This window comes from Williamsia sp. Y844, from assembly GCF_056786475.1.
Genome location: NZ_JBXCJB010000001.1, coordinates 2182063 through 2239733 on the forward strand (window position 1 = coordinate 2182063; position 57671 = coordinate 2239733).

A 57671-nucleotide genomic window follows, 5' to 3' on the forward strand; every position below is an offset into this window, starting at 1 on the left:
CGAGTGGATTGCCCGGTCGCGGCCGAGGCATGTTCTGGCGATCTCAGTCGACGGTGACGAGCGGAGATCGGGGCGGGTCAGCGCAAAGTTCGCCGACGCATTCGCGCTCGCGGGTCGCTCCGGGCTCCATCGCACCGTGCATGCGGGTGAATCGAGTGGGCCGGAAGGCGTGTGGGATGCGGTGAACCTCCTGCAGACCGAGCGGGTTGATCACGGTGTCCGGGCCATCGAGGACCAGCGGTTGGTCGAGCACCTGATCGAGACGCAGATCCCGCTTGGAATCTGTCCTCGATCCAATGTCATCCTGGGCATCTACGACGATTGGTCGCAGCATCCGCTGATCCGACTTCGGGACGCAGGTGTGAATGTCACCATCAATACCGACGATCCGGGTTTGCTGGGTTCGACGCTGGAGGGGGACTGGGCGGTATGCGCGGCGACGTTTGGTCTCGACGAGTCGGATCTGATCGGCTTCGCCCGGGCGTCGGTGGCTGCATCCTTCGCCGACGACGACACCAAAACCGCACTGGCTCAACAGATTGATCAATTCGAGCTGGCGCAGGGCTTCTCGCCCCTGCCGTCCACGTAACTGCCATCCACAGGAGACGCGATGAACAGCAGGCACGGACCCGGCGGATTCGCGGTGGCCGGGGAGACCGAGGATTCGCGCGTCAACCGCGAGTTGTTGCGTTATGTACGTGAGGCGTCCGCAGCCAACAATCCGTTACCGGGCGAGTTGGATCTGATCGCGCGATTGAACTGCACCCGCCAGCAGCTGCGGCGGGCGCTGTCCGAACTCGAACGCCAAGGCGTGCTGCGACGGCGGCAGGGGGCGGCGACCACGGTCGACCCGGTGGGACTCCGGATGAACGTGCGCCTCGAGGATCAGTTCGAGCACACCGAGCTGTTGAAGCTAATGGGGTATCGATCAGAGGTCGAGGTGAGGGTTTCGCGACTCGAACCGTTGCCCGAGAACGTCGCAACGCTGCTCGATGTGGAACCGGGTGCACCGGCGTTGAAGATGGTCAAGCGCTGGCGGGCCGACGGCAAGCCGGCGATGCTGGCGTCCGGATATCTGCTCATGCCCGACGCGTCGGAGCGCGAACTGAACGACTCGGTCTTCACCGCGGTCACCGAGGCCTGGGGCGAATCGTTGGTCTGGGAGGTTGCGACACCGGGCGCGGTGGCCCTCGACGAAGAACTGGCCGAGCTGCTGGAGATGCCGGTCGGATCAGCCGTGATGACACTGGAACTCATCGGTGTCGGTGCCAGTGGCCGCCGGTTGTTCTACGCGTTCGAGCATCACCATCCCGAATTCGTGACGTATTCCCTGCTCCGTACCGTTCGTCCCCCGTGGGCCGCCGGATAGCAGAACGGGGGGTTCGCCTCTGATGTCCCGCGGCCTCGCCTCCTCTAGCGCCCACCGAGCGCCGGTACCCCGGACGATGTGGGCGGCAGCGTGGTCAGCAGCGTGGGGCTCAACGTGGTTGCGTCCGGATTCGGCCGCGCCAGAACGTATTTGCGTACCTCTCCTGAGGGGCCGGCAACAAGAAGATCTGCACCGGTGGTGGTACTGGTGGTCGCAACGTGCACGCCGCCTGCGGTGAACGGTGCAAATGAGGCGATCACCGCGAACTCGATCGGGCCGTCGTGGTGGCCCGGGCTCGCCAAGTACATGGCCGGTGCGCCGTCGAGGCGTGAACCGCTCGAGAACACCTTCACCGTGCCGGCGCCGGCGCTCATTCCTGCGATGATGCTCTTCGCGCCGCCCTCTGCGCCGGCAACCCAGCCCGTCGACAGTGACACACCGCCGGTGTAGGACGGATCGAATGCGAGGAACTCGGACGTCACGGTCGGCGTGATGGCAGCGGTGGAATCGTCGGAGTGACCTGTGTGAGCTTCTGTTTCGTTCCGCTGGGCGTTGGCCGTGGGTGTGTACAGGTCGTACCGGTAGGTCTTGATCAGCGGCGCGTCACCGACGCCGGGCGCGGTCACGATACTGTCCCGGCCGGAGGTCGCATCGACCATGCCGGTTGCCACACTCACGCCGGTCTGCGAACCGGGATACGGGGTGAAGCTCGACCACACCTTCGGCGCGGTGTTCTTGTCCGAGGGGAGATCGGACGAGAATATCTTCACCTGCGATTCGATACCCGGACCGGAACCCACGATGATGTTGTCCTTCAGGGCATTCCCGTCCACATCGACGCCTGCCACGTTGACCCCACCGCGGAAGTCGTCGTCGAACGGAGCGAACCGGGTCAGCTCCTCGGTGAAAGGTGACGGTCCGGCGCCGCTGTACGCCACCACCTCTGGGGCCACACCCGCTCCGGTGCCGGCGATCAGATCGAGGATCATGTCACCGTTGACGTCCGCCATCGCCACGGTTGGCGATCCTTTGTACCCGTCGAACGGGGTGAGCGTCGCGACCGGCTTGTCGCCGTCGCCGTTCATGATCTGTACCTTCGCCGAACCGGTCGGTGAACCACCCACGGCCACAGCGTAGGTCGATTCCTCGGGGATCACGTTGATAATCGCCATCAGTCCGTTGTCCTCGTGGTTGAGGCGGTGACAATGGATCACGTAGCTGCCGATGTAGTCGGTGAACGTGCTGCGCAACGTGACCGATGCAGGGACCAGAGGGTTCTCCTGGTCGTCGGTCACCGGTGCCGGAACGTTGATGTTGTCTATACCCCACGGCTGGACGCCGGTGGTCACGCCTGAGACCGGATCGACGATCTCCATCACCTGGAAGTCGTTGACGTGGATATGCATCGGATGCTCGTCGTTGTTCAGATTGACGACCTTCCACTCTTCGACGGAGTTCAGTCGTGGCTGGATCAACGGGATGTTGGGGAAGAGGTTGGAGTCGAACTCGTATGTGAACGACTTCGGATCGCTGTTGCTGGCCAGGTCGTTGCCGAACCCGCCACTGACCACGAGTTCGCGATGCACGTCGACCGGCATCGAGGCGGTGTCGACGAACGACGTGTAGGCGTCGAGCTGCTGGCCGATGGTGAAGTCGGTGCTCTGGCCCGTTCCGCGATCGGGTGTCGCCTGGATCAGTGTTTGCGTCGGGAAGGTGAAGAACCCGTCGGCGTAGCTGATGTACTGCGGATCGAGGGTGACCGTGCCCAATTCCGCAGGCGGGTTGTCGGTTCCGTTGTTGGTGTACAGCACGCCGTGGTTGATCACGGGTTTCGCGTTCTCGAGCGGGGGCATCTCGAGCACCAGATCACCCGTGGCCGGCATGGTCACGGCGATCGCGTACCGGGAGGCCGGTGGGACCACCAGGCGCGTGCCATCGCCGTCGACCGGACCGTGGACCTCGGTGTACGGATTACCGTCCTGCCCGACGATGGTGAACTTCGGATGATTGCCGGTCGCGGTCTCCGTCAATTGCAATGGCATATAGGCGAAGTCGCTGATATTGGCAACAACCCAGATCTCTGTCTGGCCCGGTTTGATCTTCAGTTCGGGCTGGAACTGGCCGTTGACGGTGAACTGGACATCACGCTCGTTGTCGGGAAGATCCGGATTCGCCGGGATCGTGGTCTTCTCGCCGGTGAACGACTGCAGGTTCTGCGGGACCATCTGGTTCTGCCCTCGGTGGTTGTCCGGGGACAGCGGGCCGGAGTACCAGTTGGTGAAGTACTGCGCACCCTCGGTGGTCTCGGAGAAGTTCACCGGCGCAAGGACGGGCCGGTAGGTGCCGTCGGCAAGCTCGGAGTCCGTGGGGGGTGTCAATGTGCTCACGAACTGCGGCCAGTTCGGCGCGTTCAGCTGATTTCCTTTGCCTGCGCGGTCGAAGACGAAGTTGTACTGCAGCGCCATGTCCCGGATGGGGATGTCGTTCTGGGTCACGATCGGGAGATCGCCGTCCGGACGGCCGATTTCGAGTAGTCCGGCCAGACCCATGTACGTCTGCTGTGCGGTCAGCTGGTGCCGGTGGCTGTGATACCAATACATCCCGTTCGGCATGTCATCGGGAACCTCGTATGTGTAGGTGTTGCCCATGCCGGCCGGGATGTCGAGTAATACGTTGTCGGCGTTACCTTCCGGGCTCACGTGCAGCCCGTGGGTGTGCAGGTTCAGTGGCGTGGATTCCTGTGCCGCCGGGTAGGTCGGCACTTCCTCACCCTTGGCGGTGTAGGACGGATCGAAGTAGTCGGCGATCGTCAGGTCCTGAAGATCGTTGTCGTAGTGGACGATCAGCGTCTCGCCGGGATCGACGCGCAGGGTCGGCGCAGGGTAGAGGTCGGAGGCGGACATCTTGCCGTTCGACGGTGAGCCCTTGATCACGTCGTAGCCGTAGACGAGAAAGCCGTCGACCGGGCCTGATGCGGTGTCGAGGGGGATGGCGCCCTGGTGTGCTGAGAGGCGTACTTCGAGAACACCGCCCGCAGCAGTCAGTTTCACCGGTTCGCGGTAGGGAACGGGGCTGCCACCGGATCCATGGTTGGCGCCGGGGCCGGCTTCGGTTTTCGATGACGAACACCCGGTGAAGATCAGAACGATCGACAACATGATCACCGAAATGGCGACAGATCTCTTGCGCGACACAAACACTGTGGTCCTCACCATCGACGATGAGCGAACCTTACGTGTTGCCCGAGAATTCCACAGTGTGAATTATCAATAGAGCGACGTATTTTCGATCGGAGAACAAAAACGCCGGACCCGATGCTCTCGGGTCCGGCGGCTTTGTTGTTCAACGCGTCAGGGCATCAGTGTGCGATGACGGGTTCGGCGTTCGGGTCGATCTCCGGGATCTTGTTGGGATACAGGACACCGGCGACCAGTGCGCCGAGCGCGAAGAACCCGGCGGCCCACCAGAATGCCGTGTGATAGCTGGCCATGGACGCGCCGTCGGCGATGGCCTGCATGCCGTCGGGGCCCGACGGGCTGTGGCTGCTGACGTAGTTCTCGGCCGCGGTTGCGGCGAAGCTGCTCAGCAACGCCACACCGATGGATCCACCCACCTGCTGCGCGGTGTTGATCGTGGCCGAGGCGACTCCGGAGTCACTGGCCGCGACACCGTAGGTCGCCAGGCTGATGGCGTTGGCGAACACGGAGCCCAGGCCGATGCCGATCATGATCAGACCGGGGACCACGCTGGTGACGTAGGAACTGTCGACCTCGATGTTGGTCAAGTACGCCATGCCGAGCGCACCGACCGTAAGGCCGACCGCGACCATCACTTTGGGGCTCAACCGGGTGATGAGCACCGAACCGGAGATCGCCGCTGTGATGGCGATGGACAGGACCATCGGGAGGAAGGCCAGACCGGTCTCGACCGGACTGAATGCGAGGGTCTTCTGCAGGTAGAAGGTCAAGAACAGGAAGACCGCAAACATGCCGATCGAGGAGATGAGCATGACGAGGTAGGACGCGCCGCGCATGCGGTCGACCAGGATTCGCAGGGGTAGTAGTGGATGCGCAACCTTGGTCTGAACCCAGGCGAAGGCAAGGAGAACCACGAGTCCGATGACAAGGGGGAGCAGCGTCAAACTGTCGGTCCAGCCCTTGGTCTCGGAATTGGCGAATCCGTAGACGATGAGGAAGAGGCCGACGGTGACCAGTATGGTTCCGGCCCAGTCGATCGGCGTCCGGGTGGGTGCCTTGATGTGCTTGGGTAGCAGCACGATTGCGCCGATCAGGGCGATCACCGCGAAGATTACGTTGACGTACAGGCACCAGTTCCACGAGATGTACTCGGTGAGAACACCTCCCAGAAGGAGGCCGATGCCGGCGCCGGCGCCGGCGACGGCCCCGAAGATGCCGAAGGCCTTACCGCGATCCGGCGATCCGGCGAACGTCACGGCGAGCAGTGAGAGCGCTGCGGGTGCCAGCAAGGCGCCGAAGACACCCTGCAATGCACGTGCGCCGACCAGGACCTCGAAGTTCGGTCCCCAGCCACCGAGAGCCGATGCCGCTGCGAAGCCGATCAGCCCGACGATGAAGGAGTTCTTGCGACCGAACAGGTCGTTGATCCGACCGCCGATCAACAGCAGGCTGCCGAAGGCGAGCGAGTACGCAGTGATCACCCATTGCCGATCGCCATCACTGAAACCCAGGTCTTCTTGGGCTTCGGGAAGCGCGATGTTCACGATGGTGGCGTCCAGGACGACCATCAGCTGGGCGACCGCGAGCACGGCGAGGATCAGCCAGCGATGATTGGAGCCGGTCGATTCTCGCGACGGCGAAGTTTGGGTTGTAGACATGTTCTCTTTCAAACGACAGAAACGGAATAGGCGATTCCGCGAATAGTATCAGAACGGAACCGGTGATTCCACTTAGCGCTATGCTGTAGCCATGGCTGAGACAGGGGACACATCCGACGTGCTGCGGGCCGATGCGAGGGAGAATCACCAACGCATCCTCGTGGCTGCTCGGGAGGTGTTCGCGGCCCAAGGGCTCGGTGCGAAGTTGGCCGACGTGGCCAGTCACGCCGGTGTCGGCGTTGGCACGATCTATCGACGGTTCGAGAGCAAAGAAGGGCTCATCGAGGAGCTCTACGCAGCGCGACTCGGAGATGTGGCGGCCATGGTCGGTGAAGCCGAGGCGCTCGCCGATCCCTGGGAGGGCCTACTCCACTTTCTGTATTCCAGTGCGACGATGATGGCCGACGATCGCGTCATGAGGGATCTCGTGTTCGCCGGTGCGCCATCGATTCCACAGACGTCGGGTGCCAGCATCGAGCTGGCCGAACACATCACCGAGGCCCAGGCCACCATCAACGCTGCCGCCGACCACCTTGTCCTGCGGGCGAAGCAGGCCGGTGAACTGCGCGCGGATTTCGAGGCCACCGATCTTCCGGTGCTGGCTTTTTCGATTCAGGCCACCGCTCAGTTCGCGAGGTCACACAACCCGGACCTGTGGCGCCGGACGATGGGCATGATCATCGACGGTATCCGAGCATCACGAACCAGCCTGACACCGCTGGAGAGTCCGGCGCTGACGCCGGAGCAGTTGTCAGAGATATTTGCTGTCCATCAGATCGGAAAGTCCATCTGAGGGTCACAAAGTCAGAAGGGTCGCTTCATCTACCCGCAGCCGGTGACATGTTGATGTCCCTGAATCGAACCCTCGGATGGAGCCAGGCTCAGGTGGGGCCAGATTGGCCGCCGATGTCATTGGGGCCGTACGGCGTACATGGCGAAGGTTTGTGAAACGATCTTGCCGTTGTCCACGACGAAAGTGTCAGTACCGAGGGGGATCTCACTGCCCACGCTCCACGTGACGTAGGCGATGCTTCCATCGACTCGCAGGCTCCGGAGGGCGAAGCGATCAAGGCCCCCGGCAGGGAACGAATCGACGAAGTTCGCGAAGAAGCCACCGATCTCTTGCTTTCCGTGGTAGACGTCGGCTTCGGTGTAGAACCGAGCATTTTCATCGTATTCATTCACTATGGCGGCAATGCCTTTCTGCTCCAGGAAGGCTTCCAGGTGATTTCGGACAATGGTTTCGGTAACAGACGACTCAGTGTTCATGACATATCTCCTGCGTTGTTTCGATTGTTGGTAGTAAGGCTGCTGTGGGTCCTATTTGGCTGTTCTGTGTCCTCGCCGCTGGGTGTGACGCCCTACGGCTTGGCCTCTAGGATGATGTTGAAGGGGGTCTCGGTTGCCCGGCGTACCTGGCTGAACCCGGCCTCGTGCAGCACGGCAGTCAGTTGCCGTTGCCCGGCTTGCGCACCCAGTCCCAGCGCGACTTCCTGCGCCAGCGAACCCGGGATGCAGATCACAGTGGACAGGCCGTAGAAGGTCCGCCCGACTGGGTTGAGGTTGTCCTCGAGTGCGTCGCCAGCGTTCGGCTCCACGAGCAGCAGGGTGCCGTCCGGGGCCAGTGCCTCCCGGATGCGCCGCGCGGCGCCGACCGGGTCGCCCATGTCGTGCAGGGCGTCGAACAAGCACACCAGGTCGTAGCTCTCGCCGGGCAGGTCTTTCGCTGTCGCGACGTTGAACTTCGTCCGATGGTGCACGCCGGCGTCGGCCGCGGCCTGACGGGCGGCCCGGATCGACGGCTCGTGGATGTCGAAGCCGACAAAGGTCGAACGCTCGAATGCCTGGGCCATGATGATCGACGAGGCGCCCCGCCCGCACCCGACATCGGCCACGCTCGCGCCTGCCCGCAGCTTGTCGACCACCCCGTCCAGCGCTGACAGCCACCCGTCTACCAGATAGGCGGCATATCCTGGGCGAAACAGCCGCACCACCCCCGAGAATAACCGCTCATCATGTGCATGCCAGCCCACGCCGGCACCGGTGCGGAACGCGTCGACGAACACGTCGTGGTCGGCGTAGCAGGCGGCGATCGTCTCGAACGCGCCGGCGAGAAACACCGGGCTGTCCTCATTCGCTAACACCATGGCCTGCTCAGCAGGCAACTGGTAGGTGTGTTCAGCCGGGTCGTAGACGACGTAGCCGCCAGCGGCCTGATTGCCCAGCCATTCGCGCACGTAGCGTTCAGCGGTGCTGGTGCGCTGGGCCAGCTCGGCGGAGGTGATCGGGCCGCTGCCGGCCATCGCCTTGTAGAGCCCCAGCCGATCGCCGATGTGTAGCAACAGCCCTGAGATGGCCGCGCCCATGTCGGTGACTGCCTGTCCGACGAACGCCTCGAGCTTCGCATCGTCGAGCGTGGAATTCTCCGTCGTGGTCTCGGTTGTGGTCATTGGTGTCTCCGCTCGTTGGTGCAGGTCCCGGATGGACCCGAGTGCACGTCTGTAGGAACGAGAATGCAGTGAGCTCTGGCACCGCAACGAGTGGAGAGGTCGTACTGCCGGGCATCGCCTCCTGGCGGTCCAAGAACGACGCAAAAGCGAGGGAACACGCGCCAGTACGGGGTGCGCGGGCACGTGGGGCGGTACAAGATTCGTACTACCCAGTGACGATGGGCGGGGGGACAATGGGCAAATGATGAGACGTAAGGAGTACTGCCCGATCGCCTGCGGGGTCGATGTCCTGGGTGATCATTGGACCCCACTGGTCATCCGTGAGCTCATGATCGGCGCTCACGGGTTCAACGACATCCATCGCGGCATACCCAGGGTGAGCCGCAACTTGCTCGCACAGCGGCTGCGCGAGCTCGAACGGCGCGGCCTGGTGACCCACAAGGCCAACCAACCCGGACGCCCAGGGTTATATGAGTTGACCGCCGCAGGCCAGGCACTCACACCGATCATATGGGCAATGGGACATTGGGCCGCAGAATGGATCTTCGGCGACCCCACCGACGACGACTGCGACGGCCTCTCTCTGATCTGGCGCACCCACCAATTCGCCGTCCCCGCCAAGCTTCCCCAGACCCGCACCGTCGTACACCTCGTCCTCACCGGAGCCGGCGGTGCCGAAGGCTGGCTGGACATCGAACGCCCGGCAATCACCGTCTGCAAGGACGATCAAGGGCTGACCGTGGACCTCGCCCTCGAAGCCGACACCGCTCACATGCAACGCTGGCTCGTCGGTCTAGTACCATTTCGCGACCTCATCACCAACGGCCACGCCCGCTTCCTCGGACCCAGCCGGCTCGCCAAGGCCTTCCCCACCTGGTTCGACACCACGCCCTATATCGACGGTCTGCAGCGCGGACAACAACGCAGGCTCCGCGACGCCCTCCCCGCCTGACAGTCCCCACTCCCCGGTTCGGCAGGGTGCGGTCCATCGAGCCGGTAACGGAACCAGTTCCGGTCAACGGCGTGGAATGTTCCATAACTCAACGGCATTCATGGTTTGGGACCGTGATTTGTGACATGAGTAATGGAACACGGATCGACCCAGCACGGTTGTGACTTTCAGCGGTAAGTGGCGCGGTTCTGATGGTTGAAAGTGGCAGGGTTTACACCGTGACACCGTGACACCTGCGCCGCCCCGATCGTAGGTGGCGCACCAGCTGCCCTGGAATCAACCACGACGGCGACGACCTCACGACAAGTCCGACGCACAGACATCAAATTTCGGCGATGAACAACTCCATCATGGCCGCCGATCTGTCAGACGGACCGCTCTCACCGAATATGCGATCCACCAGTGCTGCAACGGGTATCGGCTTGGAGATCTCGTCAAATCTATTACTGACCCGACCCAGCCGAAGCTGGTCGCTGGCATCGACACAATCCAGAATGCGCCGAACGTCGTCTCGGCCGGCCACGAATGAGGTTGTCCCCATCACCTTGAGTACATCCGCGATGGAAACCCAATCGTTGACGGCACGCATCTCATCGAAGATCAGATCCGTGATGTTCATGGCTGATAGCTCACGGACGTCCCGCGCCTTGGTGAGTGAACGGATCAGCTCTGGGCTTAGCCGATGGCTGTCCGCCTGATCGTCGACGTTTTCAACGGAAGCAATTCGCGGAGTGATCCCCACCAGTGGATACCAGTCGCGTCGGGCCTGAGTTTTCGCAGAAGGCTGATTCGTCCTCGACCCAGGCATTGACTACTCCGACGCACCATGCATCCGACCACGTATTGCTGGCGAGGCATTCCAGGTACGCATGAAGTGCGCGATGCGACCACGCTTCCGTTGGCTGGCCGAAGTGTTCGATCAATCCCCGATGCTGTTGCGTCGTCCGGCGTTGCGTCGGCGAGTAGACACGGTTTTCTACTTCGCGGTCGTCGAAGAAGTCCTCGTCGATCATGATGTTCGGCGCATGCAGTAACCCTGATCTGTGGACTGGTACAGGTGCAATATTCGAACCCTGCGGTATTCCCTGCGATAGTCGGTGTTCACTCCGGGGGGCAGTCTGTCGGGTTGCCTTTGACGCACTGAGCCCAAGTAATTGGCTGACACAATGACGACCGGATCGAAGATTCTTCTTGGCCGCTCGAATCGCCCCATGTGGACTCGTACCCGGCTCATCGCTATCACACTGTGTGGACTATTCATTGCAATGGCAGTCTCAATTGCGATGGCCGGCACGGCCTGTGCCTGCAGTTGCCGCGGTTTCACAGCAGAAGAGGCCGCTTCGCGCGCGGCCGCTGTCTTCACGGCGCGAGCCACGGACAAGGTGTCGGCCGGGGCCGATGACATTTACGAGTTCGCCGTGTCCGAGGTCTTCAAGGGCAAGGTTGGACACGTCACCACCGTCGGCACGGCGTCGCAGGGCGCTGGTTGCGGAGTCAGCTACGAGGTCGGACGCGAGTACCTGCTCTACGTATCCGGCCCCGAGGGCGCTAGCGCTGTTTGGGAAAGCAACCTGTGCCTTGGTTCGACCGAACAGACGGATACGCGGATGAACCTCGAAAGCGTCTATGGGACACCACAACCCCCGAATGCATCTGCGCCGGACGTCGGAATCAATAGAGGGACGAAGATTTCGGAGGTAGTCCCGGTGCCGCTAGTAGCTCTTGTCAGCGTCATCACCGTCGGAGTGATCTGGTGGGCGGCTGTAGCGATCCTTCGCCGACGCCGAGCAGACGACTAGGCGTTCTTCCCGGGGAAGTTTTGGACGGGGACTGCCCCCGCTTTGGTTGACGTAAGGGCGGCTTATCGGGCGCGAGGGAGCAGGCGTTCTGTTCGGGGCCCGCGGGGCCCGCGCGGCCCGCGGGAGCAGACGGGTCAATAAGCTACCGGCGCTTCCTATTTGCGATCGGCAACTAACACCGGCAACGGTCGGATCAACCTTTACTCGGACGGTCCCACCGGTGAATGCGGGCTCGTTGTGTCCATCGAACCGTGTCTATTCGTTTCGCTTAGTCCGTGAAACTATGGCGGTTTGTCTGGGGTGATGTGAGGGGATGTCGGTGGGGTCATATCTGATGATGATCGGTACTCCTGCCATGCCGTATGCGGTGGTGATCGCGACATTGATTGTGCTGGCGTTGGCCGCGGCATTGATTGATGTGTTGTGCCGCGATGATGTCGGGGTTCGGTTGTTGCCGCGGTCAGGATGGTTCCTGGTGGTGGTGCTCATTCCGCTGGTCGGACCGTTGGCGTGGTTCATCTTTGGTCATCCCCGTAGGCGGGGTGGCCGCAGTGCGCGGCGCTCGACGGCGGATATGGCGCGATTCCCGGAGTATGACCGGCCGGGCAGGTTTGTGCCGCAGGATCCGGTCGCTGATGCGGAGTTCTTGCAGCGGTGTCGTGAGCGTGCGGAGCTGCAGCGTCGTGAGGCTGAAGTCGAGCGTCGGCGTCGGCAGTCCTGACAAGACGGGGTCATCTGATCGCTGAATTGAAAATTGTCCAATGAGGGGGAGCGATGCCGTATCTGGGTTTGATTGTGTTGGTGGTGATGATCGCGGCATTGGTCGACATCATCGGCAGTGAAGCCGGGGTGCGCGGTTTGCCGCGGTGGGGGTGGTTGCTGTTGGTGATCGTGCTGCCGCTGGTGGGTTCGATCGTGTGGTTTGTTGCCGGGCGACCGGTTGCGGGCGGGGCTTACGGTCGGCCGCGCGGCTCAGGCCGTGCGACAGCTTTGGGGTTTCCCGAGTATGACGAGCCGGGTCGTTTTGAACCGCAAGACCCTGCGGCCGATGCCGAGTTTTTGCGGCAAGTGCGCGAACGGGCAGAGGCGCAACGTCGACAAGGCGAACTGGAGCGGCGGCGGCGCCAACAGGAGGGCGGGCAGTGACCTGTGTGCTGGGACGGGGAGACCGCGAGGACAGGGGCATCGGTGGCGGTCGTGAGATTTTCTCGCCACGGTCGGCGACCGACTGACTACGGGGCCGCGGTCCGTACGATGTGGCGGGTGTAGACCAAGGTGTCGCGGGTGCGCAGGGTGTGGCTATGGCTCGGCGGCGCAGCAGTTGTCGTTGTTCTTCTGGTCGCCGGGGCGATCACTGTGTTACGCGTGTTGCATCCCGACCCGTGCGATACCGCTGTCCCGTATGCGAGCGAATTGGGACTGGTTCTTTCCGACGACGACCAGGTGATCTCGTGTGAATGGCATTCGAGTTTCCCGGACTCCTCTGGAGAAATTATGGTGCGCACCGCATCACGGGCTACGCGCGATGCCCTGTTGGCAGGGTCCGGCGTCACTAAGGAGCTCGACCGATCCCTGGTGAGGATCAACGACGGTCCGTTCCAGGAAGAGGTGCGTCGGCCGAACCTCGAACGCAGTAGGCAGGTGTACACAGCTACTGCCCGCGGCGGTGACCAACTGAGCATCAGTTACGACGAGAATGTGGACGCCGGGCTCGTGCTCACGGTGTGGGCAGTCCAAACCTGACCCACGGCAAGCAACCCCACGTGTCTCGACGTCCTAGGGTTGCCTTGCACTGTGTCGGATGGTGATGAAGTCAACCGCCTGAAGCTGTCGCAGAATGGGCACGTTTGTTCCGCAGGAACTTCACAGCAGCCACGACGCCACTACTCACCTGACTGACCGGAAGCCCTGCATTGCAGGAGAATCGCGAAACGCTGCCACCAGTTATTACGAAACATGTTGCTGCACAATGCGAGTGACCCGATGAGTCCGACTATGTCGGGCCGATCCGTCATCGAGTGCAGTCGCCGTTCTGGTGTGAGTGCGGCTTAGGGTCTTGGTTCGGGGGCGCTTGATGAGGGCATTGCTGGTTGTTTGGTGAGGGTGCCGTTGGTGACAACGGCGGGGCAGTAGCCACTGCCGTCGATGATCGCCGATTTTCCGTCGGGGTAGATGAAGTTGTATTTGAGGGTGTATTCGGGCTGGTTGACCAGCAGAGGGCAGCTCATGGCGTGGTTAGGTTCTGTTCCGGTGTTGAACGATGTGATGAGGTCGGTGAGTGCGGTGCCGGTGTAAGTGACCGGTGCGCCGAAAAGGGTGGCCGGCTGATTGTGTGGCTGTTGGTAGACGCATTCGATCGCGGTGGTCGGGGTGGGAGCAACTATGAACTCAGCGCTGGTGTGTGTCGAGACCGGCCATCGATCATCGTCTGGAGTAGCCGGGCATTGCCATGGCCTCGCCGCAGTGGCCGATGGAACGTTTGCGGCGGTTGAGCTGACGATGCCGTACTGATCGCTGGCGTCAGGGGAATTGCCTGAACAGCTCGCTACGCCAGCGAGCACGACCACGCTGGTTGCGGTTACGACCAGGAGGGCCGGTGAGCGGCGGGTGTCTCGTTGACGGGTTGTGTTCATTGGTCGTCTCCGGCGCTGGGTCCCGCCCCGGAACGCCTGGTGTCGAGTTCGCCAGGTTGCCACTGCTGAGCACGCGAACCAGATGATCGCGACCACCCACAGGGCCGTCTTGAACCAGTTCCACGCCGACGAATCAGAGGTCACCGATTCAAGAACTGACGGACCGAACCCGACAAGAACGATCAAACCGAGTAGATCGCGCCATCGTCCGAATTGGGCGAACCTGTCACTGTTATGCCGCCGACGTCGCATCTAGCGATAGTCGCACGCGAACCCAACATTCTATCTGCAAATGATCGAGGAGGAACTGAGACTGAGGTCCAGGCAGGACTATGATCCAGGTTCTGTTTCGTCACTGGTGAAGAAACAGATTGTGCCGCAGATGTTTACGCAGCAGGAGTTAACCGCCCGCGGCCGGGGGTGTGCCGGTAGGTGCCTGGCCGCCGGGTGGTCCATCGCTCGGCGCGCCGGAACCGCCTATGCCGGTGGCTGTTGTTGGGGCGCGGCCGGCGTATGTGTTCGTCGTTATGAAGGACGAGAAAACCCTGTTCTCGGCCATCTAGATCGCCCGGCGCATCATCGAATAGGTATGCAGCAGAACGGCAACGGCCTCCTCCTCGGCCGCCGAGCCGCCGAGCAGTCCGGCCGCGTGCACCCGCTGCAGCCGCCGGTCCAGTTCGGATGCGATCGCGTCGCGGTCGGCGTGCGGCGGCAGCCCGATACGGCCACCGATCCCGGAGCCGACCAGGACTTGCCGAAGCTCGCCCACCCAGGGGGATTCCGGATCGGTCTGCGTCAGAGACCCCAGTGCTTTGAACTCGGTCATCGTGTGGGCCTGGGGACTTCGGCGCACCTGGCGCAGGATCGACCTGATCTGTCCGCCCGCAGGATGGGTCAGGGCCAGGTGCTCGACCTGGGTGCAGGCGGCCACCGCCCGGCTGATCAGCACCGATCGGGTCAGATTGACGTCGATGTTGGCGCGCAGCTCGTCGACCCTCGAATGTTGTTGCAGCCAGGCGTTGACAGCGTGCGCGCCGCGGGAGGCCACGGCGCGTGCGTGCCGAAGGCCATACTCGCCCAACAGGTCCAGCAATCGGTCGCGTTGCGCGTCGGTGCCGATCGATGGTGTCGGGGATTCGAGCCAGCGCTCCAGTTGCAGGTCGGAGAGACCGGCGAGCGCGGCCAGGGCATCGGCGTCGGATTCGGTGAACTGACCGGTTTGCGCGGTCTGGGCCAGAAGGCCCGCCACCGGTTGCACGGTGAGGAGACCGGCAGTCAACGATGCCGCGATCGCATCGGACTGTTTCTGCGCTTCTTCGATCGGGTCGACATCGCCAAAGGCGCCCTCGCCGAGGGTATCTGCCTTGGCCAGCACCCCGATCGTGTTGACTGCGGAGAAGCCGAGGTCGTGCAAGAACTGCACCTCGTCGGCCCGGGGTGTGGCGTCGAACAGGAAGATCGCCGCATCGGCGTTGACCGATGCCTCGCGGGTCTGTCCGAAGCCGTCGATCAACGCCCGGCGGGTGGCCTGCTCGTGGCCGGTGGTGATGGTCGCCAGACCCGGGGTGTCGATCAGGATCATGCTCTGCAGCAACCGGCTCGGGAGGTAGCGGTTGAGGTAGGCCACGTCTTCGGCGGCAACTCCGAGTTCGGTGACCCGGCCGTCAGACAACGGAGCGCTGCGGCGGACTCCTCCGACGGTGACGACCTCGGCCCGCGAAGGCGCGCCATCCTGGTAAACAGCAACAACTTTGGTGCATTCGGTGGCGGCGGTATCGGCAACCCGGTCGCCGATCAGTGCATTGACAAGCGTTGATTTCCCGGCCTTGACCCGCCCGACGACCACCACCCGGGGCGGAGCCCACAGGTCATCACGGATGCGTGCAGTGGCCTGCGCCAGTGGCCGGTCGATCTGTGCGATGTGGGCGAGGGCACCGGTCAGCTGGTCACGCAGGGCATGGGGCCGGGTACGCCGGACCGGTGGCCGCGTCACAGGGGTGCGCTCGCCTTCTTGAGTCCGCCGATCGCGGCGTCGAGTTGTTCGATGAGCGAGACGATCTCGGTCTGGCGGCGCGTGAGTCCGCGCACGCGCTTGTCCCGGGTCGCCTTGTCCTCCTTGGCGGCCTCTGCGCCGGCGCTGATCTGTTCGCTGATCTCCTCGGTCTGGCCGCGGAGGTGCCGTCGGTACGCCACCACGATTTCTGGGCGCGCGGTGGCGACGGTTCGGTCGATCACCCGCAGGGTCGATTTGCTGGTGAGTCCCAACGTTTCCCGAAGCCAGGTGATCAGATGCTGACGGCCGTTGCGCATCGCGCGGTACCCCAGATTGACCGACAACCAGACGCCGCCGGCGACCAGCCCGATCGGCAACACCGCGGCCATCGCAAGACTTCCGAAGATGGCGCCGCCGACCATGCCGCCGGTCAGCAGATTGGCCCCCATGAACCCCATCATCATCGCGCTGGGGTCCACCACATCTTTCCACTTCTTCTGCACCTCAGGCGAATTGATGTCCTCGGCCACCAACGTGGCGGCCACCGAGTTCATGATGTCCTCCCACTGTTCGTCGTTGCCGAACAGTTGTGCCACCACGTCGTGCAACGCCGAGGCGAAGGTGTCGAAGGACCGGGCACCGGCGGCCTGCAGATCGGAGGTGATTGCGGCGGTGAAGACCTGGGGCTGCTTGCGCAGCACCCGCCAGCCCTCACCGTTGATGCGACCGGTCCAGTCCTCTTTGATCCGGTTCAGGTCGCCGTCCAACTGGGCGGTCGCCCGTTGCCGGGCCAGCGTGATGTCGCGGGACAGGTGCTGATCCCATTCGGTGCCGTGGTCGCGAAGCTCCTTGAGCCGCGCCTTCTTCTTGTTCAGATCATCTAGCGCAGACGAATCACCTTGAACCAGTGCGATTTCGGTGTCAAGACGGGCCTTCATCCGGTGCATGCCGCTGCGGCACACCTGCAGTCCGTCGAGCATCGGGGAGATCTCGCCGAACTCGAGCAATTCGTTGATTGCATCGCGCAGGGCTCCGATCCCGGAGGCGGCGAGAATCTCCTCACGGTGTGCGGGGTCCTGTTCGAGAGCCGCCAATGCCCGAGTGCCCGACACCCCGATCACGGTGGCGGTCCGGCCGAGCTCGCTGCGCACGATCGAGCGATTCTCCTCGGCGATGGTGCGCCAATGGCGGCGGTTCTTGTCGATCTTGGTCATCGCGACGACCACCGACCCGGAGGTCTCGGTGGCAGTCCGCAAGAACTCGACCTCGGGCGCGGTCAGTGGCGCGGCGCTGTCGCAGACCATCACGATGGCCCCGGCCCGGCGAGCGGCGGTCAGAGCAAGCCGGGCGTGCCGGGGGTCGAGACCACCGGCCCCCGGGGTGTCGACCAGCGTCATCCCGGGCAGATGCAGGGGATCGGCGGCCACCACGGCTTCGGTGGGCAGGGCCTCGATGGTGGGATCCTGGACATACCGCCCGCCCATCGTCACCCAGTCGGGCAATTCGGCCAGCGGGATCACGCGGTTGGCGTCGGGGAAGTCCAAAAGCGCCGAGCCGGCCGCGAGGGTCTCATCCGGCGGTGTGAACCAGACACTGGCGCTGGTGGTGATGTCGACACCGACCGGAGCCAGAGGTCGTCCGAGCAACGCGTTGACCAGGGTGCTCTTGCCGCGTTTCACCTCGCCGACGAACACCACAGCACCACCGGAATCGGCGGCGTGAAAGCGCGATTGGGCGAGGTCGGCCGCCTTGGGCTGTCCGTACTTCCGCAGCGCCTCGGTGGCGGCGCCCAGCGCCTCGATCGCATCGGCGTTGGCACGAGTGGTCACGATCACTCCCAGATCATCAGTGGGGCAGGGGCAACGGCGGGGCAGGGTCAGTCGAAGGGACGGTTTCTCCACAAATGACTCTGCCGCATCCACCCTGGTCTGCGACATTGTTCAAGTGACTGACATGAGCGAGCGCGACCTGGTTTTGCGCAGCCAAGAGGGCGATCAAGCGGCCTTTGGTGAGCTGGTCACCCGGAACCGGGATCAGATCTGGGCGGTCTGCCTGCGGATCACCGCCAACAAGTACGACGCCGAGGATGCGCTGCAGGATGCGCTGATCGCCGGCTGGCAGAACATCGGCAAATTCCGCGGCGATTCGAAGTTCACCAGCTGGATGTACCGGATCGCTGCCAACGCGGCGCTGGCCGTCGTCCGCAAGCGGCTCGACACGTCGGCGGACGGACCTCCCGAGTTCGAATCCTCGGCACCGCGCGTCGATGCCCAGGTGGCCGATGTCGACCGCGTGCGCGCGGCCTTGGCACTGTTACCGCTGGAGTTCCGCGAGGCCATCGTCCTGCGTGAATTCGGTGATCTGTCCTATCAGGAGATCGCCGACCAGCAGGGCGTTGGTGTGCAAACCGTCAAGAGCCGGATCAACCGGGCCCGTTCCAAACTCCTCGAAACCCTCTCCTGACCCCCTGCCGCACCCCGATGATGTGCCCTTTTGGCGGCCACCACCTGGGCTTTCGCTCGCCAAAAGGGCACATCATCGGGGGGTCGGGTCAGGTGAGTAGGTCGTCTCCGGTCGTGTCCGTGTGGTCTGAGTAGTCCGTGTGGTCCGTGAAGTCGGACGGGTCGGTGTCGTCGGTGTCGTCGGTGTTGTCACTGTCGGTGTCGTCACTGTCGAAGTCATCGGTGGTATCGCCGACAAACAGGTCGTCGGTGGCGTCCTCGGGATCGTCAGGCAGTGTGCTTTCGGTCTCTGGAATCAGGTCGTCGAAGCCGGATCCGGTGTAGTCGAATGCGGCTTCGAGGGTCTGATCGAAGACCGCCGGATCAACCTGGTCCTGCGCCGCGATCTGGGAAAAGATCCCGTCGAGCTGGTCATCTGGGCTGGTCACGGTACTTCTCCTGGGTCGAGGGTGCGTCCGCCGAAAAGATGGGTCGCCGGTTTGTCAGTGATAGGAGTCCCGCCGACCCCGAAATGTTCCCGCACGGTCACGATGTGTTTGGCGGTGTACGTGCCCGGCGAATCGGAGTAGCTCAACGGTTCGGTTACCCTGAACACCCGTGACCCCCCACAAATCCAGCCCTGATGCCGCGTCCGGCTATGACCTCATTGTGGTCGGATCGGGATTCTACGGACTGACTGTTGCAGAACGGGTGGCCACCGAGCTCGGCAAACGCGTCCTGGTCATCGACCGGCGTCACCACCTCGGCGGCAATGCGTATTCCGAACCCGAACCCACCACCGGGATCGAGATCCACAAGTACGGCGCACACCTTTTCCACACCTCGAACAAGAAGGTGTGGGACTACGTCAACAAGTTCACCGACTTCACCGGGTATCAGCACCGCGTCTTCGCCATGTACCAGGGACAGGCCTACCAGTTCCCGATGGGCCTTGGCCTGGTCTCGCAGTTCTTCGGCCGCTACTTCACGCCGGACGAGGCACGCGCTCTGATCGCCGAGCAGTCCAGTGAGATCGATACCGCCAAGGCGACGAACCTCGAAGAGAAGGCCATCAGCCTGATCGGCCGCCCTCTCTACGAGGCGTTCGTGAAGCACTACACGGCCAAGCAGTGGCAGACCGACCCCAAGGAGCTGCCTGCGGCGAACATTGCCCGGCTCCCGGTTCGTTACAACTTCAACAACCGCTACTTCAACGACACCTATGAGGGTCTGCCGACCGACGGTTACACCGCCTGGCTCGAGAACATGGCGGCGAGCGACCTCATCGATGTGCGTCTGGAGACCGACTGGTTCGACGTCCGGGACGAGTTGCGGGCACAGAGCCCCGACGCGCCCGTGATCTACACCGGACCGCTGGACCGCTACTTCGACTACGCCGATGGTGAACTCGGCTGGCGAACACTGGATTTCGAGACCGAGGTACTCGATACCGGAGATTTCCAGGGGACACCGGTGATGAACTACAACGATGCGGACGTGCCGTACACCCGCATCCACGAGTTCCGGCACTTCCATCCCGAGCGGGAGTACCCGACCGACAAGACGGTCATCATGCGCGAGTACAGCCGTTTCGCCGAGAACGACGACGAGCCGTACTACCCGATCAACACACCTGAGGATCGCGAGAAGCTCAATGCTTATCGCGCGCGGGCGAATGCCGAGACGGCTTCGTCGAAGGTGCTGTTCGGTGGCCGTTTGGGCACCTATCAGTACCTCGACATGCACATGGCAATCGCCAGCGCCCTGACGATGTACGAGAACACGCTTGCGCCGCACCTGAAGTCCGGTGCGCCACTGGCGACAGAGGTGGAACAGTGACCGGGACAACAACAACAGGGACAGTGACAACGGAAGCCGAGCAGTCACAGAGCCCGCAGACACACGACGCGGCAAAAACCTTGCTGCAACGCGTGATTCTCCCGCGACAGGGTGAACCGCTGGACGTCCGGTCGCTCTACCTGGTGGAGTCCGAGAACAACGCTCGACGCGCACATGCGCCGACCCGGACCTCGGTGCTGCTCGGTGCCGAGTCCGAGGTGAGCTTCCTGACCTACTTCAATGCTTTCGCTGCGTCGTATTGGCGCCGTTGGAGCATCCTGAAGTCCGTTGTGTTGCGGATCGAGGTGACCGGCGCCTGCCGTGTCGACGTTTATCGGTCGAAGATCGATGGATCCCGTATCGCGGTCGACGGCAACCTGGTTCCGATCGACGAAAACGGTGACGGTGTCATCGAATTCGAGGTCGGCCTCGAGCCGTTCGAAGACGGTGGCTGGATCTGGTTCGACATCACCACCGACACCGATGTGGAGGTGCGCGCCGCTGGTTGGTACGCCCCGATCGATGCGCCGACCGGTCCGGAGACCAAGCGGGTGACCATTGGTATCCCGACGTTCAACCGACCCACCGATGCAGTGAATGCGCTGCGCGCGTTGACCTCCGACCCGCTGGTCGATGAGGTCATCGACGCGGTCATGATGCCTGATCAGGGCACGAAGCTGGTCAAGGAAGAGCCAGGCTACGCCGAGGCCGCCGCCGCGCTCGGCGACCGGCTGCATATGTTCAAGCAGGGCAACCTCGGTGGCTCGGGCGGTTATTCACGCATCATGTACGAGGCCCTCAAGCAGACCGACAGCCCGTACGTCCTCTACATGGACGACGACATCAGCATCGAGCCGGATTCGATCCTGCGCGCGCTGGCGCTGTCGCGATTCGCCAAGTCACCCATGCTCGTCGGCGGGCAGATGCTCAACCTGCAGGACCGCAGTCACCTGCACTGCATGGGTGAGGTCATCGACCACAGCAACTTCATGTGGACCAGTGCGCCGTACGTCGAATACGACCACGATTTTGCCGAGTACCCGTTGCGTGACCGGGAGAACTCCAAGAATCTGCACCGGCGCATCGACGTCGACGGCAACGGCTGGTGGATGTGCATGATCCCGCGTGAGACCGCGGAGAAGATCGGCCTGCCGATGCCGCTGTTCATCAAGTGGGACGACTGGGAATACGCGCTGCGTGCGGGTAAGGCCGGCTATCCGACGGCCACCATCCCGGGTATTGCCATCTGGCACATGGCCTGGAGTGACAAAGACGACGCCATCGACTGGCAGGCGTACTTCCACCTCCGTAACCGGTTGGTGGTCGCCTCGATCCACCACGAGGGTTCGATCAGTGGCATCCTGAAGTCGATGACCAAGGCCACGGCCAAACATCTTTTGTGCCTGGAGTATTCGACGGTCGCCATCCAGAATGAAGCCATCCGTGACTTCCTGGCCGGACCCGACCATGTTCGGGACCTGCTGCCGACGGCGCTGCCGAAGATCGCGGCCATGCGCAAGCAGTACCCCGATGCGGTGGTTCTTCCCTCGGCAACCGAACTGCCCCGGACCACCGGGGAGGCAACACGTTTCGGGATGAACATCCCGACCAACCCGATCTCGAAGATCCGGTCACTCGGCGCTGCGGTTGTGAACAACCTCCGCCCGGCCGATCCGCGCCATCACGAGGTCCCGCAGGCCAATTACCCGCCGCTGCAAGCGCGTTGGTTCAGCCTCGGCCGGGTTGACGGCGTCACCGTGACCACCGCCGATGGTCGCGGAGTCGTGTACCGCCAGCGGGACCGGGACAAGATGATCGAGCTGGCCAAGGAATCAGCCGCCCTGATCAAGGAACTCCGCGCTCGCTTCCCCGAGATGCGAGAAACCTACCGATCCGCGCATGCGGACCTGACCAGTAAAGAAAGCTGGGAGCGTGTCTTCGGAATCGATTGAGGTCGAGCTGAGTCCCATCGGTGTATTGCGTGGCGAGACCAAGATTCTGGTCGGCATCCAACGTGCGCTGATCAACAAACCGGGAGCGGTGACCGCTGCCCGGGGGCTCTCGCATTTCGGTGAGCACTCCCTGGGCTGGCTGGCTCTGGCCGCCGCCGGCGGGACAATCGCGCAGCTGCGCGGTGACAAGTCCGGACGCGACAAGTGGATCGCCGCCGGGGTCGGGGCGTTTGGTGCCCATGCCGCCTCCGTCGTGATCAAGCGGGTGGTTCGCCGCCGCCGTCCGAACGACCCGCGGGTCGAGATCGGTGTCGGTACCCCCAGTAAGTTGAGTTTCCCGTCGAGTCATGCGACATCGACCACCGCGGCCGCGATCCTGCTGGGCCGCGCGGCGGGTCTTCCGGTCGCTGCCCTTCCGGCGGTACTGGTGCCGCCGATGCTGATGTCGCGGCTGGTCTTGGGCGTTCATTATCCGACCGATGTGATCGGTGGGGCACTGATCGGTGCCACCTGTGCGGCCGCGCTGACCACAGGTGAAAGACTGATCCGAACTGAGAACCGAGGAGTGCAGTGAGCGAGGAGCCGATCGAGCACGGCGCGTTGCGTGGGCCGCCGAAGAATTTGGCAACAGGCCTGGTCAAGGCGGTCAGGCCACGGCAGTGGATCAAGAACCTTTTGGTGCTGGCTGCACCGTTGGCCGCAGGCGCGGTCGACGAAGGCGACGTCCTGGGCCGGACAGCGATCGCGTTTGTCGCGTTCTGCCTGGTTGCGTCGTGTGTCTACCTGATCAACGACGCCCTTGACGTCGAAGCCGATCGAAACCACCCGACCAAGCGGTTCCGTCCGATTGCGGCCGGAGTGGTTCCGGTGCGACTGGCATTCATGCTGGCCGCGGTCCTGGGCGCGGCGTCCATCGGTATCTCGTTCCTGGCGAACTGGCAGCTCGCGGTTGTCATCAGCGTCTACCTGGTGATCCAGCTCGGCTATTGCTTCGGGCTCAAGCACGAGCCCGTCATCGACATCTGCATCGTGTCGTCCGGCTTCCTGCTGCGCGCCATCGCCGGTGGCGTGGCTGCCGAACTGCCCGAAGGTCTGTCCAAGTGGTTCCTGTTGGTCATGACGTTCGGATCGCTGTTCATGGCGGCAGGCAAGCGGTACGCCGAGCTCCAGCTGGTCGAGCGCACCGGCGCCAAGATCCGTAAGAGCCTCGAGTACTACACAACGACGTACCTGCGATTTGTGTGGACGTTGTCGGCGACCGCCGTCGTGCTCTGTTACGGCATGTGGGCTTTCGACGCGGACAGCGGACACGACGACAACGTTTGGTATGCCCTGTCGATGGTGCCTTTCACCATCGCAATCCTTCGCTACGCCGTGGATGTTGACGGTGGTCAAGCGGGCGAACCCGAAGAAATCGCGCTCGGTGACCGTGTTCTCCAGCTGCTGGCCATTGCCTGGTTAGTATGCGTGGGTGTCGCGGTCTATGCCATCAGTTGAACCAACGGTTTTGGGCCGCAGGATCAATCCGGCCACGATCTCACTGTCCATCAGTGCGGTCGTGGTCGGCGCCATCTTCGGTTACGGAGCATGGCAGCGTCGCTGGATCGCCGACGACGGACTGATCGTCCTCCGGACGGTCCGCAACCTGTTGGCAGGCAACGGGCCGGTCTTCAACAAGGGGGAGCGGGTCGAGGCGAACACCTCGACTGTGTGGACCTACCTGATCTGGTTCTGGAGTTGGGTGACCGACGCCCGGACCGAGTATGTGGTGCTGTGGATCGCACTCGTCCTGTCGGTCGCCGCCCTCCCGTTGGCCATGTACGGAACCGGGCGCCTGTACCGCATCGACAAGGGCCGTGGCGCGGTCAACCGCGGTTGGATGTTGCTGCTCCCGCTCGGTGCACTCGTCTACATCGCATTGCCGCCGGCTCGCGACTTCGCGACCAGCGGTCTGGAGACCTCGCTCTGTATCTTTTGGGCTGCCCTGCTGTGGTGTCAGTTGATCGCGTGGAGTCAGCGAGCGACACAGGCCGGACGCCTTGACCGGAAACAGACCATCACCACGCTGTTGCTCGGATTCACGGCAGGTCTGGCACCGCTGATCCGGCCGGAACTGACGCTTGTCGGTGGATGCGCACTGCTGCTCGTGGTCTGTGCGCCGATGACATGGCGGATGCGACTGGCATTCGCAGCTGTCGCCGGTGTGGTCCCGGTCGCCTACCAGATCTTCCGGATGGGTTACTACGGCCTGCTGGTCCCCAACACGGCGGTGGCGAAGGATGCCAGCGGATCGAAGTTCGACCAGGGCTTCCGATACCTGGGCAACATGTTCAGTCCGTATCTATTGCTACTGCCGCTCATCGTTGCAGTGATCGCAGCCGCAGCGGCCTGGTACCTGCGGAGTCGGCAGGTTGATTCCGCGGCCGGTTCGGACGTTGACGACCAGCGCAGCGGATGGCGGGCCCGGATCGCCAGGGTCAGCCGCAGCCTGCAGACCCCGACGGCCGTGGTCGCCCTGATCATCGTCACCGGGTTGGTCGAGGCGCTCTACTGGGTTCGCCAGGGCGGCGACTTCATGCATGCGCGCGTGCTGTTGGTGCCGCTGTTCTTGCTGATGCTCCCGGTGATGGTCATCCCGATCGTCATCCCGACCGCGCTGGGCCGCGACCAGATCGCCGGCTGGGTCGGTGCCGGCGTGATGACCGTTCTCTGGGTGACCACCGTTGTGTGGGCCGTCTCGACCGCACACGTAGCCGGCATGACCAACGGCACGGAGATCGGTCGCGGTGGCATCGTCGACGAACGGCGCTATTACATACAGAACATCGGTATCGAACATCCCATCACCGCCGAGGACTATCTGAACTATCCGAGAGTCCGGGCGATGGTCGAATCGATCGCCGAGCATCAGGACACCGGCGGTGTTCTGTTGCCTTCGCCGAACTACAACGAGTGGTACTTCGATCCGCTGCCGGTGCCACCTCCGGACAACGTGGTCAAGCAGTTGACCGTGTACTACCTGAACCTCGGTATGACCAGCATGAATGCGCCGCTCGATGTGCGGGTCATCGACCAGATGGGCCTGGCCTACCCGATCGCCGCCCATTCGGACCGTCTTCCGGACGGCCGGATCGGTCATGACAAGGATCTGGACCCGGAGTGGGTGGTCGCCGAATCGGGCGCTTACCCGCGGTACCCGGTGTTGCCGCCCTTCATCAGTCAGGACGGGGTCCGGCAGGCGCAGGTGGCGCTGACGTGTAAGCCCACGCAGGATCTGATCGCGGCGTACTCGGCGCCGTGGACGTTCGAGCGGTTCCGGAACAACGTTCGGCAGGCGGCCGGGTTCACGTCATATCGGATCGACCGGAACCCGTTGTACGAACTCCAGCGCTGTAATTTGCCGATTCCACCCCCTGTGCCCTGATCGTGACAATCAGAAACTGTGGGCTCGCCGAATCGTTACCTGAATGTGACCTGTGAATATCAGCGTCCAAGCAGGTAGGGCGAGCGGGCCCCGATTGTGACCCAACGCAAGGTCTCGGAACTGTAACGCCGTGTTTTGCTGGCGCGATAATGATGGAGAACCTGAATTTTGGCAGGTCGCGAGGTAGTTCGGGGCGCGATGAATCCAGCAGTAGGGTTTGTCAGGCCGGGGCCTATCCAATAGGCTCCGTTCGTTGCCGGAGTGCGAGACCCATGTGTCGCCAAGCTGTGTAGCAGCTGAGGGGCCTGGTGGTCCACCGGAGTGCTCGTGGCCGATGATTTCCAAGGCACCCCAGCCGATGGCTGCGGTGCTGGACAGAAAGAGAGTTACATTCGATGCGCGTACGCAGACCTTTCGGGCGAGCGGGATTCGGTAAGCGATTCGTCGCTGCCTTCGCCGCAGTGGCGACCATCTCCGGAGTCGGCGTTGTCGCCGGTACCGGAACCGCCGCCGCCTGGGGCACCGGATCAGGCTTTTCGCAGTGGTATGCGGACGGATGCGGTATGCCCGGTGCAGTGAAGGTCCGGTCGTGGACCAAGCCCGGCAACTACAAGACCGTTGTCATGCTCGATGGCCTCCGCGCAACCAACGACGTCAGTGGCTGGGAGCACGAGACCAATATTCAGAACATGGTCGACCGTGGCGTCAACGTGGTCATGCCCATCGGTGGCGCCGCGAGCTTCTACAGCGACTGGAATGCGCCCAGCAACTTCAATGGCCAGGATTACGCCTACAAGTGGAACTGCGTGATCACGCGTTCGCTGGTGAACGGGATGGATGAGCGCGGACTGCGTGGACCCTCGGGTAAGTACGCAATCGCCGGAATCTCGATGGGCGGCAACGCGGCCCTGGTCGTCGCCGCGAACAACAAGCAGAACTACTCCCACGCCTTCTCGATGTCGGGCTACCTGAACCTCTCGGCGCCGGGTATGAAGTCGGCCATCCGTGTTGCACTCCTCGACGGCGACGGCGGACCGTGGAACGCCGACAGCATGTGGGGTCCGCCGTGGAGCACCCGCTGGTACGACAACGACCCGTTCGTGCAGATCACCAAGATGCAAGGTCTGAATGTTCGCGTCGGCTCCGGTACCGGTATCCCGGGTGTGCACAACGTCAACGAGAATTTGGTCAGCATCGTGCAGGGCGTGCCGCTCGAAACGCTTGCGCTGGCGCAGACCCGTGCGTTCGAGGTCCAAGCCTTCGTCAACCGCGTCAAGCTCACCACCGATTACCCGCTCCAGGGCACTCACGCGTGGGGTTATTGGCAGGACATGATGTGGCGCGCACTGAACGAGGGATGGTTCCGCGGATAGTTCGCCTGTGACCCTCTGGTCACAAAAATCACACCAGTAACAGGTGTGGCAACCTCAAAACCGAACGCCCTACGTGTATGAAACACGTAGGGCGTTCTGTTTTTTCTGCTCACCGGTATTCGGAGACGTAGCGAGACGGAGTTCGACCCGGTGTGCGAAGCAGGTGCGCAGCGGAGTTCCGCCAGAGATCTGGTTTTGATCGTGACTTGAGGAGTAGAGGTACATGCGGCAGAGATTTGTGCGCGGCGCAATGGGACTGATCGCCGGCGCAGTGGCAGTGTCCGCAGTGCTGGGAACATCGACCGCGGCCGCCGCGCCTGTCCATGCGGCTCCTGGGCCGGTGTACAGCGCTCCCGCTGTCGAAGTTCCGGGTGTCAAGATCACCAACACCTTCTGGTACTCCGACCGCCGCGTCGCGATGTGGGTCTACTCGCCCGCGATGGGCACCAACATCCAGGTGCAGTTGCTGCTGGCGCGGGACTGGAACTACCGGCCGTCGAACACGTTCCCGCAGATGTACATGCTGGACGGTCTGCGCGCGCAGGAAGACCAGAACGGCTGGATCATCAACACGAACGTCGAGGATTTCTACAAGGACAAGAACGTCAACGTCGTCCTGCCCGTCGGCGGTGAGTCCAGCTTCTATACCGATTGGCAAGAGCCGAACAACGGCAAGAATTACAAGTGGGAGACCTTCCTCACGAAGGAGCTGCCGCCGATCCTCGAGAAGCAATGGCGTTCGACGGATGTCAGGGGCGTCGAAGGGCTGTCCATGGGCGGTTCGGCGGCGATGATGCTCGCTGCGCGTAACCCCGGCTTCTTCAAGTTCGCCGCGTCGTTCTCCGGCATCCTTCAGCTCAGCTCGTTCGGTATGCCGCAGGCCATCCAGTTCGCGGTGAACGATGCAGGCGGCTACGACGCCTCCAAGATGTTCGGGCCGCCGACCAATCCGGCTTGGAAAGAACATGACCCGTACGTGCTGGCCGAAAAACTGGCCGACACAAGTCTCTACGTGTCGTCGGGCAACGGGCTCGTCGGCCAGTACGACACCTTGTCGACGATCCCCGGCCTGGCCACCAACTACGCGGGTGTGGGACTCGAGGTGCTCTCGCGAGTGACCTCGCAGCAGTTCGCGAGCCGTCTGAACCAGCTCGGTATCCGTGCGCAAGCCGTCTACCGCGACTCGGGAACACATACCTGGCCGTACTGGCAGTTCGAGATGGAACAGGCATGGCCGCAGGCGGCCGGAGCTCTCGGACTTGCCGCCGATCGTCCGGCGTGCAGCACCAGTGGTGCGATCGCGCCGGTGTACAAGGCGAACAAGTCTTCACTCGGAGAATGCCTCACCCCGGAATACGACGTGCCCGGTGGCCGCGCTCAGGACTTCCGTGGCGGCCGGATCATCTGGTCGGCCAAGACCGGCGCCCAGGTTGTGGGCGGCGGCATCGGCGGAGCCTATGTGGCCGCAGGTGGTCCCGGTGGCTGGCTCGGATTCCCGACCAGTGGTGAACTGGCCACGCCGGACAAGGTGGGTCGCTTCAACCGCTTCCAGAACGGCAACATCTACTGGACCCGGACGACCGGTGCCCATGCTGTCGGTGGCGCGATTCTCGCCGACTGGGGCAAGAGTGGCTATGAACGCGGACCGCTGAAGTACCCGACCGGTGACGAGATCGACACCCCGGGTGGCAAGGGTCGCGTGCAGGCCTTCCAGATCGGTGCGTACTACTGGAATCCGGCCAATGGCGCGCATTCGGTGCAGGGCATGATCTTTGACAAGTACCTTGCGCTCGGTCACGAAGGTGGCTGGCTGGGTTTCCCGACCACCAATGAGATCGGTCTCAAGGCGGGCGGAAAGCTCAACGCATTCGACGGTGGCAACATCTACTGGACCCCGGCCAAGGGTGCCTTCGCGATCGCACCCGGACCGATCTTCGATGCGTGGGGCAAGGCCGGCTACGAGAACGGAAAGCTCGGCTACCCGATCAGCGACGAGGAGCCGATCACCGGCGGGACCAGGGTGCGTTTCGAGGGTGGTTCCATCGAGAACGTCAACGGCGTTGTCACGGTCAAATAATTCCCTCAGATCGTTTCGGTAGCCTGGCGGAGGCCTTCGGGCACCAGACCGCACAGACGACGCTCCCGCGAGGGGCGCCGGAGAAGGAAGTGACATGACAGGCAACATCATTCGGGCCGTGACCGTGGGCGCAGCACTGCTGATGACAGCAGCGCTGGCCACCGGATGTGGTGACGACGACTCGACCGCTTCGGCGCCCACCAGTGCGGTGAGCACCTCCAGCGGCCCGGTCAGCGCCACCAACAGTGCGGAGCCCTCACCGAGTGAGAGTGCCCCGTCGTCAGCAGTGACGTCGACACAGGTGACCAGCAAGGCACAGCCCGACGACACCGAGGGCCTGCCGGCAACCGGACCCGCTTCCGCGCAGGTTCCCGTCGGCGTCGACGCCGACGACAAGACGCAGGCGTACCTGGCCGAACTGAAGAAGCAGGGCGTCCAGATCCCGAACGACCCCGACAACGCGCTGGCGCTCAGTGCGGGCCAGACCGTCTGTGAAGGCAAGAAGCAGGGGACTCCGCCCGCGAGCGTCAAGATCTTCGTGGTGCCGATCGTCGGGTCGGGTACGACTGATGAGGCCAAGGCCAACTCGGACGCCGACAAGGTGATCAAGGCCGCCGAGTCGAAGCTCTGCTGACCGGCCGACTTCGATGACACCCAAGAAACGCAAGCGGGGCAAACTGCTGCTCTTCGCCATCCTCGGTCTGGCGATACTGAGCATTATCGCGGTCATCCTCGTGGTGATCCTGATCATCAACCTGCTCAAGCCGGAACCCGTTGGGCCGGAAGGCCCGACGAAGACCCAGACGAGTTCGGTGCCGCGTCCCACGGCGCAACCGGCCGATTGTCCCGATGTGCAGGTGATCTCGGTCCCGGGCACATGGGAGTCGGCGAGTGACGACGACGCCTATAACCCGACCGCGAATCCGCAGTCGTTGATGCTCAAGGTTTCTGGACCGCTGTCGAATGAATTCGATGCGTCACGTGCGGACGTCTACACCGTGCCTTACGTCGCGCAGTTCCGGAATCCGACGAACCTGCAGGACCGGCAGGCCGACTACAACGTCTCGCGCGCCGAGGGTACGCAGAAGACCCGGGCGAAAATCGCGGAGGTCAATGAGCAGTGCCCGTTGACCAGCTTTGTGCTGATGGGCTTTTCGCAGGGTGCGGTGATCGTGGGTGACATCGCCTCCGAGATCGGCAACGGCAATGGCCCCATCGCCCAGGACATGGTTCTCGGCGTCGGCCTGATCGCCGACGGTCGCAGGCAGCCCAACCAGGCGGAGAACGTCGGACCCAACCCGTCCGGGGTCGGGGCCGAGATCGCCCTCGACATCCTTCCGATCCCCGGCATCGATCTGACCGGTCCACGGCCCGGTGGTTTCGGTGAACTCACCGATCGCACGTACTCGCTGTGCGCGCCCGGCGATCTGATCTGTGACGCGCCGACGATTTCCAACCCCCTCGAAGGCATCAACAAGTTGATGGGGGCCATCAACAATCCGATACACGCGATGTACAACACAACGCAGTACTGGAGTGATGACGGTCAGCCCGCGACGGTCTGGATGACCGACTGGGCCCGCGGCGTGATCGACGACGCGCCGTTCCCCAAGCACGAGTAGCCCGTCCTGCCCTGTCCGGCCCATTTTGAACCGCCTGGCTGCGGAAGTAACGTGTGACGCCGAACCGCGCGGCGTCGGGTTGAGCCGATGGCCGCGGGCAATGCGTAATAGGTAGGAGAAGAGATGACTTCAGCTGCGGCGGACTCCGGTCTGCGCAAGTTCCGATTCGGAGCAGGCGGCGAGGGCAACCGTGACGAGGGTGGTGCCCGTAAGTTCGTCAAACTCGCGCAGACCGCCGAGGAGTACGGTTTCGACACCTTCGCGGTGCCGGATCACCTCGGTAACCAGGTCGGTCCGCTTGCGGCCCTTGGTGCCCTGAGCCAGGCCACCGACCGGATCCGCCTCGCGACCTCTGTGCTGGCCAATGGCTACCGTCATCCCGCGCTGCTGGCCAAGGAGGCCACCACCATCGACGTGCTGTCGAAGGGTCGCCTCGAGCTCGGTATCGGGGCGGGATGGATGAAAGAGGAGTTCGACAAGGCCGGCATCGAGTTCGAGTCGCCGGGTGTCCGAATTCGTCGTCTGGATGAGTCGTTGACCATTCTGGACGGCCTGTTGCGCGGCGAAGAGGTCAACTTCTCAGGTGAGTTCTACAACATCAAGGGGCTAGTCGGCAGCCCTCGGCCACGGCAGGGCCCGCGGCCTCCGATCGCGGTCGGTGGTGGTGGTCCGAAGATGCTGGCGCTGGCCGCCAAGCACGCCGACATCATCTCTGTGGCGACCGGCACCACCGCAGAAGGCAAGCTCCGGCTCTCGGATATGACGATGCAGAAAACAGTCGAGCGGGTGGACCGGATCCGGCAGGCGGCCGGTGAGCGCTTCAACGAGATCGAGCTGAACTGGACTATCGCCACGATTGTCATCACAGACGATCGCGAGGCCACCGCAGAAATGGCCCTGGCTGCCCTTGACCAGGGATATCCGCCGAACATCGAGATGGATGCCAAGCTCTCGGTCGAGGACATCCTGGAGTCGCCGTACCTGGCTTTCGGCTCGTTCGAGCAGATCGCCGATCAGATCCGTGAGGTACGCCGTCGCACCACGATGTCGTACGTCGGAGTTTTCCCGACTCAGATGGACGCGTTCGCGCCCATCATCCCGCTTCTCAAAGGAGAGTAGGGGCGGCCCGCGCCGTAGTGGCGTAGGTTGTCTTTCGGCCATCCCGCGAAGGTGGGTGTCCCGGCGAGTGGTGTTCATGTGATGGGCACCGTCGCCGGTACGATGTGAAGGGTTTGGCTCGGGCCGACATGGCTTCGAGTCCTATTTGGCTTGACATGAAAAGTAGGGAACCCTGTTGAAGACGAATCCGAAGGTGGAGCTTGGCGACTGTGCCGAGATGACGCCGACGGCGGAGTGCGACAGCGGTGACCCGATTTGGGCCGGCGCCCCGGCCGCTATCAGGAGTGCGAATGAACAACGAGTTTGACCAGTTTTTGGACGAGAACGGCAATCTGTTCTTCACCGAAGACGCGACTCTGGTCGACTACGTGGAGCGCAATGTTGCCGAGCAGGCCGACACCCTGGCGTATCGATTCATGGACTACAGCCGTGAACGCGACGGCGAGGCCATCGATCTGACCTGGGCACAGTTCGGCAAGCGTCTGCGCGCCATCGCCGCGCGGCTGCAGCAGGTCACCCAGCCCGGTGACCGGGTGGCGATCCTTGCCCCGCAGTCGCTCGAGTACGTGATCGGTTTCTTCGGCGCGCTCTACGCGGGCAACATCGCAGTCCCGCTGTTCTCCCCGGATGAGCCCGGCCACACCGATCGGCTGACCGCGGTACTGGCCGACTGTAAGCCGTCCGCGATCTTGACCTCGACGAAGTCGGCCGAAGCGGTACGTGACTTCTTCAAGCCGCTGCCTGCCAAGGACCGTCCCCGCGTCATCGCCATCGACGCCGTCCCGGATTCGGTCGGAGAGACCTGGGTACGTCCGACCCCGAAGCTGCACGACACCGCGTACCTGCAGTACACCTCGGGTTCGACCCGGGTCCCGGCAGGCGTGATCATCACGTACGAGTCCGTTGCTGCGAATGCGCTGCAGATGATCGATGCGATCGAGTTCGACCACAACTCGCGTGGTGTGACCTGGCTGCCGATGTTCCACGATATGGGCCTGCTGACGGTGATCCTGCCGGCGCTGGGTGGCAAATACATCACGATCATGAGTCCGCAGGCGTTTGTGCGCCGCCCGGGTCGTTGGATCCAGGAGCTCGCGGCGATGGCCGACCGCGCCGACACCTTCGCTGCGGCGCCCAACTTCGCCTTCGAACATGCCGCCATGCGTGGCGTGCCGAAGGACGGCGAGAACATCGACCTGAGCAACGTCATCGGTCTGATCAACGGCAGCGAGCCGGTCACGGTCAGCTCGATGAAGAAGTTCAACGACGCGTTCGGCCCGTACGGACTCCCGAAGACGGCCATCAAGCCGTCGTACGGCATGGCCGAGGCCACGCTGTTCGTCTCGTCGACCAAGCGCGACAACGAGGCGAAGATCATCTATGTCGATCGCGATGAACTCAATCGTGGACAGTTCAAGCTGGTCGACCAGGACGCACAGGGTGCAGTCGCGCAGGTGTCGTGTGGGCAGGTCTCGGTGAGCCAGTGGGCCGTGATCGCCGATTCGGAGACCGCCACCGAACGTCCCGACGGACATGTCGGTGAGATCTGGTTGCACGGCATGAACATCGGTCACGGTTACTGGGGTCGTCCTGAAGAGACACAAGAGACCTTCAACAACGCGCTGAAGAACCCGTTGCCGGAGGGTAGCCACAGTGAGGGCGCTCCCGAGGGTGCCAAGTGGATGAAGACCGGCGACTACGGCGTCTGGCACGACAACGAGCTCTACATCACCGGACGCGTCAAGGATCTGGTGATCGTCGACGGCCGCAATCACTACCCGCAGGACCTCGAGTTCTCGGCCCAGGAGGCCAGTGCGGCGCTGCGTCCGGGATTCGTGGCGGCCTTTGCGGTACCGGCCAACGAGCTGCCGGAAGTGGTATTCGAGAACTCGGCAAGCGGATTGAAGTTCGACGGCGATGACGCATCTGAGCAATTGGTCATCGTGGGCGAGCGTGGGCCGGGCAAGAAGGTCGATCCACAGGAAGTGGCGGACACCGTCCGCGCCGCGATCGCACAGCGACACGGTGTGATGGCGCGCGACGTGTTGATGGTCCCGGCCGGCTCGATCCCGCGAACCTCCAGTGGCAAGATCGCCCGACGGGCATGTAAGGCGGCGTACATCGACGGGAGCCTCCGCGGTGGCTACCAGCAGACCGCGTTCCCCGACGCGCCGATTGAGAACCAATAGTTTGGAAACCCCGATGCCTGAACTGAATAGCGAGCCCGGCGCTTTGAACTCGGATGACAAATTGCCGGGCTCCAGTTTCGGGCCGGGAGACGGCTCGCATTCAGACGGTGACATTGACGTGTCGCCGGTGGGGTCGGACACCGATTCGGGTGCCGCACTCCATGATGACGAGAAGGCCGGGGACATGACGGTCTCGGAGCTGCGTGAGTGGCTGCGCGGCTGGGTCTCCGACACCACCGGGCTGCCGCTTGATCAGGTATCGGATGACCGGCCGATGGAAGAGTTCGGTCTGTCGTCGCGGGATGCGGTCGCGTTGTCGGGTGACATCGAGGACAAGACCGGTGTGATCCTGACGGCCACGGTTGCCTACCAGCATCCGACCATTGCGTCGTTGGCGAAGCGCATCATCGAGGGCGATCCTGATGAGGGTCTCGATGACGATGATGATGCCGAGCGTTATCAGCGGGTACGTGGCGCCGACGACGATATCGCCATCGTCGGTGTGGCAACGCGTTTTCCGAAGGCCGGGCACACACCGGAGTCGACGTGGGATCTGTTGATCAACGGGCGCGATGGTGTCGGTGGACTGCCGGAGGATCGCTGGACGGAGTTCAAGTCCGAACCGCGGATCGCGAAGATCCTGGCGGAGGCGAATCTCAACGGCGGCTACCTCGACGACGTCAAGGGCTTTGACGCCGATTTCTTCCAGATGTCGCCGCGCGAGGTCGAGATGGTCGATCCGCAGCAGCGCCTGGCGCTGGAGCTGACGTGGGAGGCGCTCGAGCACGCCCACATCCCGGCCAGCGACCTCAAGGGTGGTCAGGTCGGTGTCTTCATCGGCAGTTCCACCAACGATTACCAGATGCTTGCCGTCTCCGATCCGGAAGGCGCGGGCGAGACCGCCGCGTACGCCCTCACCGGAACATCCACTTCCATTGTGGCCGGACGGGTTTCGTACTACTTCGATTTCCGGGGGCCGTCGATTGCCCTCGATACCGCCTGCTCGTCGTCGCTGGTCGCGGTCCATCAGGCCGTGCGGAGCCTGCGATCCGGCGAGACGGATGTGGCGCTTGCCGGTGGCGTGAACATGCTCATCACCCCCGCTGCGACACTCGGCTTCGATTCGTTGGGCGTGCAGTCGAAAGATGGCCGGATCAAAGCCTTTTCGTCTGATGCCGACGGCATGATCCGTGCTGAGGGTGGCGGACTGGTCGTCCTCAAAAGGCTCTCCGATGCTCGCCGGGACGGCGACAAGGTGCTGGCCGTGGTCGCGGGCTCGGCGGTCAACTCCGATGGACGCTCCAACGGACTGCCCGCCCCGAACCCCGAGGCGCAGGTTCAGGTGCTGCGCAGTGCGTACACCGATGCCGCGATCAATCCGCGCGATGTCGACTACATCGAGGCCCACGGCACCGGAACGATCCTCGGTGATCCGATCGAGGCCGACGCGCTCGGCCGCGTGGTCGGTAAGGGTCGCGAGGCCGACAAGCCGGCTCTGCTCGGTTCGGTGAAGACCAACTTCGGTCACCTCGAAGCTGCCGCAGGCGCCGCCGGACTCATCAAAGTTGTTCTGGCGCTTGGCGAGAACAAACTGCCGCCGTCGCTGAACTACGCAGGCCCCAACCCGTACATCCAATTCGATGCGCTGCACCTGAACGTGATCCCGGAGGCCACCGATTGGCCGCGGTATTCGGGACACGCGGTGGCCGGTGTCTCCGGGTTCGGATTCGGCGGTACCAACGCGCACGTCGTGGTCCGGGAAGTCACTCCGGAAGATCTCGCGGAGCCCGTTGTCGAAGACGCTGAACCGGTTGCCGCACAGGCGATTGTCGACGACTTCCTCGATGATGACGACGAAGAATTCATGACCGAGGCCGAGCGTGCTGCGCTCGGTCAGTTGGCCGCGGCCACGAAGGTCGCGGAGACCGCGGTGGCGGAGGTCGATCCGACCGAGGGATTCGCCCCCTGTGCGGTCGAGGGTTCGGTTGTCCCGCTTGTTGTCTCAGGATTCGTACCGTCGCGCCGCCGCAAGGCCGCCGCCGATCTGGCCGACTGGCTGGAGACCGATGAGGCCAAGGGCACACCGCTGGCAGACATCGGCCGTACCCTGGCCCACCGCAACCACGGGCGTACGCGCTCGGTGGTGATGGCACGCAGCCACGAAGATGCACTCAAGGGCATGCGCGCGATCGCCGACAGCAAGAACTCGCCCATCGTCTACACCTGTGACGCACCGGATCCGGCGTCTGCCGTCTGGTTGCTGTCCGGTTTCGGCTCGCAGCATCGCAAGATGGCCAAGCAGCTCTACACGGAGAACCCGATCTTCGCTGCGGCGGTCGACAAGGTCGACAAGCTGATCGAAGACGAACTCGGTTACTCGATCGTCGAGCAGTTCCTCGACGATTCGGTCAATTACGAGATCGAGACCTCACAGATCGGCATCTTCACCATCCAGATCGGCCTGGCCGAGTTGCTCCGACATCACGGCGCCGATGCCGGTGTGGTGGTCGGACATTCGATGGGTGAAGCGGCAGGCGCCTACATCACCGGCGGATTGTCGCTGGGTGATGCCGTGCGCGTCATCTGCCAGCGTTCGCGCCTGATGGGTGAGGCCGAGGCGACGCTGACCGGCGACAACATCCGGCTGATGGCACTGGTGGAGTACAGCGCCGATGACATCACCGACGTGCTCGCCGACTACCCGGATCTTGAGATCTGCGTCTATGCCGCGCCGACCCACACCGTGATCGGTGGACCGGAGTCCCAGGTGGACGCCATCGTCGCGCGCGCCGAAAGCGAAGGAAAACTCGGCCGCAAACTGGCGACCAAGGGTGCGAGCCACACGTCCCAGACCGACCCGCTGCTCGGCGAACTCGCGTACGAGCTCACCGGAATCGAGCCGATGTCGCCGAAGATCGGCTTCTACAGCTCGGTGGACCGCGAAGAGTTCTACCGCCCGGGCAGCGACCCGGTGCACGCCGTCGAATACTGGACCAAGGGGCTGCGGCACAGTGTCTGGTTCTCCCAGGCCGTGTCGAAAGCTGTTGAGAACGGCCACACCACGTTTGTGGAGCTGGCACCGAACCCAGCTGTTCTGATCTCCGTCGCCGCAGTGACCTTCGGTGCCGGTATCCACGATGCCGAACTGATCGAAACGCTGCGTCGCAAAGAAGACGAGAGCTACGGCGTGATCAATGCGCTGATGAAGCTCTACGTGCACGGGCATCCGGTGGATGTCGGAACCCTGTTCGGACAAGGCGACTTCGCCGCCATCCCGCGGACCCGCTTCGAGCGCAAGCCCTACTGGCTGACCGCGTCGATTTCCGGCGGTTCCGGTGAGGGTCGTATCCCCGGCTCGCACGTTGCGCTACCCGATGGCCGCCACGTCTGGCAGGTCTCGGCGTCGGCCGCAACCGATCTGACCGAGCTGGTGAAAGCTGCTGCTGACCAAGTGCTTTCCGACGTGAAGGTCACCGCGGTGGTGCCTTACGGCGAGCCCGTGGGAGCAACGACTCTGACCACCACGCTCGCACCGCATCCCGGTGGTGCCGGACTGCAGGTCCATGCCGCCGAGGGCACGTCATTCCGATTGTTGCTCGATGCAGTGGTCACCTCCGGTGCGTCTGTCGCGCCGCCGGTGCCTGCACTGTCGAATGCGGCCGACGCTGCAAAGAACTCGGGCTTCGTCGACAACACCGTTGTCACCGACCCCGAGGTCAGTGACGAGATCGGGGCCCGCTGGGATCCGAACTCCGGTGAGAGCATTGATGATCGGCTGGCCCACATCGTGGCCGAGTCGATGGGTTACGAGGCCGAGGATCTACCCCGCGAGATTCCGCTGATCGAGTTGGGTCTCGATTCGCTGATGGCGATGCGGATCAAGAACCGCGCCGAGTGGGAGTTCGACATCCCGCAACTGCAACTGCAGGCGATGCGTGAGGCCAACCTGCAAGATGTGGTCAAGTTCGTCACCTACGCCGTCGAACATCGCGAAGAAGTGCAGGCGCTCGCCGCTCAGGCCGAAGGGCAGGGCGAACTCGACACTGCCGCACTGGCTGAGCTCATCAACTCCGACCCGTCGGAGAGCGAAACCGAACCACAGCCCGAACCCGAGCCACAGCCAGAGCCTGAATCCAAGGTTGCTCCGGTGACGGTGTCCCCGCAGGCCGCGCCTGCCGCAGCTGTTACTCAACCCGCAGCAGCCGCACCGGCGAACCTGAAGAGTCAGGCCGAAGTTGCTGCCGCTGCCGGCGCCGATGTGCCGCCGCGAGATGCCGCCGAGCGCCTGACATTTGGTGTGTGGGCTGTGGTCACGGGCAAGTCGGCCGGTGGAATCTTCAATCCGCTGCCGGTGCTCGACGACGAGACCGCCGAGAAGCTGACCGCGCGTCTGTCCGAACGGGCAGGCGGTGAGCTCGACGTCGAGGATGTCATCGACGCCGAGAACATCGAGACGATGTCGAATTACGTGCGCGAGCACCTCGAAGGTGGCCTGGTCGACGGATTCGTCCGGTACCTGCGGACTCCCGAAAAGACCGACCGTAAACCGGTTCTGGTGTTCCACCCGGCGGGTGGATCGACTGCGGCCTACGAACAGTTGCTCAAGAAGCTCCCTGAAGATGTGCCCGTGATCGGTTTCGATCGTGTCGAGGGCACTATCGAAGAGCGCGTCAAGCAGTACTACCCGAAGCTCAAAGAGGTTCAGCCCGAGGGGCCGTACACGCTCGTGGGCTGGTCGCTCGGTGGAGCGCTTGCCTATGGTTGCGCGCAGATGCTGGTCGAGCAGGGCAACGAGGTCGCATTTGTGGGCCTGATCGACGTGGTCCGCCCGTCTGAGCCGATCCTCGATACCCCGGAAGCCAAGCGTGCCCGGCTGGAGCGTTACTACGACTTCGCCAAGCGCACATACGGTCTCGACGATGCGCCGTTGCCGATGGACCGCCTGGTGGATGCCGACGATGAGGGCCAGTTCCGCATCATCATGGAGATGCTTTCGATGAGTGACGCCAAGATCCCCGGCGGCATCATCGAGCATCAGCGCACCAGCTTCCTCGACAACCGTGCTCTGACAACCGTCGAGCCGACACGATTCGACGGCAAGGTTGTGCTCTACCGCGCCGACCGGATGCACGAAGGTGCAATCGATCTCGAGCCGCAGTGGGCGCACATCGACGAGGACGGGCGATGGGGCGAGGTCGTGGACGACCTCGAGATCATCCACGTCGGCGGCGACCACCTCTCGATCGTCGATGAGCCTTACATCGGAAAAATTGGTGCCGATCTGACCACTCGGTTGGACGAGCTCTCGCAGGAAAGTGACAAGAGTGACTGACACGACCGCAGGCAAACTCAAAGAACTCCGCGAAAAGCTCGAGGCTGCAAAAGAACCCGGTGGGGAGCGGGCTGTCGCCAAGCGGGCAGCGAAGGGGATCGGCTCGCCGCGTGACCGGTTGAACATGCTGTTCGATCCGGGCACGTTCGTGGAGATCGGTCAGCTGGCCAAGATGCCGGGTGCCGCCGAGAGCGGATACGGCGACGGTGTCGTCACCGGCCACGGAATGGTCAACGGCCGTCCGGTGGCAGCCTTTTCGCACGATCAAGCCGTGTTCGGCGGAACAGTCGGTGAGATGTTCGGCCGCAAGGTGGCGGCGATCATGGAGTGGGCGGCCAAAGTTGGTTGCCCCATGGTCGGCATCAACGACTCGGCAGGCGCTCGCATTCAGGACGCGGTCACCTCGCTGGCCTGGTACGCCGAGATGGGTCGTCGTAGCGACCTCTTGTCCGGCATGGCCCCGCAGGTCTCGGTCATCCTCGGGAAGTGCGCCGGTGGTGCTGTCTACAGCCCGGCCAACACCGACATCCTGGTGGGCGTCAAAGACCAGAGCTTCATGTTTGTCACCGGTCCAGACGTGCTCAAACAGGTGACCGGCGAAGATGTTTCGCCCGAAGACCTGGGTGGCTCGTACAACCAGGCGGCGTGGGGCAACATCCATCACCTGGCCGACGACGAGCAGGGTGCCTTCGATTGGGTTCGCGAGTACCTCGAGTACATGCCGTCGACCTGCTACGAGCGCGCGCCGATCATCAATCCGGGCATGGAGCCCGAGGTCACCGACAGCGACCTATCGCTCAACACCTTCCTGCCCGATAGCGATAACGCCAGCTATGACATCCGCGACATCATCATGAGGGTGTTCGATGACGGTGCGTTCCATGAGGTTGCCGACCTGTTCGCGCCCAACATCGTCACCGGTTTCGCCCGTATCGATGGAACCTCGGTGGGTGTTGTCGCCAACCAGCCCAACGTGTTGTCCGGTGTGCTCGACACGGATTCGTCGGAGAAGGCCGCTCGCTTCGTGCGGATCTGCAACGCCTACAACATTCCGCTGATCTTCTTGGTTGATACACCAGGCATCCTGCCCGGTCTGGAAGAGGAGCGTAAGGGCACGATCCGCCGGTCGGGTCGATTCCTCTACGCCTACGTCGAAGCCGACGTACCGAAGATCACCGTGGTGCTGCGCAAGGCCTACGGCGGTGCGTACGCGGTGATGGGCAGCAAGCAGCTCGGCGCCGACCTCAACTTTGCGTGGCCGACGGCCAAGATCGCGGTGATGGGTGCGGAGTCGGCGGCTGCGGTCCTGACGCGCAAGCAAACCGAGAACGCCACGCCGGAAGACGCCGCGAAGATCCGTAAGGACTTCATCGACTTCTACAACACCGCCATGGCCACGCCGTACCTGGCGGCCGAACGCGGATACATCGACGCTGTCATCGAGCCGGCCAACACCCGCCTCGAACTCCGGCGGGCGTTGGCGCAGCTCAAGGACAAGCAGGTTCTGCGGACACCGCGCAAGCACTTCCTGATGCCGATCTGACGTTTCCGATCGCGCCTGCAACTCCGGCCGCTCGACGTACTGTGATTCCACGATCGCCTTCCCATACGTCGTGGAGTGCGCAATGGAATCGTCTTACAGTTACAAACTGCTTCGGATCGCGCTGGTCGTCTTCGGCACGGTGATGGTTTTGCTCTATCCGCTGGCGCAGGTGTGGCCGTCGGGGTGGGCGTGGCATCACGGTGCTCCGCACGAGTCCGACTACTTCATGATGATCGTCGGCCTGTATGTGACGCTGGGCGTTTTCCTCTGGAACGCGGCCCGGCGTCCGGAGGCCAACGTCAGCCTGATCTGGTTCACGGTTTGTTCGAGCTTCGTCCACGCCGCGATCATGGCGGTGCAGTCCTTCGGCAGCGGCCACGACATGGGGCACCTGTGGGGAGATGTCGCGGCACTGCTTCTGGTCGCTGTCGTGTTGTCGGTTCTGTTGGTGTCAGCTGGGCTCAGTCGACGGGTTCACCCGACTGGACCCACTGCACCAGCTGCCAGATGATTCCGTTGGGATCGGAGAACTGGCAGTACCGCTCACCCCATGGTTCGGTTTCCGGTGCCGTGACGACCTGGGCGCCCGCGGCTTCGATCCGGGCGTATTCGGTGTCGATGTCTTCGACCTCGAACGCCAGCAACATGCCCTGACCTGCGGCGCCGGCTATCGATGCCGGCTTGAACGTCTCCAAGCCTGTTTTCAGGAAGATCATGTTGAATCCCGCGTCCGGGTGAGCCAGCGAGACGAACCCGTCGGCGGACATCGCCTCTGTGAACCCGAAGTGATCCTGCGCAAACGACGCGGAGGCCTTGATGTCGTCGACATTGAGGGACAGTGCGGTGCCGGTGATTTTCACGGTGAGCCTTTCGGTTGCGGTCCAAAATAACATCGTATGGTGTACGAGGTTACCTGAACGATGGGATGTCGGTCGGTGAAACGAAAAGCGGTTCATGATTTGATGCCCGGTAGGACGCTGGTTGCTGGATACTCCGCCGCAGCGGTTGCGTCCGCGAATTATCCGTTGCCAACAGGCTGTGGGTCCCGGGCTCGGTCACCTAGATCGGAGATGGCGTGTTCATTGCCTTCGTCACGGTCACCGTTCTCGGTGTGCTGTTCAATGGTGCGGCCGCCGTCACCTATCTGATCGGCCATGAATACCCCAAAACCCAGGCGGACATGAAGGGCATTCCCCGGAAGTATGTGCCGGTCCTGGGTGTGTTGCTGGCGGCGGGCACAGTGGGACTGTTGGCGGGACTCGCTGTGCCACTGCTCGGAAATCTCGCCGCTGCCGGCCTCGTCCTGTATTTCATCGGCGCAATCGCAGCCCACCTGCGAGTGGGTTCCCGCGACATCGTGGGCGGGATCGTGTTTCTCGTAACCGCGGTCGCTGTCCTCACCCTGGGTCTGATCTACCACGGGCCCTGGTGACAGCGTTGTTGTGGCGCGGTCGTACCATTCGCCATCTCGCGATGAACTCGGCGTTGTCGGACCCCCTCGTTACACTGATGGGTCGCGAACCTGAGTGTCACGAAATATAGTGCAGTGCAACCGAATTAGTTCATTCGAAAGCTTGTGCGAACAGGGTTCGGGCCGTACTGTTGAGCCATGGAGTTCGGGGGAACGTTCGCCAGGTTGTCCGATCTGGCTGGGGATGCGGCTTTGGTCGCCGGTGATGATGCGCAGGTATCTTCACGAACGGTGGCAGTTATTCGACTCAATCATGTTGTGGAGCAGATACTTTTCCGTCTGGCCGGTGAACTCGATAAGCGTCGGATCGCGCAGAAGAAAGGCGTGGGGTCCACAGCCAAACTATTACGGGACGCAGGTGTCGCGCCGACCGTCGCGCACCGGTATGTGCGAGTAGGTAAGGCACTCAGCGGCATTCCGTCGATTGCCGATTATGGAATCGACGGACAACTATCCGGTGAGCACGTGGATGCGATTGTGAAGGGGCTCCATCATATTGAGCGTCGCAATCCAGACCTCCCGGCTACTGACCGGTCTGATTGTGAGCGCGGACTGCTAACCGAAGCGTTGATGGGGACGCCGGCGGCAGTATCGGTACGGGCACGGCATATGGCGTTGGTGTTGTCGCCGCCGGATAAAGAGATCCCGGACGCCGAAAACCATGATTTGAACGAGTTGTCATTCGGAACCGGCGATGACGGCCGCACCCACGGCACCCTCGATCTCGATAGTCTGCTCGGCGAAAAGCTGGCGGTGGCACTGGATCCACTGTGCAGGCCGGTACCTGAACCCGACGGCTCGCCGGATCCGCGGAGCACAGGCCAAATCCGGGCTGATGCTCTGGAACGATTGCTGGATTCGTATTTCGATCAGGAAGACCGGCCCACCCGGGGCGGGGCGAAACCACATGTGACGGTGACAGTCTCGCCGGAATATCTGCAACAACTGCAGCTGCGCGGTATCCCAGGTCCCACACCGCCGGCCATGGCGCCAAAATTCGAATGGACCGGCCCCGCCTCAGCACCCACCGCCCAGATGGTGGCCTGTGATTCGGTGATCACCAAGATCCTGCTCGACAGTGAGTCGGTGCCACTCGATGTCGGACGCGACCAACGCACCGTCACCCCCGCGATCCGCAAAGCGTTGATCGCCCGCGATCAGGGGTGTGCGTTCCCTGGATGTGGCTGCGCCGCGGTCTACACCGACGCCCATCACATCGACTTCTGGCGCAACGGCGGCACCACCAGCCTGACCAACATGGTCCTACTCTGCCGCCGACACCACCGCTACATCCACCACCACGGCTGGACCGTGTTCCTGGGCCACGACGGCCATCCGTGGTTCATCGCACCCGGCACCACCACCGAACTACGATCCCACGCCCGCCGCACCCTGACCACCGAACTCACCGCCGCATAAGACGGCGAGACACCACACCGCATGACCGAGCAACACAGGCTGAACCCTGTGTACTGCAAGACCTTTGACAACTTCATAGTGTGAGGCATTGGCGCCGATGCCCATATCGGGTGCCTCGCGACGTGAGCCGCGTACGCTGTGGGGCACATCGATACGCGAATCGAGGTGCGGCCCATGGCAACCATGCATGCCGCTGTCGTCACGTCGTTTGAGGAGCCTCCGCATTATCGGGAGTTCGAGGTTCCGGCGGTTCCTGGGCCGGATCATCAGCTTGTTGACGTCCTCGCTGTGGGACTGCATCCGCGAGTACGGTCGGGTGCTTCCGGAAAGCACTACACCAGCACCGGGGAATTGCCGATGATTCCGGGTGCCGACGGCGTCGGCAGGCTCCCCAGCGGTGGCACCGTCTTCTTTTTGGCCGATGGCAAGATGCCGGGGCCGATGGCAGAGAAGGCGGTGATCGATATGAGCCGCACGATCCGGCTGCCGTCCGACGCTGACATCCTGCAGGTTGCGGCCGGCATGAATCCGGCGATGTCATCCTGGGTGGCACTGCGCAGTCGGGTCTCGATGCAGCCGGGCAGCACGGTGATGGTCTTCGGGGCAACCGGCAATGCCGGTTCGATGGCCGTGCAGGTGGCCAAATTGCTCGGTGCCGCACGAGTGATTGCAGTTGCGCGCAACCGGTCTCGCCTCGAAGAGCTCAGGAGCCTCGGTGCCGACGTACTCGTTCCGCTGGCTGCGGATGGGGCCGAGGCCGGTGCCGAGATCGCCGCCGCCGGCGTGGACGTCGACATCGTCCTCGACTACCTCTGGGGTGCGCCCGCGCAGCAGACGATGACGCCGCTCATGATGGGTCGCGACGACCGCAGCAAAGCCCTCGACTGGATTCAGATCGGAGCAGTCGCGGGTGCGACCATCGAGCTTCCGTCGGCGATCCTTCGAGCGTCGAATCTTCGGATTCTCGGCAACGGTCAGGGTTCGGTTTCCCCAGCCGGATACATGGCAGAACTCCCGTCGCTCGTCGACGTGATCAGCACGGGAAAACTCGAGATCAGTGTCCGTGCTCAGCCGCTTGCGGAAGTCGAAAATGCTTGGGCGAACACTGACTCCAGCAGAACTCGGACTGTTCTGGTCCCGTGAGGAGTTGTTTGTGACGATGTGGCTTCGGTTCATCCACGGTGCAGGCGGCTATTTCGACGATCGTGAACTGGCAGACAGTCTCGGCGCGGCGGTCGGCGCCGCTGTGGACATGCCGCACATCCCCGAAGACGACATGTCGTTCGAGGTGTGGGCGGCCCCGGTGCGGCGCATGGTTTCCGCGACTGGTGCGGGGGATCTGTTGATCGCGCATTCCTTCGGCGCGTCGGTGCTACTCCGGGTGCTGGCCGAGGAAGCGCGACCGATCCCGTCCCGGGCGTCGCTGCTGGCGATGCCGGACTGGAGTCCGGCGGGATGGGACGTCGCGGAGTACGCGTTCGATGGACCTGAACCGGTTCAATCGATTTCGCTGCACCACTGCCACGACGATGAGGTGGTGCCGTTCGCTCATCTGGCGATGAACGCGGCGCGGCTACCCTCGGCTCGGGTCCACGAGCATCCCTCTGGTGGGCACCAGTTCCGCGGGGTGGTCGACACGATCGCCGCAGATGCTCTGGCTCGGTGGTGATCGCGGTATCAGGGAGCGTTGTTGAGTAGTTTCCTGGCGAAAGCCGTCGCGGCAGAGAGGTCATTGATGCTGGGGCGGTTCTTGTTGACTCCGCCGATCAGTTTGAACGGGCCCATCGTGTCAAGGCCTCGACACGAGAATGTGCCGGCGGTGCGGAACCCTTTGTCTTCCAGAAGGTTTGTGAAGTTTCGGAGGTAGGGGCGGAAAGGTGGCTGTGGTAGGCCGCTGGTGGCGAAGACAAACGCCTCACGACCCGTCATGTCGGGAAGTGCCTCCGCGCTTGTGATCAGTTGCGGATCGAGTGCCATCCAATAGACTCCCGAGCCGAATCCGATTCGATCGGCGGTGGCCAGTTCCGCGGGCGTCGCCTGTTCGGGACGAAGGATACGTGCGTCGAGCACGCCACCGATGGCTTCGGCGACTGCCCTGGTGTTCCCGTGCGATTTCGAAGAGCACACGATGATGGTCTTCACGGCTTTACTCCCTGTCTCGGGCCGAGTATGACCACCTGTGGGCTCATCGCGACTCCGGTGTCGACCGTTGGCAGGTGCCAACTTATGCCTGATCGGGCCTCAGCACAGCCGAATTGTGGCCGAGTTCATCTCGGTTGATCTACTGATCGAGCCCACGGGCCGACAGCGCATCGGCGAAGTGGTCGGCGGTGTGCAGTGCACCCAGAACCACCGGCACGGCAAGCCGATGGGGCATGAATTTCAAACCGCGTGCGCGACGGGCCTCGTCGACCTGGGTGACGAGTTCGACCATGAGGGGGATCGACCGAATCGCAAGGGCCAGAACCAAAGCCATCCGATCGGGTCGGAATCCGAATCGCTGCAGCGGCGTGAACATGCGGGTCAACGCGGCCAGCATGTCCATGGTGCGGGTGGTCAGTGAGACCGCGATGGCCAGGGCCACCGACAGGATCATGACGCCGCAGACGACCAGTGCTCGCTCCCAGGTGGCGAAGATGAGCTGAAAGGCGAAGATCATCAACACAACCCAGAACAGGGGCCGCAGCGAGGCCAGCACGACCCGCATCCGCAACCGGGCGACAACGAATACTGCGGCGACGAGGATGATCCCGAATGGCAGTCGCTCCGGGGTGTTGATCAGGGCGGTCATCGTGATAACCACAACACCAAGGGCAAGGAGTTTGAATCCTGCGGGCAGACGATGGATGGGCGAGTTCCCGGGTTGGTAGACGCCGAGTGCGTTGCTCATGCCATCAGCGTTCGATAGTGCGGGATGGCTTCCCCGGGAGGGCCGTCGGCGACAACGCGGCCGTCGTCGATCGCGATCACCCGGTCGAAATCTGACAGCAATTCGAGGTCGTGGCTGACCACGATCAGCTGTTGCTCAAGTCCGGCGAAGACGCCGCGGATCATCGCGCTGTTGCGGAGGTCGAGCAGCGTGGTGGGCTCGTCGGCCACGATGATCGACGGTTCGGTGACGAGTATCGACGCCAACGCCAACAACTGCTTCTGGCCGCCGGAGAGCTTCTGGGCGGGATGATCGGCGTGCCCGGCCAATCCGAATCGTGCGAGCACCACGCCGACCCGCTCGGCGACCTGCGCCTTCGACAGCTTCCCTCGCGACAGCGACAGCGCCACGTCTTCGCCGACGGTCGGCATGATGATCTGGCGGTCCGGATCGGTGAAGACGAACCCGACCTCTTTGCGGATCGCGCGGGTTTTGCGTCGGGTGTCGAGGCCGTTGACCTCGACGGTTCCGCTGGCGGGGATGACCAGACCGTTGATCATCCGGGCGAGCGTGGATTTCCCGCTGCCGTTGGACCCGACGATCCCGATCCGCCGCTGCGTCAACTCGAGGTCGACGTCGTGAAGTACCGCTCGATCTGCGTAGGCGTGGCTGACGCCTCGGAAGGTTATCCCCGTCATCACCGTCGCAGCAGACGCAGCGGAGTGATCAACCCCGGATATCCGCGATGGACCTGCCGGGCGACGAGTGCGGTGGCGGCGGCCTTGGCGAGGTCGCCGGTCACGTAGATGCCATTGGTGCTCAGTGCGGCCCACCACGTCATGTCGGCGCGGATCATCAGCCCGATAGTGCCGAAGAGGTAGATGACGCCGAGCCCGCCGATGACGTTGATGACAAATCCCGGGATGACCCGGTACTTGGGCATCATCGCGGCAGTCAGCAGGCCGATGACGACGACCGCGGGCAGCCACCCGATGAAGAATCCGGCAGTCGGGGAGGTCAGCGAGACGAGCCCGGTCCGGCCGCCGGCCAGGATGGGCAGTCCGCAGATGGCGAGCGCGCTGAAGATGAGGACCGCGAGCGCACCCTTACGCCAACCCAGGATGGCGCCGGCAAGCATCACGCCGAGCGTCTGCAGTGTGATCGGTACGCCGCTGCTGCCGAGCGTGATCGTTCCGGGTAAGCCCAACGCCGCGATGAGGGCCGCGAAAACAGCTGCCTGCGCGAGATCGCGCACGGTCAGACCGACAGCTATCCGGCGTGGTTGCCCGTCGACGGGCATGGTCATATCTGATGTCACGGTAATACCTCGTGCTGTGGGACGCCGGATGCTGCATCCGGGGTACGTCAGCTCCGAATGAATGCGATTTCGGTGGTGATACTACGGATCGGCGTGGTGTCCGGTTTTCTGACCGCCACCTTTTAGACATATGTCACGGAACAAGGTTACTGTGGAAACCATGCCCAAGGCGCTACCGGTCATCGACACCACCTCGCCGATCTGCTGCGCGCCCGTGTCCGCGGCCCCGGTGACAGATGACGACGCACTGGAGATCGCGCTCCGACTCAAGGCGCTGGCCGACCCCGTCCGGATCAAGTTGATGTCGATCCTGTTGACCGCCGACAGCGGTGAGGCGTGCACGTCGAATCTGGCCGCGCTGCTCGGATTGTCTGAGGCGACGGTCAGTCACCACCTCGGTCAGCTCAGGAAGGCGGGCATGGTGCAGTCGTCTCGGCGGGGCATGAATGTCTTCTACACCGCGCACCCGGATGCGTTGAACGCCCTGCGTGGTGTGCTCGATCCCGACTGTTGTCGATGAGCCCCGGTCAGACTTCGTCGTTGTCCTCATCGGGATGGCGGATGCTGCCGGCGAGCATCACTCCGACGGCGAACCCGGCGATAGGGAACAGGTAGGCCCAGCCGAATCCGACATCGGGTAGGTATCCCGTGTCGCCCTCGATGAGTTTGGCGTTGTGCGGGACCATCCACACGGTGCCGAGGATGGCAGCGCCCGCGAGTGTGCAGCCGACCACGGTCACGACGCTCAGCACCTCGCTGCGGGTCGCCGGGTTCGTGTCCCCCGTGAAATGGATGATCGCCCATCCGACAAGCCCCGCGAAGAACGCAAAGATCGGTGGGGTCAGCCAGATGACCAGGGGGATCTCGAGGGTGAGGTCTTTGCCGCTCGGAACGTGGACGGTCGATGTGCTCCCGGAAAAGTCGTTGGGCGTGATGAAATACCAGGCGATTACCGAGATCACCCCGATCCCGAATCCGAGGAGCGCGGACCGCAGCCAGATCGCAGTCGATAGTCGTGTCAGCATCGCCAACGAGTGTCGCAGCTATCAGCCGTCGGAGCCTTCGAAACGCTGTAGGAGCGGGTCGAGGCGGTAGTCCACGAGTCTGCGCATCACCAGCGACGTCATCGTTCGCTCGACGCCGTCGATGTCAAGCACCTGGCCGGCGATCCGATAGAGGTCATCGGCGTCCCGCGCGACCACCTGGACCAGCAGATCTGTTGCGCCGCTCAGTCCGTGGACCTCGACGACCTCGGGTATGGCGTCCAACGCCTTGCCGACCGCGGTCAATTCGCGCTGCACCACGCTGGTGAGGATGAACGCGGTCATCGGATAACCAAGCGCCGCCGGATCGATACGCCGCTCCACCGATCGCAGCGCACCGCTCGATTCCAGCTTCGCCAACCGGGACTGAACCGTGTTGCGCGACAACCCCGTCTGTTCGGCCAACGACAAGACGGTCGCCCGTGGCTCGGCGGCGAGGGCGCGGAGCACCTTCGCGTCGATCGGGTCGGCCTGGTGACCGCTGCTCATTGTGCCTCCGCTGAGAACCATCGAAACCGCCCTGGTGTGCAAAATGCATACTCTCATGGCCATTGCTTGCGCAGAAAGTCTGTGCGTGATGCAGTCAAGCAACATCTATGGGTAGGAGCAACTGATGGACAAGCGGGACCTCGGATCGCTGGCGGACGTCGAGCAGCGAGTGCTCTGGCTTGCGACGTCGATGATTCACCACGCCAACCGGGTCCGGCCGAACACCTCGGGACTCAAGGTCGGCGGCCATCAGGCGTCGTGCGCGTCGATGGTGTCGATCATGACCACACTCTGGTTCGACCAGCTACGTCCCGGAGATCGGGTCTCCGTCAAACCCCACGCCTCGCCGGTTCTGCACGCCATCAACTACCTCCTCGGCGAACTCGACGAGTCCTATCTGACCCGGCTCCGGGAATTCGGCGGCCTGCAGAGCTACCCGAGTCGCACAAAAGATCCTGATCCGGTGGACTATTCGACCGGATCCGTCGGAATCGGTGCGACCGCACCCATCTGGGGCGCAGTGGCCCGGCGTTATGTCGAGACCACGTTCGGCGGTGCAGGCAAGGGCAGGCAGTACTCGTTGGTTGGCGACGCCGAACTCGACGAAGGTGCCGTGTGGGAGGCGATCCTCGATCCGTCGGTCGCCGAACTCGGTGAAGTCGTCTGGATCGTCGACCTCAATCGTCAGTCCCTGGACCGGGTTGTCCCGAACATCGCCGCGGACCGCCTGGAGAAGATGTTCGACGCCGCCGGCTGGCAGGTGATCACCGTCAAGTTCGGTGCCCTGCTCGAGGAGCTGTTCACGCGCCCGGGTGGGCAGGCGCTGCGAACTCGGATCCTGCAGATGCCGAACCCCGAATACCAGCGGCTGCTGCGCTGCCAGGCAGATGACCTGCGCACCCGCCTGCCCGGTGACGGTCCGGAGGCGCAGGCGGTGGCCGACCTGATCGCCGGACTCGACGACGACACCCTGACCCGGGCGATCCGCAACCTCGGCGGGCACGATCTCGACGCACTGCGCAAGGCGTACAGCGAGATCGACGACACCAGGCCGACGATCATCATCGCCTACACGATCAAGGGTCACGCGCTGCCGACCGAAGGGCATCCGCAGAACCATTCGTCGCTGCTGACGGTTCCGCAATACGACGAGCTCGCCACCGGTCTGGGGATGGACCCGGCCAAGCCGTGGGCCCGATTCGACGACAGCTCCGCCGCGGGCCTGCTGTGCCGCGAAACCGCCGCCGCGCTGCACCGCGACGACACCACTCCGAACCTGCCGCCGCAGGTGCCTGCCGATTTCGGGCGCACGCCGTCGGGAACCTCCACCACCCAGGCGGCTCTCGGTCGTACGCTGCTCGACCTCAGTCGTGAATCCCCTGATGCCGCACAGCGTGTGGTGACCGTGAGCCCCGATGTCAGTTCCACCACCAACCTCGCCGGATGGCTCAACAAGGTGGGTGTGTGGTCTCCGGGGGAGCGTCGGAACTGGTTCGACGACGACTCCGAGACGATCATGCACTGGCGGGAACGGCCGACCGGGCAGCATATGGAACTCGGTATCGCCGAGACCAATCTTGTCGGCCTGATGGGTGAACTCGGTGCCACCTGGAGTCGTTGGGGCGAGCCGCTTTTCCCGATCGGCGTGATGTACGACCCGTTTGTGGAACGGGCGCTCGAACCCTGGTCATACGGAATCTATGCAGGCGGACAGTCGATTCTGGTGGGCACGCCCTCCGGTGTCACCCTCGCGGCCGAAGGCGGTGCGCACCAGTCGATCAAGACGCCGTCGATCGGACTGGAGCAGCCGGGGTGTATCAGCTACGAGCCGGCGTTCGCGATCGACGTGGAGTGGATCCTGTTGTCCTGCATCGGCCGCCTGGGTCGGACCGACGGAAACTCGTCGTACCTGCGGCTGTCGACCCGCCCCGTCGATCAGCGCCTGGCAGCGGTCCCGACCGATCCGGCGGCCCGGGAACGTCGCCGCCGGCAGGTGGTGGCAGGCGCCTACACGGCACGCCACACAGCCGATCCCCAGGTGACGCTGGTGGCCATGGGCGCAATGCTCACCGAATCCCTCACGGCGGCAGATCGACTCGCCGACCAGGGCATCGCCGCCGAGGTGGTGTGTGTGACCAGCCCCGGACTGCTCTTCGAAGCCCTGCAGGCCCGCCGCGGACACGGTGACGCGCCGACCTGGATCCTCGATCAGATCTTCCCGGCCGAGCGGGCCGCACCGATGGTGTCAGTCCTCGACGGACACCCGCACACCCTGGCCTTCCTGCAGACCATCAATCAGGTCCGCGGAATCGCCCTCGGCGTCAGCCGATTCGGTCAGGTCGGCACCCTTGACGATGTGTACAGCTTTCACGGCATCGACACGGACAGCATTGTCCGTGCCGCCCTCGACCTGACCCCCTAGTCCCGATGATGTGCCCTTATGGCGAGCAAAAGCCCAGGTGGGCAACGCCATAAGGCCACATCATCGGGGTGCGGCGGTCGATATGGCTCAGTAACGGGCGCCACGCATCGGGGCGGGGTCGTACAGACCCGAATGCGTGGTCGATCCGATCTCGAGTTGGGCGGGCTTGGCCTCGACGATGGGGGTGAACTTCTGCAGCGAACCCCAATCCCGGCCCCAGTTGTTCCGCATGTACGACGGAATGATGGTGGGCCGCAACATCGCCTGGGTAATGCCCAGTGGTCCGCCGGCGTCGCCGGACATCCAGGTCTGGGTGCTCTGGCGAGTTGCCTCGGCGTCCGGCAGGATGCGCCACTTCGGCACCTCGATCACGCCGTACTTCACCGCCATCGGCTGCTGGCATGGGAATGCCAGAGCAGGTAGCCAGTCGATCAGCACTGGATCGTCGTGGCCGACGAGCTTGTCGAGGGTCTCCATCTTCGTGATGCGAGGAGGCGTGAGCGCCAGCCACTGATCAGGGGCAGCAGAGGTGTCCGCAGCGATCACGCGCACCACAGAGGCCCCGGCGGGGGCATCGCTGAGCGGGAACCGCAGGTTCCGCCAGATCGGCTGCTCGCCGGTGTCGATCGGACCCATCTGGCCGAGCGCCACAACGGTATTGCCGGGTCCGGGGCGCCCGAACTCCACAACCAGTTTCTGTCCGGACTGGACGATGCCGTCACCGTCGACGGCTTCGATGCGCCCGGACGCAGACAGCGTGAGCAGCGGTGAGTCCGCATTCGGCGCGGGCATCTGGTACCAGGCCGAGGTCAGGGATCCGCCGGACGAGCCATAGCTGCCCAGGACCGGGGTGATCGCCGGATCGAGGCCGAACGGTAGACGCACCGTCGAGCTGTTCACGCCGAGAGCGCCTTGGCCGCCGCCGGTTCCGGCCTCGTCGGTGTCGTCCGCCTCATTGGCGCCCGCCCCGGTCTGCGCCGTGTTCAGGGCGGCCGCCTCCGTCGACTCGGTTGCGTCCACGGACAGGTCGTCGGGTACGCCGTTCGGGGTGAATCCGGTCATGTCGGTCCCGGAGAGTGCTTCACCCGGGGTCAGATCGACCTGACCGGCAACAGATGCCGGCTGCAGCAGTCCTGTGTTCGGGTTCGGTTCCACCAGGATGTCGTCGGCCATCGCGCAGATGTCACCTTGCAGTGCAGCCACATTCGAGTTGAGCCACGAGTAGCTGTCGCGCTGTTCATATGCTGCCTTGGCGAACGACAGCAACATGAACAGAACCACCAGTCCGGAGATGACAGGCATGGGGGAGAACGCGAACCGGTGCCAGAACTTCGAGCCCTCTGTGCGCTGTTCGGAGTCGACGTAGTCGTCGCGGAAGTGCTGGTACAGGCCCACCAGGGTGGTGGCGACAGCGATCGCGAGGACGATCCACGCGACCCGGATCCCGGCGATGGCAGGCGGCCGATCCCACCACGGGATGCCGTAGCTACCCACGAACCACCAACCGTTGGTTCCGGCAAACGACAGCGCGGTCACATAGAGCACGGCGGCGGCGAAGAACGTTCGATTTCGCCTGCGCCGCAAGATCGCCGGGGCCATCATCGCGCCGGCGGCCGCCGCGAGCGCCGCGCCGATACCCGCGTAGACACCGAGGTGATGGGTCCACTTGGTCGGTGTGAAGGCGAGGAAGAATATGAAGCCGAAGACACCGGCCACCAGACGCCAGGTGGGTCCCTTCGGGATACCCATCGGTGTCCGGCGACGCAGCAGCATCAGCAGGACGACCATCAGGCACAGGAATGCCATCAGGATGCCGAACCGCCTCGACAGGGTGCCGTCGGCGGTCGGCAGCATCAGGTAGTAGTACCGGACCGGTTCCTGCCACCATTCGAGTGTCGGTCCGACCTCGGTGGCCACGTTCGACGACGTCATGATCGTGGCGAGGGTCTGGTCGGCAAAGATGTTGTACAACACCGCGGTTCCGGCTGCCAGGATCGGTACCAGCAGTGGCAGTAGTCCGTCACGGCCACGGCGGGCCATGATCCGGCGCAACAGTGGCCGGATGCCTGCGAGCAGAAGTGCCACGGCCATCAGGCCACCGGGCGCCAGCGCCAGGGTGAACGACGCGATGATCGCGGCGACCGCCAATGGCAGTAATCGTCCCGTGGCGATCGAGCGGTCCACCGAACACCAGGTCAGCAGGGCGCCGACCGCCAGTGCGGGTTCGGGGCGCAGTCCGTTGTTGTACGGCAGCCAGATGGCCAGGAACACGAACAACGCCGACCACAGGGCCGGGGTCGAATGCCGGACCGTGCGGCCCAGGCGTGGGATCACCTCACGGGAGATCAGCCACCAGCCCAGAAGCCCGAGCAAGAACGCAGGCAGACGCATCCACGGAGTCGACAAACTCACGTGGGTCATGGCCGAGATCACCTGGTAGTGCCAACCGAACGGATCTTGCGGCACACCGAAATAGCGGTAGTAGTTGTCGACGTATCCGGCTTTGCTCGCGATGCGTCCGACCGTGAAGTTGTAGCCGTCGTCAGAGGTGTTGGCCCCCATCAGCCACCACAGCGCCAACGTGGCGAACACCACCACATCCGAGACGCGGATCGTCCACCAACGCCGGGGCAGGAATCGGTGATGTCCGCGACCGTCGCGCGCATCGAGCAGTGCCAGCGCGATCAAGGACAGGATGGTCATCACGATGCCGATGACCATCGCCGCGAACTTCAGGTTTGTCGGGGTGGTGACGAACCTGGTGTCGATGGTGGCCGAGAACTCCAGGCCTTGCGGCGAAACGCTCTGCGGCAGTCCGGTGAACACACCGACGATCTGCGGGCGCAGGTTCGGATCAGGGACGTCGAACGAGAGCAGACCTTCGGTTCCGCCGTTCACGATCTCACCGTAGGCGCGCTCACCGTCGGCGTTGAACGTGATCCGACAATCCGGATTCGACTGGGCTGCAGCACGATCCGCTGTCAGCAGCACCACGTCACGGTCGGTGACGGTGATGCTGTCGGATGTGGCGCGGATGAACAGTCCTCGCGACGTCGCGTCCTGTCCGCCCGCGGGCAACGTCGAGAGCAGTACGCCGCCATCGGCGGGCAGATCGGCAGCGGTGGAACAGGGTACGGACACCCGCATGTCGACCGGTACAAAAGAGACCAGCGGCGCCGAGACGTTGGTGACCTGGTTGTCCTGCGGCCAGTTGAGTTGCGCGGTGGTCTGATTCACCGGCATCAGCGGACTGAGGCAGGCCAGGAGCACGCCGATCAGGCCCGCCACCACGGCAACTATCTTGACGTTCCGGTAACCAGGGCCGGCAAATCTGCCCACTGACCCGTTTTTACTGATGATGCTCGCCTTTTCACTCATTTTCTTGCGGCACCACTCTCAGCGGACCGGTGCGCGACCAGCCCCATTTTGTTTCGGTACCGGTGATGATGTTCGCTTCCGGGGCGTCGGGCACCAGCGGGATCAGGGCCTCGAGAGATCCCCACGAGCGGTACCAGTCGTCGTCGAGGTAGGTCGCAACCGTGTCGGCGCGGGTGACGGCTTCGGTCACACCGAGCACGCCGCCGTCTTCGGCCGCCTGCCAGGTCTTCGATTGCGATGCGGCCGTCGTGCGGTCCGGCAGGATCCGCCACGCAGGGATCTGGGCGACCCCGTCGTTGATGGCAAACGGGCGCTGGCACGGGAACTGGCTCGCAACGGAGAAGTCGATCAGCGTCGGCGCCTGGGATCCGACGACCTCCTGCAACGTCCGCAGCTGCGGTGCCCGCGGTGGGGTGATCGCCAGCCACTGCTTGTTGTTGACGTTGTTGTCCTTGGCGATGATCCGCATGCCGGTCGCCTCGGTGGGTACCTGATCCATCGGGATCACCAGGTTGCGCCACGGCCGGTTCGGCTTGTCCGGACCCGGGTCGATGGGGCGGATCTGCGCTCCGACGTCGACGAACGTGCCGTCGGCCTCTTCGATGCCGAACTGGATCTGCAGTTGCTGCCCGAATGTCATGACGCCCTCTTCGTTGAGCGTGAGGACCGGTCCGGCGGCGCTGAAAGCGAGGATCGGGGAAGCGTCACGGGCCGGCAGTTGATACCAGTCGGTCATCAGTGTGGCCTCGCCCGAGTCGTACCCGTAGCTTCCGAGCACCGGCGTGGTGGCCGGGTCGAGTCCGAATGGCAGGGCGACCTTCGAACCGTTGACCGTCTCGGGGCCGTATCCGCCTGCGATACCCGCGCCCGATCCGGAGACGACGAAGGGCTTGTTGAAGCTGGCCGAGACGTTCATCTGTCCGGGGCGGGCCGATCCGGCCTCGGGTGTGAGGCTCTCCGCGACACCGTTGGGTGTGAACCCGACCGGATTCTCTCCGGCGAGGGCATCGGAGACCGAGACCCCGTCCGCGGGGGTCAGCATGCCCTTGTTGGGGTCCTGCTCGACCAGTACCGCGTCCGCCATCGCGCAGCTGTTGCCCTTCAGGGTGGCGAGGTTGGCGTCGAGGACCGTGTACGCGGGGTAGCGGGAGAGCGCGGCCTTCGCGAACACCGCAAGCATGCAGATCACCATGAACCCGGCGATCAGCGCGATGGGGGAGGAGGCCAGGGTGAGCCGGCGACGGTCGGACTTCTTCTGGGCCTCGTCGCCGGTGTGGACCAGGCCCTTGTTCTGCACGAAGTCGTGGCGCAGGTGCTGCCAGACGGCAACCGCAGCGGCGACGACGGCGAGGATCAGGAAGATCGTCGAGACCTCACGTCCGGCCAGGACGGGTGCCTTGTCGAACCAGGAGATACCGAAGTTGTAGGCGAACGGCCAGGCGTTCTCGCCTGCCATCGCCGCGGCCATGGCAAACATCAGTCCGGCGACGAACACCGAGAGGTTGCGTGTCGATCGGGCCGCGGACTGGGCGACGGCGACGGTGGCCGTGGCCGCCAGTGCGGCTCCGAATCCGGCGAAGATGCCGAAGTGGATCGTCCACTTGGTTGGGGTGAACATCAGCAGCAACAGCGTGATCAGGGTGGCTCCGAGGACGCGCCACACCGGACCCGGGTCGATCGCCCGAATCTTGCTGCGCCGCAACATCACAGCCAGCGTCACGAACATCGACGCCAGCAACAGGAGTAGCGGAACCCGTCGGGTCAGTGCACCGTCGGGCGTGGTGACGGTGATGAAGTAGTAGCGCAGGTATTCCTGCCACCACGAGATCGTGGGGCCGACGATGTAGCGGGTGCGGACCGCGTCGAAGACCGTTGCCAGCGTCTGATCGCGGAACACCACCAGCACCACGAGAGAGGCGGCGGCGACCGACGGTGCGGCAAGGGCGGCCAGGTTCACCCAGCGACCACGGGTGGTGGTGGCCGATTCGCGGCTGCGCTCGATGACGATTCGCAGCATCGGGCGGGCGCCGACGATCAGGACGGCGATCGCGATGACACCCTGCGGGGCCAGTGCCAGCGTGAGGCCTGCCACCATCGCCGCCAGCGCGGCGGGGAGTAGACGTCGCGTGGCGATGGCCTGCTCGACAGCCCACCAGGTGAGCAGTGATCCGAGGATGATGATCGACTCGCTGCGCAGGCCGCTCGCAAAGGGCATCCAGAACGCGGTGAACACCGTGGCTGCGGCCCAGACGGCCCAGTTGCTGCGGCGCACCCCCGCGCCCAGTCGCGGCAGGAGCACC

General features: G+C 63.5%; 48 protein-coding genes (2 of these 48 only partly in view). 29 read left to right on the plus strand and 19 right to left on the minus strand.

The genetic code is table 11. From position 1 onward, the window contains the following. A protein-coding gene (gene add, locus AC1TQG_RS09880) for an adenosine deaminase (RefSeq protein ID WP_482136744.1) crosses the window boundary here: on the plus strand, positions 1-589 show its 3' portion. It extends 521 nt beyond the left edge of the window; 589 of the gene's 1110 nt are visible here — the last part of the coding sequence; its start codon lies beyond the left edge, outside the window; it ends in the stop codon at positions 587-589. A gap of 21 nt (positions 590-610) precedes the next feature. Further along, on the plus strand, positions 611-1369 hold the full coding sequence (locus AC1TQG_RS09885; protein WP_482136745.1) for a GntR family transcriptional regulator: 759 nt from the start codon (positions 611-613) through the stop codon (positions 1367-1369). Between the two features lie 44 nt (positions 1370-1413). Here AC1TQG_RS09885 and AC1TQG_RS09890 read toward each other — a convergent pair whose 3' ends face one another. Beyond that, positions 1414-4584: a multicopper oxidase family protein gene (locus tag AC1TQG_RS09890; RefSeq protein WP_482136746.1), complete on the minus strand. Its 3171-nt coding sequence runs from the start codon at positions 4582-4584 to the stop codon at positions 1414-1416. A gap of 143 nt (positions 4585-4727) precedes the next feature. Then, the gene (locus AC1TQG_RS09895; protein WP_482136747.1) at positions 4728-6224 is read right to left on the minus strand and encodes an MFS transporter; all 1497 of its coding nucleotides are present in this window, start codon (positions 6222-6224) and stop codon (positions 4728-4730) included. Between the two features lie 91 nt (positions 6225-6315). Here AC1TQG_RS09895 and AC1TQG_RS09900 point away from each other — a divergent pair, with 91 nt between their 5' ends. Next, positions 6316-7017, plus strand: coding sequence for a TetR/AcrR family transcriptional regulator (locus AC1TQG_RS09900; RefSeq protein ID WP_482136748.1), 702 nt, complete (start codon positions 6316-6318; stop codon positions 7015-7017). A gap of 116 nt (positions 7018-7133) precedes the next feature. On the opposite strand, the gene AC1TQG_RS09905 is transcribed toward AC1TQG_RS09900, so the two are convergent. After that, positions 7134-7493 (minus strand): nuclear transport factor 2 family protein, encoded by a 360-nt coding sequence (locus AC1TQG_RS09905; protein WP_482136749.1) that lies wholly within the window; start codon positions 7491-7493, stop codon positions 7134-7136. A gap of 92 nt (positions 7494-7585) precedes the next feature. Continuing rightward, entirely contained in the window at positions 7586-8674 is a 1089-nt protein-coding gene (locus AC1TQG_RS09910) for a class I SAM-dependent methyltransferase (RefSeq protein ID WP_482136750.1), read from the minus strand. 241 nt (positions 8675-8915) lie between these two features. Between AC1TQG_RS09910 and AC1TQG_RS09915 the strand changes: the two genes are divergently transcribed. Next, the gene (locus AC1TQG_RS09915; protein ID WP_482136751.1) at positions 8916-9626 is read left to right on the plus strand and encodes a winged helix-turn-helix transcriptional regulator; all 711 of its coding nucleotides are present in this window, start codon (positions 8916-8918) and stop codon (positions 9624-9626) included. Between the two features lie 322 nt (positions 9627-9948). On the opposite strand, the gene AC1TQG_RS09920 is transcribed toward AC1TQG_RS09915, so the two are convergent. Together AC1TQG_RS09920 and AC1TQG_RS09925 are read right to left on the minus strand one after the other, a co-directional pair. Then, positions 9949-10245 (minus strand): hypothetical protein, encoded by a 297-nt coding sequence (locus AC1TQG_RS09920; protein ID WP_482136752.1) that lies wholly within the window; start codon positions 10243-10245, stop codon positions 9949-9951. A gap of 91 nt (positions 10246-10336) precedes the next feature. After that, positions 10337-10639 carry a hypothetical protein gene (locus tag AC1TQG_RS09925; RefSeq protein ID WP_482136753.1) on the minus strand — a complete coding sequence of 101 codons (303 nt, stop codon included), beginning with the start codon at positions 10637-10639 and terminating at the stop codon, positions 10337-10339. A 252-nt stretch (positions 10640-10891) separates the two neighbouring features. Here AC1TQG_RS09925 and AC1TQG_RS09930 point away from each other — a divergent pair, with 252 nt between their 5' ends. The 4 genes from AC1TQG_RS09930 (at position 10892) to AC1TQG_RS09945 (ending at position 13168) form a co-directional block, all read left to right on the plus strand. Continuing rightward, a complete protein-coding gene (locus AC1TQG_RS09930) occupies positions 10892-11425 on the plus strand; it encodes a hypothetical protein (RefSeq protein ID WP_482136754.1) in 534 nt (177 codons plus the stop codon). Positions 11426-11738: 313 nt separating this feature from the next. Further along, positions 11739-12146 carry a PLD nuclease N-terminal domain-containing protein gene (locus AC1TQG_RS09935; protein WP_482136755.1) on the plus strand — a complete coding sequence of 136 codons (408 nt, stop codon included), beginning with the start codon at positions 11739-11741 and terminating at the stop codon, positions 12144-12146. 53 nt (positions 12147-12199) lie between these two features. Next, positions 12200-12571 carry a PLDc N-terminal domain-containing protein gene (locus AC1TQG_RS09940; protein ID WP_482136756.1) on the plus strand — a complete coding sequence of 124 codons (372 nt, stop codon included), beginning with the start codon at positions 12200-12202 and terminating at the stop codon, positions 12569-12571. Between the two features lie 138 nt (positions 12572-12709). Next, positions 12710-13168: a hypothetical protein gene (locus AC1TQG_RS09945; protein ID WP_482136757.1), complete on the plus strand. Its 459-nt coding sequence runs from the start codon at positions 12710-12712 to the stop codon at positions 13166-13168. Between the two features lie 305 nt (positions 13169-13473). Here the strand turns inward: AC1TQG_RS09945 and AC1TQG_RS09950 are convergent, their stop codons facing one another. The 3 genes from AC1TQG_RS09950 to AC1TQG_RS09960 all read right to left on the minus strand — a co-directional run bounded on the left by AC1TQG_RS09950 (position 13474) and on the right by AC1TQG_RS09960 (position 17880). Beyond that, positions 13474-14058 carry a hypothetical protein gene (locus AC1TQG_RS09950; RefSeq protein WP_482136758.1) on the minus strand — a complete coding sequence of 195 codons (585 nt, stop codon included), beginning with the start codon at positions 14056-14058 and terminating at the stop codon, positions 13474-13476. A 559-nt stretch (positions 14059-14617) separates the two neighbouring features. Continuing rightward, positions 14618-16051 (minus strand): dynamin family protein, encoded by a 1434-nt coding sequence (locus tag AC1TQG_RS09955; protein WP_482136759.1) that lies wholly within the window; start codon positions 16049-16051, stop codon positions 14618-14620. After that, positions 16048-17880: a dynamin family protein gene (locus tag AC1TQG_RS09960; RefSeq protein WP_482136760.1), complete on the minus strand. Its 1833-nt coding sequence runs from the start codon at positions 17878-17880 to the stop codon at positions 16048-16050. Before AC1TQG_RS09960 ends, AC1TQG_RS09955 begins: the two co-directional genes overlap by 4 nt. 124 nt (positions 17881-18004) lie before the next feature. Here AC1TQG_RS09960 and AC1TQG_RS09965 point away from each other — a divergent pair, with 124 nt between their 5' ends. Further along, positions 18005-18514 carry an RNA polymerase sigma factor gene (locus AC1TQG_RS09965; protein ID WP_482137309.1) on the plus strand — a complete coding sequence of 170 codons (510 nt, stop codon included), beginning with the start codon at positions 18005-18007 and terminating at the stop codon, positions 18512-18514. A gap of 88 nt (positions 18515-18602) precedes the next feature. On the opposite strand, the gene AC1TQG_RS09970 is transcribed toward AC1TQG_RS09965, so the two are convergent. Beyond that, complete coding sequence (locus AC1TQG_RS09970; protein WP_482136761.1) at positions 18603-18941, minus strand: hypothetical protein; 339 nt, start codon at positions 18939-18941, stop codon at positions 18603-18605. Between the two features lie 169 nt (positions 18942-19110). On the opposite strand from AC1TQG_RS09970, the gene glf reads away from it, so the two are divergent. The 14 genes from glf (at position 19111) to AC1TQG_RS10040 (ending at position 41473) form a co-directional block, all read left to right on the plus strand. Then, on the plus strand, positions 19111-20331 hold the full coding sequence (glf, locus tag AC1TQG_RS09975) for a UDP-galactopyranose mutase (RefSeq protein WP_482136762.1): 1221 nt from the start codon (positions 19111-19113) through the stop codon (positions 20329-20331). Positions 20332-20354: 23 nt separating this feature from the next. Continuing rightward, positions 20355-22283 (plus strand): glycosyltransferase, encoded by a 1929-nt coding sequence (locus tag AC1TQG_RS09980; RefSeq protein WP_482137310.1) that lies wholly within the window; start codon positions 20355-20357, stop codon positions 22281-22283. Next, positions 22264-22857 (plus strand): phosphatase PAP2 family protein, encoded by a 594-nt coding sequence (locus AC1TQG_RS09985; protein ID WP_482136763.1) that lies wholly within the window; start codon positions 22264-22266, stop codon positions 22855-22857. The genes AC1TQG_RS09980 and AC1TQG_RS09985 overlap by 20 nt, the downstream gene beginning before the upstream one ends. Then, a complete protein-coding gene (locus AC1TQG_RS09990; protein WP_482136764.1) occupies positions 22854-23780 on the plus strand; it encodes a decaprenyl-phosphate phosphoribosyltransferase in 927 nt (308 codons plus the stop codon). Before AC1TQG_RS09985 ends, AC1TQG_RS09990 begins: the two co-directional genes overlap by 4 nt. Continuing rightward, the gene (locus tag AC1TQG_RS09995) at positions 23767-25707 is read left to right on the plus strand and encodes an arabinofuranosyltransferase AftB family protein (RefSeq protein WP_482136765.1); all 1941 of its coding nucleotides are present in this window, start codon (positions 23767-23769) and stop codon (positions 25705-25707) included. The genes AC1TQG_RS09990 and AC1TQG_RS09995 overlap by 14 nt, the downstream gene beginning before the upstream one ends. A gap of 395 nt (positions 25708-26102) precedes the next feature. Next, a complete protein-coding gene (locus AC1TQG_RS10000) occupies positions 26103-27080 on the plus strand; it encodes an alpha/beta hydrolase (protein ID WP_482136766.1) in 978 nt (325 codons plus the stop codon). A gap of 223 nt (positions 27081-27303) precedes the next feature. Next, a complete protein-coding gene (locus AC1TQG_RS10005) occupies positions 27304-29157 on the plus strand; it encodes an alpha/beta hydrolase-fold protein (RefSeq protein ID WP_482136767.1) in 1854 nt (617 codons plus the stop codon). Between the two features lie 94 nt (positions 29158-29251). After that, a complete protein-coding gene (locus AC1TQG_RS10010) occupies positions 29252-29791 on the plus strand; it encodes a DUF732 domain-containing protein (RefSeq protein WP_482136768.1) in 540 nt (179 codons plus the stop codon). 13 nt (positions 29792-29804) lie between these two features. Further along, on the plus strand, positions 29805-30779 hold the full coding sequence (locus AC1TQG_RS10015) for a cutinase family protein (RefSeq protein ID WP_482136769.1): 975 nt from the start codon (positions 29805-29807) through the stop codon (positions 30777-30779). A gap of 123 nt (positions 30780-30902) precedes the next feature. Continuing rightward, the gene (locus AC1TQG_RS10020; RefSeq protein WP_482136770.1) at positions 30903-31898 is read left to right on the plus strand and encodes an LLM class F420-dependent oxidoreductase; all 996 of its coding nucleotides are present in this window, start codon (positions 30903-30905) and stop codon (positions 31896-31898) included. 290 nt (positions 31899-32188) lie between these two features. Further along, positions 32189-34087 carry a long-chain-fatty-acid--AMP ligase FadD32 gene (fadD32, locus tag AC1TQG_RS10025; RefSeq protein WP_482136771.1) on the plus strand — a complete coding sequence of 633 codons (1899 nt, stop codon included), beginning with the start codon at positions 32189-32191 and terminating at the stop codon, positions 34085-34087. A 13-nt stretch (positions 34088-34100) separates the two neighbouring features. Continuing rightward, a complete protein-coding gene (gene pks13, locus AC1TQG_RS10030) occupies positions 34101-39419 on the plus strand; it encodes a polyketide synthase Pks13 (RefSeq protein WP_482136772.1) in 5319 nt (1772 codons plus the stop codon). After that, positions 39412-40962: an acyl-CoA carboxylase subunit beta gene (locus AC1TQG_RS10035; RefSeq protein ID WP_482136773.1), complete on the plus strand. Its 1551-nt coding sequence runs from the start codon at positions 39412-39414 to the stop codon at positions 40960-40962. Before pks13 ends, AC1TQG_RS10035 begins: the two co-directional genes overlap by 8 nt. Before the next feature lie 82 nt (positions 40963-41044). Beyond that, complete coding sequence (locus AC1TQG_RS10040) at positions 41045-41473, plus strand: DUF6632 domain-containing protein (RefSeq protein WP_482136774.1); 429 nt, start codon at positions 41045-41047, stop codon at positions 41471-41473. Here the strand turns inward: AC1TQG_RS10040 and AC1TQG_RS10045 are convergent. After that, positions 41424-41822: a VOC family protein gene (locus AC1TQG_RS10045; protein ID WP_482136775.1), complete on the minus strand. Its 399-nt coding sequence runs from the start codon at positions 41820-41822 to the stop codon at positions 41424-41426. The genes AC1TQG_RS10040 and AC1TQG_RS10045 overlap by 50 nt on opposite strands. Positions 41823-42037: 215 nt before the next feature. On the opposite strand from AC1TQG_RS10045, the gene AC1TQG_RS10050 reads away from it, so the two are divergent. The 4 genes from AC1TQG_RS10050 (at position 42038) to AC1TQG_RS10065 (ending at position 45521) form a co-directional block, all read left to right on the plus strand. Continuing rightward, positions 42038-42394, plus strand: coding sequence for a DoxX family protein (locus tag AC1TQG_RS10050; protein WP_482136776.1), 357 nt, complete (start codon positions 42038-42040; stop codon positions 42392-42394). A gap of 177 nt (positions 42395-42571) precedes the next feature. Next, positions 42572-43852 (plus strand): HNH endonuclease signature motif containing protein, encoded by a 1281-nt coding sequence (locus AC1TQG_RS10055; RefSeq protein ID WP_482136777.1) that lies wholly within the window; start codon positions 42572-42574, stop codon positions 43850-43852. Positions 43853-44026: 174 nt separating this feature from the next. Continuing rightward, a complete protein-coding gene (locus AC1TQG_RS10060) occupies positions 44027-44995 on the plus strand; it encodes a quinone oxidoreductase family protein (RefSeq protein ID WP_482136778.1) in 969 nt (322 codons plus the stop codon). A 16-nt stretch (positions 44996-45011) separates the two neighbouring features. After that, a complete protein-coding gene (locus tag AC1TQG_RS10065) occupies positions 45012-45521 on the plus strand; it encodes an alpha/beta hydrolase (RefSeq protein WP_482137311.1) in 510 nt (169 codons plus the stop codon). A gap of 8 nt (positions 45522-45529) precedes the next feature. Here AC1TQG_RS10065 and AC1TQG_RS10070 read toward each other — a convergent pair whose 3' ends face one another. The 4 genes from AC1TQG_RS10070 to AC1TQG_RS10085 all read right to left on the minus strand — a co-directional run bounded on the left by AC1TQG_RS10070 (position 45530) and on the right by AC1TQG_RS10085 (position 48021). Continuing rightward, positions 45530-45994, minus strand: a complete 465-nt coding sequence (locus AC1TQG_RS10070) for a flavodoxin family protein (protein ID WP_482136779.1) — start codon at positions 45992-45994, stop codon at positions 45530-45532. 139 nt (positions 45995-46133) lie between these two features. Next, on the minus strand, positions 46134-46742 hold the full coding sequence (locus AC1TQG_RS10075) for an energy-coupling factor transporter transmembrane component T family protein (protein WP_482136780.1): 609 nt from the start codon (positions 46740-46742) through the stop codon (positions 46134-46136). Beyond that, the gene (locus tag AC1TQG_RS10080; RefSeq protein ID WP_482136781.1) at positions 46739-47419 is read right to left on the minus strand and encodes an energy-coupling factor ABC transporter ATP-binding protein; all 681 of its coding nucleotides are present in this window, start codon (positions 47417-47419) and stop codon (positions 46739-46741) included. Before AC1TQG_RS10080 ends, AC1TQG_RS10075 begins: the two co-directional genes overlap by 4 nt. Next, positions 47419-48021, minus strand: coding sequence for a biotin transporter BioY (locus tag AC1TQG_RS10085; protein WP_482137312.1), 603 nt, complete (start codon positions 48019-48021; stop codon positions 47419-47421). Before AC1TQG_RS10085 ends, AC1TQG_RS10080 begins: the two co-directional genes overlap by 1 nt. A 178-nt stretch (positions 48022-48199) precedes the next feature. On the opposite strand from AC1TQG_RS10085, the gene AC1TQG_RS10090 reads away from it, so the two are divergent. Next, positions 48200-48559: an Rv2640c family ArsR-like transcriptional regulator gene (locus tag AC1TQG_RS10090; RefSeq protein WP_482136782.1), complete on the plus strand. Its 360-nt coding sequence runs from the start codon at positions 48200-48202 to the stop codon at positions 48557-48559. 7 nt (positions 48560-48566) lie between these two features. Here AC1TQG_RS10090 and AC1TQG_RS10095 read toward each other — a convergent pair whose 3' ends face one another. Then, positions 48567-49064, minus strand: a complete 498-nt coding sequence (locus AC1TQG_RS10095) for a hypothetical protein (RefSeq protein WP_482136783.1) — start codon at positions 49062-49064, stop codon at positions 48567-48569. A 21-nt stretch (positions 49065-49085) separates the two neighbouring features. Next, positions 49086-49571, minus strand: a complete 486-nt coding sequence (locus AC1TQG_RS10100) for an Lrp/AsnC family transcriptional regulator (protein WP_482136784.1) — start codon at positions 49569-49571, stop codon at positions 49086-49088. A 124-nt stretch (positions 49572-49695) separates the two neighbouring features. Here AC1TQG_RS10100 and AC1TQG_RS10105 point away from each other — a divergent pair, with 124 nt between their 5' ends. Next, complete coding sequence (locus AC1TQG_RS10105; RefSeq protein ID WP_482136785.1) at positions 49696-51993, plus strand: transketolase-like TK C-terminal-containing protein; 2298 nt, start codon at positions 49696-49698, stop codon at positions 51991-51993. Between the two features lie 87 nt (positions 51994-52080). Here the strand turns inward: AC1TQG_RS10105 and AC1TQG_RS10110 are convergent, their stop codons facing one another. Beyond that, positions 52081-55371 (minus strand): arabinosyltransferase domain-containing protein, encoded by a 3291-nt coding sequence (locus AC1TQG_RS10110; RefSeq protein WP_482136786.1) that lies wholly within the window; start codon positions 55369-55371, stop codon positions 52081-52083. Beyond that, positions 55364-57671, minus strand: partial view of an arabinosyltransferase domain-containing protein gene (locus AC1TQG_RS10115; protein WP_482136787.1) — the 3' portion only. 1019 nt of this gene lie beyond the right edge of the window; 2308 of the gene's 3327 nt are visible here — the last part of the coding sequence; its start codon lies beyond the right edge, outside the window; its stop codon occupies positions 55364-55366. Before AC1TQG_RS10115 ends, AC1TQG_RS10110 begins: the two co-directional genes overlap by 8 nt.

Bases quoted from the DNA above. Each gene is read 5' to 3' on its own strand.
- AC1TQG_RS10020 (WP_482136770.1), top strand. From the start codon at position 30,903: ATGACTTCAGCTGCGGCGGACTCCGGTCTGCGCAAGTTCCGATTCGGA.
- AC1TQG_RS09885 (WP_482136745.1), top strand. From the start codon at position 611: ATGAACAGCAGGCACGGACCCGGCGGATTCGCGGTGGCCGGGGAGACC.
- AC1TQG_RS09940 (WP_482136756.1), top strand. From the start codon at position 12,200: ATGCCGTATCTGGGTTTGATTGTGTTGGTGGTGATGATCGCGGCATTG.
- AC1TQG_RS09915 (WP_482136751.1), top strand. From the start codon at position 8,916: ATGATGAGACGTAAGGAGTACTGCCCGATCGCCTGCGGGGTCGATGTC.
- AC1TQG_RS09995 (WP_482136765.1), top strand. From the start codon at position 23,767: ATGCCATCAGTTGAACCAACGGTTTTGGGCCGCAGGATCAATCCGGCC.
- pks13 (WP_482136772.1), top strand. From the start codon at position 34,101: ATGCCTGAACTGAATAGCGAGCCCGGCGCTTTGAACTCGGATGACAAA.
- AC1TQG_RS10005 (WP_482136767.1), top strand. From the start codon at position 27,304: ATGCGGCAGAGATTTGTGCGCGGCGCAATGGGACTGATCGCCGGCGCA.
- AC1TQG_RS10000 (WP_482136766.1), top strand. From the start codon at position 26,103: ATGCGCGTACGCAGACCTTTCGGGCGAGCGGGATTCGGTAAGCGATTC.
- AC1TQG_RS10105 (WP_482136785.1), top strand. From the start codon at position 49,696: ATGGACAAGCGGGACCTCGGATCGCTGGCGGACGTCGAGCAGCGAGTG.
- AC1TQG_RS09905 (WP_482136749.1), bottom strand. From the start codon at position 7,493: ATGAACACTGAGTCGTCTGTTACCGAAACCATTGTCCGAAATCACCTG.
- AC1TQG_RS10040 (WP_482136774.1), top strand. From the start codon at position 41,045: ATGGAATCGTCTTACAGTTACAAACTGCTTCGGATCGCGCTGGTCGTC.
- fadD32 (WP_482136771.1), top strand. From the start codon at position 32,189: ATGAACAACGAGTTTGACCAGTTTTTGGACGAGAACGGCAATCTGTTC.
- AC1TQG_RS09930 (WP_482136754.1), top strand. From the start codon at position 10,892: ATGGCAGTCTCAATTGCGATGGCCGGCACGGCCTGTGCCTGCAGTTGC.
- AC1TQG_RS10095 (WP_482136783.1), bottom strand. From the start codon at position 49,064: ATGCTGACACGACTATCGACTGCGATCTGGCTGCGGTCCGCGCTCCTC.
- AC1TQG_RS09920 (WP_482136752.1), bottom strand. From the start codon at position 10,245: ATGAACATCACGGATCTGATCTTCGATGAGATGCGTGCCGTCAACGAT.
- AC1TQG_RS10015 (WP_482136769.1), top strand. From the start codon at position 29,805: ATGACACCCAAGAAACGCAAGCGGGGCAAACTGCTGCTCTTCGCCATC.
- AC1TQG_RS09895 (WP_482136747.1), bottom strand. From the start codon at position 6,224: ATGTCTACAACCCAAACTTCGCCGTCGCGAGAATCGACCGGCTCCAAT.
- AC1TQG_RS10110 (WP_482136786.1), bottom strand. From the start codon at position 55,371: ATGAGTGAAAAGGCGAGCATCATCAGTAAAAACGGGTCAGTGGGCAGA.
- AC1TQG_RS10080 (WP_482136781.1), bottom strand. From the start codon at position 47,419: ATGACGGGGATAACCTTCCGAGGCGTCAGCCACGCCTACGCAGATCGA.
- AC1TQG_RS10055 (WP_482136777.1), top strand. From the start codon at position 42,572: ATGGAGTTCGGGGGAACGTTCGCCAGGTTGTCCGATCTGGCTGGGGAT.
- AC1TQG_RS09910 (WP_482136750.1), bottom strand. From the start codon at position 8,674: ATGACCACAACCGAGACCACGACGGAGAATTCCACGCTCGACGATGCG.
- AC1TQG_RS10075 (WP_482136780.1), bottom strand. From the start codon at position 46,742: ATGAGCAACGCACTCGGCGTCTACCAACCCGGGAACTCGCCCATCCAT.
- AC1TQG_RS10065 (WP_482137311.1), top strand. From the start codon at position 45,012: ATGTGGCTTCGGTTCATCCACGGTGCAGGCGGCTATTTCGACGATCGT.
- AC1TQG_RS10085 (WP_482137312.1), bottom strand. From the start codon at position 48,021: ATGCCCGTCGACGGGCAACCACGCCGGATAGCTGTCGGTCTGACCGTG.
- AC1TQG_RS09925 (WP_482136753.1), bottom strand. From the start codon at position 10,639: ATGATCGACGAGGACTTCTTCGACGACCGCGAAGTAGAAAACCGTGTC.
- AC1TQG_RS10090 (WP_482136782.1), top strand. From the start codon at position 48,200: ATGCCCAAGGCGCTACCGGTCATCGACACCACCTCGCCGATCTGCTGC.
- AC1TQG_RS09965 (WP_482137309.1), top strand. From the start codon at position 18,005: ATGAGCGAGCGCGACCTGGTTTTGCGCAGCCAAGAGGGCGATCAAGCG.
- AC1TQG_RS09890 (WP_482136746.1), bottom strand. From the start codon at position 4,584: ATGGTGAGGACCACAGTGTTTGTGTCGCGCAAGAGATCTGTCGCCATT.
- AC1TQG_RS10060 (WP_482136778.1), top strand. From the start codon at position 44,027: ATGGCAACCATGCATGCCGCTGTCGTCACGTCGTTTGAGGAGCCTCCG.
- AC1TQG_RS10100 (WP_482136784.1), bottom strand. From the start codon at position 49,571: ATGAGCAGCGGTCACCAGGCCGACCCGATCGACGCGAAGGTGCTCCGC.
- AC1TQG_RS09935 (WP_482136755.1), top strand. From the start codon at position 11,739: ATGTCGGTGGGGTCATATCTGATGATGATCGGTACTCCTGCCATGCCG.
- AC1TQG_RS09950 (WP_482136758.1), bottom strand. From the start codon at position 14,058: ATGAACACAACCCGTCAACGAGACACCCGCCGCTCACCGGCCCTCCTG.
- AC1TQG_RS09900 (WP_482136748.1), top strand. From the start codon at position 6,316: ATGGCTGAGACAGGGGACACATCCGACGTGCTGCGGGCCGATGCGAGG.
- AC1TQG_RS10010 (WP_482136768.1), top strand. From the start codon at position 29,252: ATGACAGGCAACATCATTCGGGCCGTGACCGTGGGCGCAGCACTGCTG.